Origin of the sequence: Streptomyces sp. Ag109_O5-1 (genome assembly GCF_003814875.1) — a bacterium.
Lineage (GTDB): Bacteria > Actinomycetota > Actinomycetes > Streptomycetales > Streptomycetaceae > Streptomyces > Streptomyces sasae.
Genome location: NZ_RKQF01000001.1, coordinates 7353916 through 7410624 on the forward strand (window position 1 = coordinate 7353916; position 56709 = coordinate 7410624).

The window sequence follows — 56709 nt, forward strand, 5'->3', positions numbered from 1 at the left end:
TGCATGGCGATCGCGGAGAACCCCGAGGACGCGCGCCGCCTCACCATCAAGCGCAACTCCGTTGCGGTCGTGACGGACGGCTCGGCGGTGCTGGGCCTCGGCAACATCGGCCCGAAGGCCGCCCTCCCGGTCATGGAGGGCAAGGCGGCCCTCTTCAAGCGGTTCGCCGGCATCGACGCCTGGCCGCTGTGCCTGGACACCCAGGACACCGACGCGATCGTCGAGATCGTCAAGGCGATCGCCCCCGGGTTCGCCGGCATCAACCTGGAGGACATCTCCGCCCCCCGCTGCTTCGAGATCGAGGCACGGCTGCGCGAGGCCCTCGACATCCCCGTCTTCCACGACGACCAGCACGGCACCGCGATCGTCGTCCTCGCCGCCCTGACGAACGCACTTCGCGTCGCGGGCAAGGCGATTGAGAACATCCGGGTCGTCATGTCCGGCGCCGGCGCGGCCGGTACGGCCATCCTCAAGCTGCTGATCGCGGCCGGCGTGAAGAACGCCGTCGTCGCCGACATCCACGGTGTCGTGCACGGCGCCCGCGAGGACCTCGTCGGCGCCCCGGCCGACTCGCCGCTGCGCTGGATCGCCGACAACACCAACCCCGAGGGCCTCACCGGCACCCTCAAGGAGGCCGTGCGCGGCGCGGACGTGTTCATCGGCGTCTCGGCCCCGAACGTCCTCGACGGCGACGACGTGGCCGCCATGGCCGAGGGTGCGATCGTGTTCGCGCTCGCGAACCCCGATCCCGAGGTGGACCCGGCGATCGCCCGCCAGACGGCCGCCGTGGTGGCCACCGGCCGCTCCGACTTCCCCAACCAGATCAACAACGTGCTGGTCTTCCCGGGTGTCTTCCGCGGTCTGCTGGACGCACAGTCCCGTACGGTGAACACGGACATGATGCTCGCGGCCGCGAAGGCCCTCGCGGACGTCGTGACCGAGGACGAGCTGAACCCGAACTACATCATCCCCAGCGTCTTCAACGAGAAGGTCGCGGGCGCGGTGGCGGGCGCGGTGCGCGAGGCGGCGAAGGGCGCGTAAGCGCCCCTTTGGGGGCGCGGGGAACTGCGCGACAAGCCCCCACCGGCCGGCACTCGAATCGCGACGCATCCGCATAACGGCGGGGGTCTGGGGGCAGCAGCCCCCAGGCAAACAACTGTGAAACTTGCCACGCCGTACAACCGGCGCGTCGTGAAACCCCCCCTTCGGCCCAGCCGTAGGGTAGGCGCGGCACCCGGATTGGCGTTCCCGCCGCAGGTGGGGGCAGGATGCGTCCCGGCCCAACATGCGGCTCCGCCGCGTGGCACGCCTCAATGGCAAGAAGAACACGGGAGTAACAACATGAACCGCAGTGAGCTGGTGGCCGCGCTGGCCGACCGTGCCGAGGTGACTCGCAAGGACGCCGACGCCGTGCTGGCCGCGTTCGCCGACGTCGTCGGCGACATCGTCTCCAAGGGCGACGAGAAGGTCACCATCCCCGGCTTCCTGACCTTCGAGCGCACCCACCGTGCCGCTCGCACCGCGCGCAACCCCCAGACCGGCGAGCCGATCAACATCCCCGCCGGCTACAGCGTGAAGGTCTCCGCGGGCTCGAAGCTGAAGGAAGCCGCCAAGGGCAAGTGACCCTGGCGTCCGTAGGCCACGGGACGGCCTACGGCTCGTGACAACGACGATGGGGCGGCCCCTCCACCGGGGGCCGCCCCATCGTCGTACTGGTTGGTGAGGTGCTAGCCGAGCGCCTTGCCCGGCAGTTCCACCTTCGCGCCCAGCTCCACGAGCTTCTCCATGAAGTTCTCGTAGCCGCGGTTGATGAGGTCGATGCCGTGGACCCGGGAGGTGCCCTGGGCCGCGAGCGCCGCGATGAGGTACGAGAAGCCACCGCGCAGGTCGGGGATGACCAGATCGGCGCCCTGGAGCTTGGTCGGGCCCGAGACGACCGCCGAGTGCAGGAAGTTGCGCTGGCCGAAGCGGCAGGCCGAGCCGCCCAGGCACTCGCGGTAGAGCTGGATGTGAGCACCCATCTGGTTCAGCGCGGAGGTGAAGCCGAGGCGGGACTCATAGACCGTCTCGTGCACGATCGAGAGGCCCGTCGCCTGGGTGAGGGCGACCACCAGCGGCTGCTGCCAGTCGGTCTGGAAGCCCGGGTGCACGTCCGTCTCCAGGGCGATGGACTTCAACTGCCCGCCCGGGTGCCAGAAGCGGATGCCCTCGTCGTCGATCTCGAAGGCACCGCCCACCTTCCGGTAGGTGTTCAGGAACGTCATCATCGAGCGCTGCTGGGCGCCCCGGACGTAGATGTCGCCCTCGGTCGCCAGCGCCGCCGACGCCCAGGACGCGGCCTCCAGACGGTCCGACAGGGCGCGGTGGGTGTAGCCGCCGAGCTTCTCCACACCGGTGATGCGGATCGTGCGGTCCGTGTCGATCGCGATGATCGCGCCCATCTTCTGCAGCACGCAGATGAGGTCCTCGATCTCCGGCTCGACGGCCGCGTTGGACAACTCCGTGACCCCGTCGGCCATCACGGCCGTCAGCAGCACCTGCTCGGTCGCGCCGACGGACGGGTACGGCAGCCGGATCTTCGTGCCGCGCAGCCCCTTCGGCGCCTCCAGGTACTGGCCGTCCGCGCGCTTCTCGATGGTCGCGCCGAACTGCCGCAGCACGTCGAAGTGGAAGTCGATCGGCCGGCCGCCGATGTCACAGCCGCCGAGACCGGGGATGAACGCGTGCCCGAGCCGGTGCAGCAGGGGACCGCAGAACAGGATCGGGATCCGGCTGGAACCCGCGTGGGCATCGATGTCAGCGACGTTCGCGCTCTCCACGTACGTCGGATCGAGCACCAGCTCACCGGGTTCCTCACCCGGGCGTACCGTCACTCCGTGCAGCTGCAGCAGGCCGCGTACGACCCGCACGTCACGGATGTCCGGAACGTTGCGCAGCCGGCTCGGCGCACTGCCCAGCAGAGCGGCGACCATGGCCTTCGGTACGAGGTTCTTCGCACCGCGGACCCGGATCTCGCCCTCCAGCGGAGTGCCGCCGTGGACAAGCAGGACATCGTCGTTGACGGTCATGAATCTCGCGTTCCGTGGAGTTGGGCAGGGCCGGAGAGACAGAGTAATCGCCTATCGGCCCCCTTCCATAAGCCCAAGTACCACCCAGCTGCGTCATAGCTGTGTCACAACACGAACGGTTCCTCATCGGGCACATGGGGTCACCGCCGGTCACCGTGCGCCGGGGGCGCTACCTTCCGCCCTCCCGTCTCCCACCACCACCCTCAGACGAGGCCTTACAAGGCCGCTCCTTCAAATCATGGCTGCATTCACTCCCGGGCCCCGATTGGCTCCCCATCGGACGGGAAGATGCGGGATCATGTCTGGCATGACCGAGGTGTCCTCGCTCACAGGGCGGCTGCTCGTGGCAACGCCCGCCCTGGCGGACCCGAACTTCGACCGTGCGGTGGTGCTCCTTCTCGACCACGACGAGGAGGGCTCCCTCGGTGTCGTCCTCAACCGTCCCACCCCGGTGGACGTCGGCGACATCCTGGAGGGCTGGGCATCCCTGGCCGGTGAGCCCGGTGTCGTCTTCCAGGGCGGGCCGGTGTCACTGGACTCCGCGCTGGGCGTGGCGGTCATCCCCGGCGGGGCGAACGGCGACCGGGCCCCGCTCGGCTGGCGACGGGTACACGGCGCGATCGGCCTGGTCGACCTGGAGGCCCCGCCGGAGCTCCTCGCCTCGGCCCTCGGCTCCCTGAGGATCTTCGCCGGCTACGCCGGCTGGGGACCCGGTCAGCTGGAGGACGAACTGGTCGAGGGCGCCTGGTACGTCGTCGAGTCCGAACCCGGCGACGTCTCCTCCCCGTCCCCCGAGAGACTCTGGCGCGAGGTCCTGCGCCGCCAGCGCAGCGAGCTCGCGATGGTGGCCACATACCCGGACGACCCTACGCTCAACTGATTCGCGCGGGCCTCGGTACCCTTGGCGGCATGAGCACTCTTGAGCCCGAGCGCGGGACTGGTACGGGGACCCTCGTAGAGCCGACGCCACAGGTGTCCCACGGCGACGGCGACCACGAGCGCTTCGCCCACTACGTCCAGAAGGACAAGATCATGGCGAGCGCCCTCGACGGCACCCCCGTCGTGGCGCTGTGCGGCAAGGTGTGGGTGCCCGGCCGCGACCCGAAGAAATACCCCGTGTGCCCGATGTGCAAGGAGATCTTCGACTCCATGGGCAGCGGCGGCGACGGTGAGGGCAAGGGCAAGTAACACCCCCTGGGTTCTGAAGGCCCCGGACACGCTTTGGCGTGCTCCGGGGCCTTTGTCGTGTTCACGCGTTGCGCGGAGTGCGTCCGCTGGTCACAGAGTGGTCGAGACCTCTTGTCGGCATGTTCATGTTGTCCTTAACCTCCGTAGTGTTGTGCAGAATGAAACAGATGTTGCATATGTTGCAATGCTCTGTCGTGTCTTCCACGTCCTCGCCGCTTGAGTGCGCCCCGGAGGGTCACTCCATGAAGAAACTCCCCGCTCCCGCATTCCTCGTCGCCGCCTTCGAGAAGGCGCACAAGGACACCAAGGCCGATGTGGAGTACATCCCGGTCGACACGCGCGCGCAGCGCGTCAAGGCCGCGTTCAACGACCCGAAGTCCGCTCCGGACGTCATGGAGTACGGCGACACCGACACCGCCGGTTACGTCCACGACGGCGGACTCTTGGACATCACCAAGGAGTTCGGCACGTGGCCCGCGGCCAAGGACACCGACCCGACGGCGAAGCAGTCGGTGACCGTCGGCGGCAAGGTCTACGGCGCCCCCTGCTGCGTCGGTGTCCGCGCCCTTCACTACCGCACGGACGTCGTCAAGAAGCTCGGCCTGAAACCGCCGACGACCCTCGCCGGACTCGCGTCCACGGCCCGCGCCGTCCGCAAGGCCGAGCCCGGCCTGTACGGCCTCGTCGTCGGCGGTGCCTACATGTCCCTGTTCGGTGACGACAAAACTGCCCGGCCGCCAAGTGGCGATCGCCGTCGTGGTGGCCTTTCCGCTGTACTGGATGGGGCTGGGCGCCTTCAAACCGGCCGGCGAGATCGAGTCCGACCGGCCCCGGCCGTGGACCCTCTCGCCCTCTCCGGACTCCTTCCGGCGGGTCTTCGGACAGCAGGAATTCGGCCGTTACTTCGTCAGCAGTCTTGTCGTCGCGGGCAGTGTCGTGATCGTCTCGACGCTCATCGCCTTTCTCGCGGCGACCGCCGTGACACGATTCCGGTTCCGCTTCCGGCTCACCCTGTCGATCATGTTTCTGGTGGCCCGGATGGTGCCCGTGGAGGCCCTCAGCATCCCCTTGTTCTTCCAGATGCGGGACTTCGGTCTGCTGAACACGCTTGGCTCGCTGATCCTGCCCCGCATCGCCTTCTCACTGCCCTTCGCGATCCGGATGCTGCGGGGGTTCGTCAAAGGGGTGCCGGAGGCTCTGGAGGAGGCCGCGTACATCGACGGGGCGGGTCGGTCGCGCTTTCTCCGGCAGATCCTTTTCCCGCTCGTCCTGCCGGGCCTCGTGGCCACGAGCGTGTTTTCCTTCATCTCCGCCCGGAACGACTTCCTGTTCGCCAAGTCCTTCATCATCAGCGACACTTCGCAGTCCACGCTGCCGATGGCGCTGCTGGTGTTCTTCAAGCCCGCCGACCCGGACCGGGGCGGGGTCATGGCGGCGTCCACGGTGATGACGATTCCGGGGCTGGTGTTCTTCGTACTCGTACTGCGACGGCTGGTCTCCGGGCTGGGCGGAGCGGTTAAGGACTGAGGTGACTTCAGTGGTGGATGTGATTCCGGCGCCGCGCGCCGTCGAGGGGCCGATGCGGTGCGGTGTTCTTTTCGACGAGGACACCCGTCTGTGGGCGGCTCCCGGAACCGAGGGGACGGAACGCTGGCTGCGCTCGGTTCTCGGTGCCGCGCTCGGCCTGCCGCTGCCGGCGGGACCCGAGGACGCCCGTGACTCCGTACGACTGCAGCTGGACGACTCGCTGGAGCCCGAGGCCTACCGGCTGAGCGTGATCGCCAACTGGGGTGTCGAGATCCGCGGCGGCGATCCGGCCGGGGTCTTCTGGGGTGCCCAGACGCTGCGCCAGCTGCTCGGGCCGGAGGCTTTCCGCCGCGCGCCCGTGCGCCCCGGCATGCGGTACGGAATCCCGCACCAGATCATCGAGGACGCCCCCCGATTCCCCTGGCGCGGCCTGATGCTCGACGTCTCCCGGCACTTCATGCCGAAGGAAGGCGTCCTGCGCTACCTCGATCTCATGGCGGCCCACAAACTCAACGTCTTCCACTTCCATCTGACGGACGACCAGGGCTGGCGCATCGAGATCCGGCGCCATCCGCGGCTCACCGAGGTCGGCTCCTGGCGGGCCCGCACGAAATTCGGCCACCGGGCCTCACCGCTGTGGGAGGAGAAGCCGCACGGCGGCTACTACACCCAGGACGACATCAGGGAGATCGTCGCCTACGCGGCCGAGCGGCATATCACGGTGGTCCCCGAAATCGACGTACCGGGGCACTCGCAGGCCGCCATCGCCGCGTATCCGGAACTCGGCAACACCGACGTCATCGACACCGCCTCCCTGACCGTCTGGGACTCCTGGGGGATCTCTCCGAACGTACTCGCCCCCACCGACAACACCCTGCGCTTCTACGAGGGGGTCTTCGAGGAAGTGCTGGAGCTGTTCCCGTCGGAGTTCATTCACGTCGGCGGCGACGAATGCCTCAAGGACCAGTGGCGGGCCTCCCCGGCCGCGCGGGCGCGCATCGAGGAACTCGGGCTCGCCGACGAGGACGAGCTTCAGTCGTGGTTCATAGGCCACTTCGCGAAGTGGCTTTCCGCGCGCGGCCGCAGACTGATCGGCTGGGACGAGATCCTGGAGGGCGGGATCGCCGAGGGCGCGGCCGTGTCGTCCTGGCGCGGTTACGGCGGCGGGATCGCGGCCGCGCGCGCCGGACACGACGTCGTCATGTGCCCCGAGCAACACGTGTATCTGGACCACCGTCAGGCGGACGGCGAGGACGAGCCCGTACCGATCGGGTACGTGCGCACCCTGGAGGACGTGTATCGGTTCGAGCCCGTTCCACCGGGGCTCGACGAATCCGGGGCGCGGCGGATCCTGGGCGCCCAGGCCAACGTCTGGACCGAGGTGATGGAGGACCATGCGCGCGTGGACTACCAGGCCTTCCCCCGGCTCGCCGCCTTCGCGGAGGTCGCCTGGAGCGCCCTGCCGGCCCCGCCGGAACGGGACTTCGCCGGCTTCGAGCGCCGCATGACCACGCACTACCGGCGGCTCGACGCGCTGGGCGTGGCCTACCGGCCGCCGGCCGGACCCCTGCCGTGGCAGCGGCGCCCGGGCGTGCCGGGCCGCCCGATCGACGGCCCGCCCCCGAACCGCTAGCCCCTCCCCGGTCCCCTTCGGGTCGCTTCCCCATCCCGAACGCGTAATGGAAAAAGACCTCAAGGGTCACCGAAGAGTGTCAATCGGTACGCACTGGTGATGCCGTACGAAAACGGACCATGTCGCCGATGAGGTGGGCGAATGCCTCCTAGCGGACCCGTGCGTTCGAGGCTTGCGAAGATGTGCCAGAGTTGCCACGTCCGCCCTGTGAGCACGTACCGTACGGCCACACAGGTGGGACCAGGTGGGGCAGCGGGAAGGGGCAGCCGGTTTTGACCACGCACGCACCGCAGGCGGCGCAGGCCGTCACGCTGCCCACGACGCTGAACGAGGCCGTGGCGGCCCTCACCGCCATGCCCACCGCCGTCCCCGTGGCCGGCGGCACCGACCTCATGGCCGCCGTCAACTCCGGGCAGCTCCGGCCCGCCGCCCTGGTCGGCCTCGGCCGGATCAGCGAGATCCGCGGCTGGCAGTACCAGGACGGCAACGCGCTGCTCGGCGCCGGACTCACGCACGCGCGCATGGGCCGCCCCGACTTCGCGGCCCTGATCCCGGCGCTCGCCGCCGCCGCGCGGGCCGCCGGCCCGCCGCACATCCGCAACGCCGGCACCCTGGGCGGCAACATCGCCACGGCCGCGCCGACGGGTGACGCGCTGCCGGTCCTCGCCGCCCTGGAGGCGACGCTGATCATCGCGGGCCCCGGCGGGTCCCGCCGGGAGATCCCGGTGTCGCACCTGCTGGCCGGCGTGGAGATGCTCCGCGCGGGCGAGCTGATCGGCTTCGTGCGGGTGCCGCTGCTGCACGCCCCGCAGGTCTTCCTGAAGGCGACCGGGCGCACCGGACCGGGCCGCTCGGTGGCCTCCGTGGCGCTCGTCCTCGACCCCGCGCGGCGCGGCGTCAGATGTGCCGTCGGCGCCATAGCGCCGATGCCGCTGCGTCCGCTGGACGCCGAGCAGTGGGTGGCCCGGCTGATCGACTGGGACAACGACCGCGCGCTCGTCCCGGAGGCGCTGCACGCCTTCGGCGAGTACGTCGCGGCCGCCTGCATCCCCGACCCGGCACCGGACCCCGACGGCACCGTGGCGGCGCTTCCGCCCGCCGTACTGCACCTGCGGCGCACCGTCGCCGCGCTGGCCCGACGAGCACTGGGGAGGGCGCTGTCATGACCGACGACCAGCACGCGGAGGGCGCGCCCTCGGGTGGCGGCGGCCGCTGGGACCCGCTGCCCCAGGGTGACTACGACGACGGTGCGACCGCGTTCGTGAAGCTCCCCGAGGGCGGCATCGAGGCCCTGCTGGCCGGCGACAGTCCGCTGGCCGCGCCGGGGCACGGCTATGTGCCGCCGCAGATAGCGGTCGCCCCCGGCACCGAGACCTGGGGCGCGCCGGCCGACGGCGCCCAGTGGCCCGACCCGAACGCGGTCCCCCAGGGGCAGTCCGCCGACGACCGGTTCACGTACAACCCCGCCACGACCCAGCAGTGGACGTACGAAGAGCCTCCGCCGGCACCCGGTCACGATGTGACCGGTCAGTGGTCGATTCCGGTCGCACGTGGGGATGTTCCGGACGAATCCGGCGAGTTCACCACATCCGCACTCATGGAGCAGTGGGGCGGCACGCCGCCGTCGACCCTGCCGGGCGGTGCTGCCGCACCGTGGGCGACGGAGGCACAGGCGTGGGAACACCCCACGGAGGCCCCTGGGGTGCCCGCAGGCGCCTCGCCGGGGCACGGTGCCACTCCACCCGCAACTCCCGCCTCCGGGCCCGCAGGCGCGCCGTCTGTGCCCGGGGGGCGCGGGGTGGGCGAACCGGGTGAACCGACCGAAACCGGCGAACTTCGCTCGGCGGGCGCCCCCTCCGGAACCGGCCGCCTGTCCATGGACACCGGCCACGTCGACACCCATGAGCCGTCCCCGGACGGCGCGCCGACGGGCGCCCGCGAAGCTGCAGTGAGCGGCAGGCCGGGGGGTGTCCGCGAGCCGGGCGTGGCGGGTGGTCCGGCCGGTATCGGCGACCAGGCCGGAGCCGGCGACGGCCACGGCGCACCGCACCCGCACCCCGTTCCCGCCTCCGACCCGCAGGCAGCCGACGGCGAGTCCGCCCCGCAGGGGCCACCCGCACCCGACGACGACAGCGGCACGGACGGCGCCGGCGGGGAGCAACACGCCGAAGGCGAAGCCGAGGCGATCGACGACCACCCCCTCGCCTCCTACGTCCTCCGCGTCAACAGCACCGACCGACCCGTCACCGACGCCTGGATCGGCGAGTCCCTGCTCTACGTCCTCCGCGAACGCCTCGGCCTCGCGGGCGCCAAGGACGGCTGCTCGCAGGGCGAGTGCGGCGCCTGCAACGTCCAGGTGGACGGCAGGCTGGTGGCCTCCTGCCTGGTCCCCGCGGTGACCGCCGCCGGCAGCGAGGTGCGCACCGTCGAGGGACTCGCCCAGGACGGCCACCCCTCCGACGTGCAGCGGGCGCTGGCGAGGTGCGGGGCGGTCCAGTGCGGCTTCTGCGTCCCCGGCATGGCGATGACCGTCCACGACCTGCTGGAAGGCAACCCGGCTCCGACCGAGCTGGAGGCCCGCCAGGCGCTGTGCGGCAACCTCTGCCGCTGCTCCGGCTACCGGGGCGTCCTGGACGCCGTCCAGGAGGTCGTCGCCGAACGCGAGGCGCACGCCGCCGCCGACGCTGAGACGGACGGCGACGAGGCCCGTATTCCCCATCAGGCGGGACCGGGCGCCGGTGGCGTCAAGGTGTCGGCGTTCGACTCCCCGGGCACCTTCGGGGCCGGCATCCAGATCCCGCACGAGCAGACGTACGACCAGTCGTTCGGCGGAAACCAGTCCTTCGGCGGTGACCAGTCCTTCGGCGGTGACCAGTCCTTCGGTGGTAACCAGTCGTTCGGCGGGGATCAGTCGTTCGGCGGTAACCAGACGTTCGGCGGAAACCAGACGTTCGGCGATCAGGGCCAGAGCTACGACGACCAGTCCTACGGCCCGGACGGAGGCCAGGCGTGACCAACGAGACCGTCACCACGACCACCGCCGCGGAGACCGCCGCCTCCGCTCCGGAGCCCCCGCACGGCCTCGGCGTGTCGCTGCCGGCCGCCGACGCGCGCGCGAAGACCGAGGGCACCTTCCCGTACGCGGCCGACCTGTGGGCCGAGGGCCTGCTGTGGGCGGCCGTCCTGCGCTCCCCGCACCCGCACGCGCGCATCGTGTCGATCGACACCAGCCACGCGCGCGAGATGCCCGGCGTACGGGCCGTGATCACCCACGAGGACGTGCCCGGCACCCCGCGCCACGGCCGGGGCACCCCGGACCGCCCGGTGTTCGCCTCCGAGGTCGTACGCCACCACGGCGAGCCCATCGCCGCCGTCGCCGCCGACCACCCCGACACGGCCCGTATGGCCGCCGCCGCGGTCATCGTCGAGTACGAGATCCTCGACCCGGTCATCGACCCCGAGCGGTCCTTCGAGGCCGAGCCGCTGCACCCCGACGGCAACCTGATCCGGCACATCCCGCTCCAGCACGGCGACCCGGACGCGACCGGCGAGATCGTCGTCGAGGGCCAGTACCGCATCGGCCGCGCCGACCCCGCCCCCATCGGCGCCGAGGCCGGCCTCGCCGTGCCCCGCCCCGACGGCGGCGTCGAGCTCTACCTCGCCTCCACCGACCCGCACACCGACCGCAACACGGCCGCCGCCTGCTACGGCCTGTCCCTCGATCAGGTGAAGATCGTGGTCACCGGCGTGCCGGGCGCGACCGCCGACCGCGAGGACCAGGGCTTCCAGCTCCCCCTCGGTCTGCTCGCCCTGAAGACCGGCTGCCCGGTCAAACTCACGGCCACGCGCGAGGAGTCCTTCCTCGGCCACGCCCACCGCCACCCCACCCTGCTCCGCTACCGGCACCACGCCGACGCCGAGGGCAAGCTGATCAAGGTCGAGGCCCAGGTCCTGCTGGACGCGGGCGCCTACGCCGACACCTCCGCCGAGTCCCTGGCCGCCGCCGTCTCCTTCGCCTGCGGCCCGTACGTCGTCCCGAACGCCTTCATCGAGGGCTGGGCCGTGCGCACCAACAACCCGCCCTCCGGCCACGTCCGCGGCGAGGGCGCCATGCAGGTCTGCGCCGCCTACGAGGCGCAGATGGACAAGCTGGCCAAGAAGCTCGGCCTGGACCCCGCCGAGATCCGCCTGCGCAACGCGCTCGCCACCGGCGACGTCCTCCCCATCGGCCAGACGGTGACCTGCCCGGCCCCCGTCGCCGAGCTCCTCCAGGCGGTACGGGACTTCCCGCTCCCGCAGCTCCCCAAGGACACCCCCGAGGACGAGTGGCTGCTGCCCGGCGGCCCCGAGGGCGCGGGCGAACCGGGCGCGGTGCGCCGGGGCGTCGGCTACGGCCTCGGCATGGTGCACATGCTCGGCGCGGAGGGCGCCGACGAGGTCTCCACCGCCACGGTCAAGGTCCACGACGGCATCGCGACCGTGCTCTGCGCGGCCGTGGAGTCCGGCCAGGGCTTCACCACCCTGGCCCGCCAGATCGTCCAGGAGACCCTAGGCATCGACGAGGTCCACGTGGCCCCCGTCGACACCGACCAGCCCCCGGCCGGTCCGGGCTGCCGCGGCCGCCACACCTGGGTCTCGGGCGGTGCCGTGGAACGCGCCGCGAAGATGGTCCGCACCCAGCTGCTCCAGCCCCTCGCGCACAAGTTCGGCATGTCCACCGAGCTGCTCCAGATCACCGACGGCAAGATCACGTCGTACGACGGCGTCCTGTCGACCACCGTCACCGAGGCGCTGGACGGCAAGGAGCTGTGGGCCACCGCCCAGTGCCGCCCGCATCCGACCGAGCCCCTGAACGCCGACGGCCAGGGCGACGCCTTCGTCGGACTCGCCTTCTGCGCGATCCGCGCGGTGGTGGACGTCGACATCGAGCTCGGTTCGGTACGGGTCGTCGAGCTGGCCGTCGCCCAGGACGTCGGCCGGATCCTCAACCCGGCGCAGCTCAACGCCCGTATCGAGGCCGGGGTCACCCAGGGCGTGGGCATCGCCCTGACGGAGAACCTGCGCACCCCGCGCGGACTGATCCGCCACCCCGACCTCACCGGTTACGCCCTGCCGACCGCCCTCGACGCCCCGGACATCCGGATCGTCAAGCTGGTGGAGGAGCGGGACGTGGTCGCCCCCTTCGGCGCCAAGTCGGTCAGCGCGGTACCGGTCGTGACGTCCCCCGCGGCCATCGCCTCCGCCGTCCGCGCGGCGACCGGCCGCCCGGTCAACCGCCTCCCGATCCGTCCGCAGGCGGCCGTCGTCACCCAGTGACCGCATGACTCTTCGGGGTGTCGTCGTCATCACCGGGGTGATGGCGTCCGGCAAGTCGACGGTCGCGCAGGCGCTCGCCGAGACCCTGCCGCGGGCGGCGCACGTCCGCGGCGACCTCTTCCGCCGCATGATCGTCTCGGGCCGGGAGGACTACGCCCCCGACCCCTCGCCCGAGGCCACGGCCCAACTCCGGCTCCGCCACCGGCTGTCGGCGGCGACCGCGGACGCGTACGCCGAGGCCGGCTTCACCGCGGTCGTCCAGGACGTGCTGCTGGGCCCGGAGCTGGCGTCGTACGTGGAACTGATCCGCACCCGCCCGCTGCACGTCGTGGTGCTGGCCCCGAGTCCCGAGACGGTGGCTGCGCGTGAGGCGGGGCGGCCCAAGACCGGGTACGGGGTCTGGACGGTGGCCGATCTGGATGCGGGACTGCGGACGGGCACGGCCCCGTTGGGCCTGTGGCTGAACAGCTCCGAGCTGACCGTGGAACAGACGGTGGAGGCGATTCTCCGCGGGACGGAACGTTCCAGGGTCGTCTGACGTCTCCTCAGCGGGGCGTTGTCAGTGGCGCGGCGTAGTGTTCTGGGCAGTGGGGACGGCCGTTTCGGAGGGGAAGCCCGAACGGCACACCATGCCCTGCTCAGGACGACGTACGACGCACCGATCGACCCACTTTGCACTTCTTGAACTCTTTGATCGCGGGGGCAGCGATGAGCACGATCAGCACGACCGGCAGCGGTGCGGCGACGATCACGCTGACCGAGGCTGAAATGGACCGATACATCACGCACGAACCGACCCGCAGCTGGCTCACCGGCCGCGGACTGCCCGACACCGGCGGCCTGTTGACGTTCGAGCCGCTGCGCACGGCCGGCCTGCGCACGCTCGCGGACGTCACTGACGGCCCGTCCCGGCTGGCGGAGGAGCTCCGGGACCGGCTGGTGATAGGGGAACTGCTCGCCCCGGCCGGCCTGGACACGGAGTCGATCCTCCTCGACGGCGGCACCGGCGAGATCACCACCGCCTACCTGATCGACCCCACCGAACCGCGCCCGCTCGCGCCCTCGCTGGAGACGCTGCTCCGCTTCGCCGCGGTCACCGAGGAACTGGCGGGCCTGCGCGGCCGTTTCGCCTCCCTCGCCGGGATCTACGGCACCAAGGCGGCCACCGAGGCGTCTCGCAAGCTCCTGGAGCTCTTCGAGGAGGGCACGGACGGCCAGGTCCCGCCGTACTGGAAGGCGACGGCCCTGATCCGCCCCCTCAGCCTGGTCGCCGGCCCCGGCACCGACTCCGGGCTCTGTGTCGATCTGCCGGCCCGGCTGCTGGACCAGGAGTTCGGGCAGGGTCGGGTGGCCCGGTTCGAGGAGGTCGACTTCCCGCCGACGCTCACCCATGCGCCGACCCGCCGCTTCCTGCGCGAGACGGGCCTGCCGGAGGACGCGGTCCTCTTCCAGCTCGACCCGGACGCCCCGCTCCCCACCCTCCGGGAGTACTTCACCGACGTCCACCCCGGCCGCTTCCCCCTCGACGACCTCCCGCCGCACGCCGACCGCCTCATACGCCTCGGCTACCTGGTCGAGGACAACAGCCTGGTCGTGGACGGCACCACGGGCGCGATCCTCAACTTCTCCCTGCCCGAGGCCACCCTCTACCCCCTCAACACGGACATCTCCACCCTCGCTTACACCCTCTGGCTCCTCCACCACGAGCGCACCATCGACGAGCACCTGGGCCACGAACTCACCACGGAGGCCTACGACCAACTCGCCGCCACCATGCTCCACACCCTCGCGACGATCGACCCCACCCCCGTGACGACGGACGCCGACTGGCACTACTGGACGGAGCTGTTCCAGGACGAGGCGGGCGGGGTGCTGTAAGGGGGCGACCGGTGAGGGGCGGGCCGTCAGGTCACCAGGCCCTGGCGGTAGGCGTAGCAGATGGCGCAGGTCGGCGATGGCCCGTCGGCCGGTGTCACTGACCGCGGTCAGGGTCTGGTCCAGCCGTTCGGGCGCGGCGGTCAGATACCGTGCCGCCTCGGCCTGCACCACCATCGCCGTCACATGGTGGGTCACCACGTCGTGCAACTCGCGGGCGATCCGGGTGCGTTCGGCGACGCGGGTGTCCTCGGCGACCCGCCGCCGGTGTTCGGCCTCCGCGTTCCGGTTGGCACGCAACCATGCCCCGGCGCCCCAGGCGAGGACCAGCACCGGATAGAACGTCACGAACCCGGTGACCGTCTCGCCGCCCGACCCCAGCCGGTACAGCGCGACCGCCCACGGCACATAGGCCGCGGAGAACACGAGCGCGGCGGCCCGCCGGTGCCGTTCCAGATGGGCCCCGGTGCTGATCAGCGCGAGGGGCAGCGCGGTGCCCGCGACCGAGTGGTAGCCGCGCAGCTGGTCGACGGCGAAGCCGGCCGACACCAGGGCCAGACAGACAGACGGCCGGCCACCGTCGGCGCACGGCCAGCGGCAGGCACTCCAGACCGAGCGCCAGCAGTGCCAGAGCGTCGAACGGACGGGTCGGCAGATTCCCGACCTCCGTCCCCTTGCCGTGCAGTGCCGGCAGGAACGACCCGGCCAGGAGCAGCAGCCCGAACGGCAGATCCCGGACCCGGACATCGAGCCGGTGCCACCACCCGGACAGCTGCCGAGGACTGATCACCGGGGCAGTGTAGTGACGGAGTCGGCCCCGGCGATATCCCAATCGCTTTGAAGGCGTGTGGCCGAGGTTGGCTGTCGAGCAGCTCGCGCGCAACTGTGGAGAAGTCGCCAACTGCCTTCCTGACGGCCTTCCCAGAGGTCGTCCCGGAATGGACACGCGATGAGGAGGTTCACTTTCTCCGACGTCTGGCCATTTAAGCTTTGGCCGTCACACAGCGTGAGAGATGACGTGAGAAGGTTAAACGAAATGCTGCGTACGCGTATGCGTAGGCTCCCGCGCCCCCTTGTGCTCCATGCGCTGCTCATCGCCACGCTCGTCGTGCAGTCGGTTGCGCTCATCGTCCAGGACACGCAGATCGACAAACTGCGGGCACAGCACGTCGACCTCCAGGCACAAGGCGTCGCACCCGGCCCCTCCGGCCCGCCAGGCCCGTCGGGTCCGCCCGGTGTTACCGGCCCGGCAGGAAGGAATGGGCAGGATGGCAGAGACGGGGCGAATGGGAGGCCCGGGCAGAATGGGAGGCGAGGCAAGAACGGCAAGAACGGCAAGGACGGCAAGGACGGCAAGGACGTTTTTGCCACTCCGAGGCCTACCGTCACCGTCACCGTCACCCAGAGCCGCAACTGAGCCCCACATTCGCCATGGGTACGTCAAGGATGGGGTTCTCTCCGACATTTCCTCCGTCACGCCTGGATGCAGACGAGCGCGTATGCCGCGCGTTGGGGCCGCCGCACTTACCCTCGCTCGGGCTTCCCCTTGATGACGTCGCTTTGAAGGCGTGCGGCCGAGGTTGGCTGTCGAGCAGCTCGCGCGCAACTGTGGAGAAGTCGCCAACTGCCTTCCTGACGGCCTTCCCAGAGGTCGTCCCGGAATGGACACGCGATGAGGAGGTTCACTTTCTCCGACGTCTGGCCATTTAAGCTTTGGCCGTCACACAGCGTGAGAGATGACGTGAGAAGGATAAACGAAATGCTGCGTACGCGTATGCGTTGGCTCCCGCGCCCCCTTGTGCTCCGTGCGCTGCTCATCACCGCCCTCGTCGTGCAGTCGGTTGCGCTCCTCGCCCAGGCCGCGGAGATCGACGGTCTGCGGGTACAGCACGTCGACCTCCAGGCGCATGGCGGCGCAGTCGGTCCCTCCGGCCCGCCAGGCCCGTCGGGTCCCGCCGGGCCTGCCGGCCCTCAAGGAAGAAACGGGCAGGACGGCAGGAACGGGCAGGAGGGGAGGAACGGGCGGGAGGGCCAGCAGGGCAGGGACGGCGAGGACGGCGAGGACGGCCAGGACGGCAAGGACGCTGTTGCCCCCCCAAGGCCTGCCGTCACTGTCACCAAGTTCCAGAACTGAGCCCCGTGCCCCGTGTCGCGAACGTGTCCGCGAGTCTCTTGGCCCCTGCCGTTCCACCGTTCCCCGCGGGATCTGGTGCGCCAGTGGTGCGAGTCGCCCTTCCGCCATCAACTTCTACAGGATGGCCCTCGGTGGCCGCTCTGGGGCGGGCGCGCGACGAAGAGGACAGCCTTGTCAACTCCCTGTCATGCACCTCCTTCCGTCACTTAGCGTGAGGGATAATGTGAGAAACGTAAAAGAGAAACTGCTCAAACGGCGCCCCCTCTTGCTTGGTGCCGCCCTGATCGTCGCGCTTGTCGCGCAGTGGGGCGCGCTCGTCGCCCATCAAATGCAGATCGACGATATGTGGACAGGGAACGTCGAACTCCAGACGCACGGCCTCGAGATGGGCCCTTCCGGTCCGCAGGGCCGCACCGGCCCCCCCGGTCCGCCCGGCCCCACCGGCCCGCAGGGCAGAAGAGGGGCGGACGGGCGGCCCGGGAGAGACGGGGACGACGGGGAAGACGGCGCTGATGGGAGGAGAGGGCATCGCGGAAGAAACGGGAGAAACGGTGTAGTAGTACTGCTGCACAACTAGCAACGCCGTTCAGTTATCAGGTCGGCCTTCGTTAGTGGGATGACCCCCGCCTTGCGCTCGACCAGTACAGGAACGAACTCGTGCACCGGCCGTTCAACTCCGCGGATGGCGTCGTCTTCGCGTGCCTTGTCAGTCACGGCGCCCCTTGACGTCCCGGTCGGAATGGAAGTCGGAAACCTCCGTGAGGTCGGGCCAGGTGGCCAGTTACGTGAGGGATGCATAACCGCGCTGCAACCCACGGATATTCGAATTCAGGGATGCGCACCGTCAGATCTTTCCGAGTGTCCTGAGGGAAGGTGGAGGAGGGATATCTGCACAGTGAAGGGAGGGTAAATGGAATGCGTCTCATCGAAAGACTGGCTGGACGGGCATGAATGAGACAGAAACTGATTCGAAAATCCACCGTCCGTGTGTCCGAAGCCGCTGTTCAGGCGGCTCCGTCTGTTTGAAGGGGCACGTGGTGGCCGAGTTGGTGCAGTCGGCCGACCAGGCGCCGTGTCTCGCGAGTGCGTTCGCGGATGACCTCGGTGCGGTACCGGGTCAGATCGCGCAACTGCCGGATCGGTTCCGGGGGCACGAACGGGGGCCGCACCAGGCCGTGGTCGACCGACTGGGCGCCACGGGGCGGAGCCGTCCGGCCCCTGGATTGCTGAGACGGACGGCCGGAAGGGCGGCACCCCCGCGAGGGTGCCGCCCTTCCGTTCTGCCTGGTCGGGCCAGGTAGAGGCCGTGGCGGGAATTGAACCCACGTACCTCGCTTTGCAGGCGAGTCCCTAAGCCACTCGGGCACACGGCCTTGTCGGTGAGTCGAAGGTATGGCGGTGCGGGGGAGGGGATCAAGGGAATCGGGGCGGCTGCAACGGGACTGCCATACGGCGTTCACGAAAGGGGGGCGTACGACCAAGGTCCCAGGCGGGGTGAGGCTCGCGACAGGGGCCAAAGGGGGGCTTGGGACTTACCGTGGTCTGCATGACCGCCCTTGAACCGAGCGACGCCGTCGTCGCAGCTGAGACAGCAGACAGAGCCGATGACGAGGGCGTGCTGGGGCGGTCGTACCGGGCGCTGAGCGTCGGGATCGTGTCCGTCGTGCTGCTGATCGCCTTCGAGGCGACCGCGGTGGGGACGGCGATGCCGGTCGCGGCCCGGGAGCTGGACGGGGTGTCGCTGTACGCGTTCGCCTTCTCCGGGTACTTCACGACCAGTCTGTTCGGGATGGTGCTGGCCGGGCAGTGGTCGGACCGCAAGGGGCCGCTCGGGGCGCTGACGACCGGGATAGGGTCCTTCGCCGCCGGGCTCGTGGTCGCCGGGACCGCCCAGAGCATGTGGGTGTTCATCCTGGGACGGGCCGTGCAGGGGTTCGGCGGCGGGTTGGTCATCGTCTCGTTGTACGTGGTCGTGGGGCGGGCCTACCCGGAGCGGCTGCGGCCCGCGATCATGGCCGCCTTCGCCGCCGGATGGGTGGTGCCGTCCATCGTGGGACCGCTCGCCTCTGGCGCGGTGACCGAGCACCTCGGGTGGCGGTGGGTGTTCCTCGGGATTCCGGTGCTCGTGCTCCTCCCGGTGGCGCTTGCGCTGCCTCAGATACGGCGGCGGGCCGGCGGCCCCGTCCAGGGAGGCGCGGACGCCGGTTTCGACCGGCGGCGGATCCGGCTCGCCTTCGGTATCTCCCTCGGCGCCGGGCTGCTGCAGTACGCCGCCCAGGATCTGCGGTGGCTGTCCCTGATACCCGGACTGCTCGGTGCGGCCCTGCTCGTGCCCGCCGTGCTCGGACTGCTTCCCCACGGCACCTACCGCGCGGTCCGCGGCCTGCCCTCGGTCGTGCTGCTGCGCGGTGTCGCGGCCGGCGCCCTGGTCTCCGCCGAGTCCTTCGTGCCGTTGATGCTCGTCACCCAGCGCGGCCTGTCGCCCACCCTCGCCGGGTTCTCGCTGGCGGCCGGCGGGGTGACCTGGGCGCTGGGCTCCTGGGTGCAGGCACGGCCGGGCGCACAGCCGTACCGGGAACGGCTGATGACCCTCGGGATGGTGCTCGTCGCCGGCGCGATAGCCGCCGCCCCCAGCGTGCTCGTGCCCGCCGTGCCGGTGTGGGTCGTCGCCGTCGCCTGGAGCTTCGGCTGCTTCGGGATGGGGCTGGTGATCGCCTCGGCCAGCGTCCTGATGCTCCGGCTCTCCGCCCCGGAGGAGGCCGGAGCCAACTCCGCCGCCCTCCAGATCTCCGACGCCCTGTCCAATGTGGTGCTGCTCGCCGCGACCGGTGCGGCCTTCTCCGCCCTGGGCGGCGGCAGCATGACGGGGGCGGCCGGCTCCGGATCCCATCCCGCCGCCTTCGCCGCCGTGTTCCTGCCGATGGCGGGCGTCGCGCTCGTCGGAGCCTGGGTGACGACGCGGCTGCACGGTCCGGGTGACCGCACGGCTTCGTGATCTGTGACGTGGGTCCCACCCTGGGGTGAGGCGGCCTTGTCCGCGCGTTGACAGCCGTACGGCGCCGGTAGGGTGGCCCGGTTGTCATACGTAGCCGCCCGACCCCCTTACTACGGAGATCGTGACTACCACCGCCGCTTCTGCTTCCGCTTCCTCGTCGTCCCACCACCTTTCGCCGGCCTTCCCGGGCCGGGCGCCCTGGGGTACCGCCAGCAGGCTGCGCGCCTGGCAGCAGGGGGCCATGGAGAAGTACATCCAGGAGCAGCCGCGCGACTTCCTCGCCGTGGCCACGCCCGGCGCCGGGAAGACGACGTTCGCGCTGACGCTCGCCTCCTGGCTGCTGCACCACCATGTCGTGCAGCAGGTCACCGTGGTCGCCCCCACCGAGCACCTGAAGAAGCAGTGGGCGGAGGCCGCGGCGCGGATAGGGATCAAGCTCGATCCCGAGTACAGCGCCGGACCGCTCAGCCGTGAGTACGACGGGGTGGCGGTGACGTACGCCGGTGTCGGCGTGCGGCCCATGCTGCACCGCAACCGCTCCGAGCAGCGCAAGACCCTCGTCATCCTCGACGAGATCCACCACGCCGGTGACTCCAAGTCCTGGGGCGAGGCCTGCCTGGAGGCGTTCGAGCCGGCGACCAGGCGGCTGGCCCTGACGGGTACGCCGTTCCGGTCCGACACCAATCCCATCCCCTTCGTGACGTACGAGGAGGGGCAGGACGGGATCCGGCGGTCGTCCGCCGACTACACGTACGGGTACGGCAACGCGCTCGCCGACCATGTCGTGCGGCCGGTCATCTTCCTCTCCTACAGCGGCAACATGCGCTGGCGGACCAAGGCCGGTGACGAGATCGCCGCCCGGCTCGGCGAGCCCATGACCAAGGACGCCGTCAGCCAGGCCTGGCGGACCGCGCTCGATCCGCGCGGCGAGTGGATGCCGGCCGTGCTGCGCGCCGCGGACCAGCGGCTGACCGAGGTCCGCAAGGGCATCCCGGACGCCGGGGCCCTCGTCATCGCCTCCGACCAGGAGTCGGCGCGCGCCTACGCCAAGCTGATCCGCGAGATCACCGGCGCCAAGGCGACCCTCGTCCTGTCCGACGACACCGGCGCCTCCAAGCGGATCGACGACTTCAGCGCGAGCGACGACCGGTGGATGGTCGCGGTCCGGATGGTGTCCGAGGGCGTCGACGTCCCCCGGCTGGCCGTCGGGGTGTACGCGACGACCATCTCCACACCGCTCTTCTTCGCCCAGGCCGTCGGCCGTTTCGTGCGGTCCCGGCGGCGCGGCGAGACCGCGTCCGTGTTCCTGCCGACCGTCCCCGATCTGCTGACCTTCGCCAACGAGATGGAGGTCGAGCGCGACCACGCCCTGGACAAGCCCAAGAAGGAGGGCGAAGAAGACCCGTACGCCGAGTCCGAGAAGGAGATGGAGGAGGCGAACAAGGAGCAGGACGAGGACACCGGCGAGCAGGAGCAGTTCGCCTTCGAGGCGCTGGAGTCCGAGGCCGTCTTCGACCGGGTCCTCTACGACGGCGCCGAGTTCGGCATGCAGGCCCACCCGGGGAGCGAGGAGGAGCAGGACTACCTCGGCATCCCGGGGCTCCTCGAACCCGACCAGGTGCAGATGCTGTTGCAGAAGCGGCAGGCCCGGCAGATCGCGCACAGCCGCAAGAAGCCGGACACCGAGGCGGACCTGCTGGAACTGCCGGCGGAACGGCGGCCCGTCGTCTCCCACAAGGAGATGATGGAGCTGCGCAAGCAGCTGAACACGATGGTGAGCGCGTATGTCCACCAGAGCGGCAAGCCGCACGGGGTGATCCACACCGAGCTGCGCAGGACGTGCGGCGGGCCGCCGAGTGCGGAGGCCACGGCGGGGCAGCTGCGGCAGCGGATCGCCAAGGTGCAGGAGTGGGCCACCCGGATGCGGTGACCCCGGGAGGGGCCCTGTACGCGGTGGCCCCGGGAGGGGCCCTGTATATAGCTGGGCCCTGTATATAACGGCACATACCGAAGCAGTCCGTACCGGTCCATGACCGGATTCTGGACTCAGGCTTCCGCTCAGCGAACCCCCTTCGCTACTGTCCGGCTACGCACACGCCCCGTGGCAGCGCCGCCGCGGAGCGCAGCCGTGAAGCGACTGGGCCCGGAGCCGCCGGGCCGCCATGCCGATCGGCGGCCTCTGAAGCGCGTCGCTGACGGGACTCGGCGACGCATCCGCCGCGTCGGAGGTTGCCGGCCTCACCACTTAAGGAGTGGGCGTCGTGACCGCGGAGACCTCTCAGACGCTCGATCGGGGACTGCGCGTCCTCAAACTGCTGGCCGATACGGACCACGGGCTGACCGTCACCGAGCTTTCCAACAAACTGGGCGTGAACCGGACCGTGGTGTACCGGTTGCTCGCCACACTCGAGCAGCATGCGCTGGTACGGCGCGACCTGGGCGGGCGAGCCAGGGTCGGGCTGGGCGTGCTGCGCCTGGGGCGGCAGGTGCATCCGCTCGTACGGGAAGCGGCCCTGCCGGCGCTTCGTTCGCTGGCCGAGGACATCGGGGCGACGGCACATCTCACGCTGGTCGACGGGACCGAGGCCCTCGCCGTCGCGGTCGTCGAGCCGACCTGGACCGACTATCACGTGGCCTATCGGGCCGGGTTCCGGCATCCGCTGGACCGGGGGGCCGCGGGGAAGGCGATCCTGTCCGCGCGGCACTCGCCGAGGGTCGACCCCGGCTACACGCTGACGCACGGCGAGCTGGAGGCCGGGGCGAGCGGGGCGGCGGCGCCGCTGCTCGGGGTGACCGGGGTCGAGGGGAGCGTCGGGGTCGTGATGCTGGCCGACGCCGTGCCGGAGCGGGTGGGAACGCGGGTCATGGACGCGGCGCGTGAGGTCGCGGACGCGCTGAGGTGAGGTAGAGGGTGGTGCGGGGTGGTGGGGGCTGGGGGCGGGGGTTTCGCTCGCCGGCGCCGGCCGGGTGCCGCTGCGCCCACCCGTGCCGCCCTGGGGGTCCCCCTCTGGGGGAGGCACGCATGCCCGCAGCTACGCGAACTGGAAAGACACGGCAGCTGCAGCGCCCCGTCAGGGGCGCTGGGGGTACCCCCGGCCGAAGGCTGGGGGAGGAACTGCGCGACCAGCCCCCACGCACCCGCAGCCAGCCGCCGTCCTCCGGCCCCCTTTGTTTCGCCCACCCACCCGCATTGGCCGATCCGCCAATCCCGCACCTCACCCTCTGGCCGATCCCCCCATCACGCCGACCCCACTCCCTCCGCATCATCAGGGCCAGACAAGAGCCCACGGTGGAGGGAGCCGGAGTATGGAGACGGTTGGGACACGGCCGCGGCCAGGGCAACGGGCCGCCGGTACCGCAAGTCGGCTCACCCGGCGGCAGTCCGTCGACACCCTCGTCGGTGAGGCCGGCGCCAGCCCGCTGACGCGGACCATGGGGCTCACACAGCTCACCCTGCTGAGCGTCGGAGCGACCCTCGGCACCGGCATTTTCGTCGTGCTCGGGCAGGCCGTGCCCGAGGCCGGCCCCGCGATCGTCGTCTCCTTCGTGCTGGCCGGCGTCACCGCCCTGTTCTCGGCCCTGTCGTACGCCGAGCTCGCCGGGATGATCCCCGGCTCGGGATCGTCGTACAGCTATGCCTACGCCACCCTCGGCGAACTCGTCGCCTGGGTGTGCGGGTGGTGTCTGATCCTGGAGTACGGCGTCTCGGTGGCCGCCGTCGCCGTCGGCTGGGGGCAGTACGTCAACGAACTGCTCCATCTCACCTTCGGCGTCACCCTGCCGGACGCGCTCAGCGCCCCGCCCGGCGCCGGGGGCACGCTCAACATCCCGGCCGCGCTCATCGTCGTACTCGCGATGGTCGTGCTGTTGCGCGGGGCCAAGGAGAGCGCCGTCGCCAACGTGGTGATGGTCGGGGTGAAGATCGCGGCCCTGATCCTCTTCTGCGCGGTCGCCTTCACCGCGTTCCACGCCGGGAACTTCCAGCCGCTCTTCCCGCTCGGCGCCGCCGGAATGAGCGCGGGGGCCGCCTCGCTCTTCTTCTCCTACATCGGCTTCGACGCCGCCAGCACCGCGGGCGAGGAGGCCCGGAACCCGCAGCGCGATCTGCCGCGGGCGATCATCCTCTCACTCGTCCTGGTCACGGCCCTGTACGTGCTGGTCGCCGTCGCCGCGCTCGGCGCGATGCCGTGGAAGGAGTTCGCGGGGACCGAGGCGACGCTCAGCGAGGTGCTGGTGCGGTCCGTCGGCGGCGGGAACCTGTGGCCGATCCTGCTCTCCGTCGGTGCCGTGGTCGCCACCACCAGCGTCGTGCTCACCGTGCAGTACGGGCAGATCCGGATTCTGTTCGCGATGTCCCGGGACGGGCTCGTGCCGACGTTGTTCGCGAAGGTCCACCCGCGCACCGGGGTGCCCCGCGCCAACACCGTGATCGTCTCCTCCTTCATCGCGGTCCTCGCCGCCCTCGTGCCGCTCGGCAGCCTCGCCGACGCCACCAGCATCGGCACTCTCTTCGCATTCATGCTGGTCAACCTGGCCGTGGTGATCCTGCGGCGGCGCAGCCCCGACGCGCCCCGCTCCTTCCGGGTCCCGTTCTCCCCGGTCGTGCCCGTCCTCGGCGTCGGCTTCTGCGGCTACATGCTGTTCAGCCTGGGCACCGACACCTGGATCGCCTTCGGGACCTGGATGGCCGTCGGTCTCGTCATCTACGGCTGCTACGGCATCCGTCACTCCAGGCTCGCCCACGCCGGCGCCGGCCCGCAGGAAGCCGCATGACCGCCTTCGACCTCACCGCCGACGTCGTCGGCCTCACCCGGGCCCTCGTCGACCTGCCCTCCGAGAGCGGGGCGGAGGCCCGGATCGCGGACGCCGTGGAGCACGCCCTGCGCGGCCTCGGGCATCTCAAGGTCGACCGGGTCGGCAACACCGTGGTCGCCCGTACCGCCCTCGGCCGGGACCGACGCGTCCTGATCGCCGGGCATCTGGACACCGTCCCGGCCGCCGGGAACCTGCCCTCCCGGCTCGCCGACGGGTGCGTGCACGGGCTCGGCGCCTGTGACATGAAGGGCGGGGTGGCCGTCGCGCTGCGGCTCGCCGCCACCGTCCCGGCACCGGCCGTCGACCTCACCTTCGTCCTCTACGAGTGCGAGGAGGTCGAGGGCGAGCGCAACGGACTCGGCCTGCTCGCCCCCGAACTCCTCGCCGCCGACCTCGCCATCCTCATGGAGCCCTCCGACGCCGGGGTGGAGGCCGGATGCCAGGGGTACCTCGCCGCAGACATCGTCGTACCCGGCCGGCGCGCGCACACCGCGCGGGCCTGGCAGGGCGTCAACGCCGCCCACCGGGCCGCCCGGGTGCTCCAGCGGCTCGACGACCACACCGCCGAGCGGGTGGTGATCGACGGGCTGGAGTACCGCGAGGGGTTGAGCGCGGTCGCCGTGCGGGCCGGGGTCGCCGGGAACGTCGTACCGGACGAGTGCGTCGTGAGCGTCAACTACCGGTTTGCGCCCAGCCGTTCGGCGGCGGACGCAGAGGCGTACGTACGACGTCTGTTCCCGGAGTACGAGGTGCGGGTCACCGAGGCGGTCGCCGGTGCGTTGCCCCGGCTGGACCGGATCGCCGGGCTCGTCGAGGCGCTCGGGGCCGTGCCCCGGCCCAAGTTGGGGTGGACCGACGTCGCCCGGTTCGCGGCGCTGCACATGCCCGCGCTCAACTACGGTCCCGGGGACCCCTCCCTGGCACACACGGCGGGGGAGTACGTGCCGGTCGCGCAGCTGCACGCCTGCGAGGAGAACCTCAGGGCGTGGCTCGTGCGCTGAGCCCGGCCAGCACCCGCAACTGCAGCCACAGCACCAGCCGTTCGTCGGGATCGTCCAGGTCGATCCCGACGTGCTGCCGGAGCTGGCGCAGCCGGTAGCGGCAGGTGTTGGGGTGGACGGCCAGCAGCTCGGCCGCGCCCGCGATGTCGCAGCCCGCGTCGAACCAGCAGACCAGGGTGCGGGAGTACTCGGTGCCGTGCCCGGCGTCGTACGCCAGCACCCGCTGCCACGCCCCCGAGGTCAACTCCCGCCGTTCGCCGAGCACTTCGGCCAGCCGCAGCAGGGTGACCCGGGGGCGCACCTCGTCCACCGTGGCCACCGGGCGCTCCGCGTCCAGGACCCGCAGCACCAGGTCCGCGTCCGCCCGGGAGCCGACCACCTCGCTCACGTCCGGGACCAGCTCGCCCAGGCCCGCCCGCACCGGCACCCGCAGCGCCTGCCCGGCCCGCCGCACGATGTCCTCGGCCAGCGGCCGGTGCCGTGCCCCCGGACCGGGCAGCAGCGCGTACACCACCCCGTCGACCAGCACACACGCGTGCCGCCCGTAGCGCGCCTCGCACTGCAGCCGTACGACGTCCAGCAGGCGCAGCGCGGTGCGCTCGGCGTCCGGCACGCTGGTGGTGGTGTCGAGCGCGAACGCGGCCACCCGCACCTCGCCGTCCACCCCCAGGCGGATCGCGGCGGCCGGGGCGTCCGCCGTGCCGTCGAGGAGACGGCGCAGCAGGTCGCCGCTCTGGTGGCGGGCCAGCTCCTGCGCCGCCCGGGCGCGCAGCAGGAGCAGGGCGGCGGTGGCGGCACCCTGGACGAGGGTGTCCTCGGCGTCCGGCGCGAGCGCGCCGCCGTCGACCACCCAGACCGAGCCGAGGGTCTCGCCGCCGGCCCGCACCGCCATCGCCAGCCGGGGCAGGTCGGCATCGCTCAACGCCGGGAGCCTGACCGGTCGTTCGGCGGCGAACAGGGTCCGGTACTGCTCGGTGTTCTCGGCGCTGGCCGGCACCTGGAGGCCCAGGATGCCCTGCCGGCGGTCCTCGTCGACCGGCTGGCCGACGACGGTGGAGTAGGCGAGGATCCGCTGCCGGGGGTCCTCGATGGCGGTGGCCCCGCCGGCCCCCGCCGCGATCGCGTCCGCCAGTGCGAACAGATCGCCGAGCCCGCTCCCGGGCGCCGCCGGGCGGGCGCCGATCGCCGAGGCCAGCAGCAGGTGGACATGGTGCCAGGCGGCGTCCTCGTCGACCGACAGCAGCGCGATCCCGTGCGTCTCCGCCTCCCCGACCGGCCCGTCCGCGCCCCGCACCACCACCCCGGTCAGCCCCGCCTCGGCCGCCGCCCGTACCAGCGGCCCGGCCGCCGCCGCGCGCACCCCGACCGCCAGCAGCAGCGCCCCCGGCCGCCGCGGCAGCGGGGTGTGGGCGTCGTACAGCAGCGCCTCGGTCACCGGCACGGTCAGCCCGGCGGGGGCCGTGTGCAGCCGGACGGAGGGGCCGCCGACGACGTCGAGCAGGTCGCCGAGGGTGCAGGCGTCCATGTGACTCCTTGAGCGTGAGTCCTCAAGCAGGGAGGTTCTTGGCTGATCTCCTCATGACGCTACGCATTCCTTGGCCATCCGCACAACGCCGGCGACTTCGTCGGCTCGGAGACTCGGATCATGACCCTGACCGTGACCGGAGTCAGCATCCGTACCGTCCACGACGTCGCCGGGCTCGCGGCCGTGACCGACTACTTCAGCGACGTCTGGCAGACGCCCCGCACCGCCCCGCCCTACCCGGCCGAGGTCCTGCACAGCCTGGTCCACGCGGGCGGCGCCGTGCACGCCGCCTACGACGGCACACGGCTGGCCGGGGCGGCCGTCGCCGTGTTCGGCCCGGACCGCGACACCTACTCCCTCGTCGCCGCCGCCGACCAGGGCCTCGGGCACGCCGTGAAGCGGGCCCAGCGCGCCTGGGCCCTGGATCTCGGCGCCCGCACCATGCGCTGGACCTTTGACCCGCTGGTCGGCCGCAACGCCCGCTTCAACCTGGTCAAGCTGGGCGCCACCGGCACCGAGTACCTCGTCGACTTCTACGGCCCGATGGCCGACGGCGTGAACGACGGCGACGAGAGCGACCGGCTGACCGTGACCTGGGACCTGACGGCGGACCCCACCGTGCCGCCCGCCGCGGCGTACGACGTGTATGACGCCCGGGACCGCGCGGACGCCCCCGCCAGCCACCGGGGCCCCGACGGCGAGGTCCTCGCCCGCCGCGACCTCGACGACCGGGCCGTGTGGTGCCGGGTGCCGGAGGACGTCGTACGGCTGCGGGCCGCCGACCCGGTGCTCGCCCTGCGCTGGCGGCACGCCGTCCGCGAGGTGTTCACGGCGGCCTTCGCCGAGGGCTTCCGGGCCGTGGGGATGTCCAGGGACGGCTGGTACACGCTCGCCCGCACGACGGAGGGGACGGCATGAAGCTGGAGCGCGTGGAGATCGTGCATGTCGCGATCCCGCTGGTCACGCCCTTCCGTACGTCCTTCGGGACCATGACGACGAAGGACACCTTCCTCCTCCACGTCGTCACCGACACCGCCGAGGGCTGGTCGGAGTTCGCCGCCGACCCCGAGCCGCTGTACTGCTCGGAGTTCGTGGCCGGCGCGGAGATCGTGCTGCGGGACTTCCTGGTGCCGCGCCTGGCGGCGGTACGGGAGCTCACCTCCGCCGCGGTCGGCCCGGCGACGGCGAAGGTCAAGGGGCACGAGCTCGCGAAGGCCGCGCTGGAGACGGCGGTGCTGGACGCGGAGCTGCGGACCCACGGGATGCCGCTGTCCGTGTTCCTCGGGTCGGTGCGGGACCGGGTGCCGGCGGGCGTCTCGGTCGGCATCAAGGACTCGATCGGCGAACTGCTCGACGACGTCGAGGGGTACCTCGCCGAGGGGTACGTCCGGATCAAACTGAAGATCGAGCCCGGCTGGGACGTCGAGCCGGTGCGGGCGGTGCGCCGGCGGTTCGGGGACGCGCTGCCGCTCCAGGTCGACGCGAACACGGCGTACGGCCTCGCCGACGCGGAGCACCTGCGGCGGCTCGACGAGTTCGGGCTGCTGCTGATCGAGGAGCCCCTGGAGGAGGACAACCTGCACGGCCACGCCCAGCTGCAGCGGCGGATCACGACGCCGGTCTGTCTCGACGAGTCCCTGCACAGCGCACGGGACACGGCGGCCGCGATCGCCATGGACGCGTGCCGGGTGGTGAACGTCAAGCCCGCACGGGTCGGCGGCTACCTGGAGGCCCGCCGCATCCACGACGTGGCACGGGCGCACGGGGTGCCGGCGTGGTGCGGCGGAATGCTGGAGACCGGGATCGGGCGGGCGCCGAACCTGGCACTGGCGGCGTTGCCGGGCTTCACGCTGCCGGGCGACACATCGGCGTCGAGCCGGTACTTCGCCGAGGACATCACCGAACCGTTCGTCCTGGACGACGGGCACCTCCGGGTGCCGACCGGTCCCGGTATCGGGATCGAGCCGCTGCCGGACGCGCTGCGCCGCTTCACCCTGGAGCGCCGCGAGCTGCTCACGCGCTGACCGGAGCGGTGGCCGGGGCGATGGCCTGAACAGGTCGCCGCGTTAGATTGACTCCGTGCTCTCACGTCTCACGCGTCTCCAGGCCATCGCCGTCTGTGCGGTTCCCGTCGTGGCCCTCGTCGGTACGGCCGTCTTCGCGCCGCTGCCGTTCTCGGTGGCCCAGCCCGGGATGACGGCGAACGTCCTCGGTGACAACCAGGGCACCCCGGTGATCACCATCGCCGGGGCGCCCACCCGGACGACCGGGGGACAACTGCGGATGACGACGATCGAGGCGACCGGGCCGGACGCCCGGGTGTCGCTCGGTGACGTGATCGGCAACTGGTTCCGGACGGACCGGGCCGTCATGCCGCGCGACGCCGTGTACCCGAGCGGCAACAGCGTCAAGGAGATCGAGCAGCACAACACCGAGCAGATGCAGCAGTCGCAGGACGCGGCGGCCCAGGCTGCGCTGCAGTACCTCGATCTCAGCGCGAGCAAGGTCAAGGTGACCTTGAAACTCGCGGACGTGGGCGGGCCGAGTGCGGGGTTGCTGTTCTCGCTCGGGATCATCGACAAGCTGGACGGGAACGGGAGCGGGGGAGACCTCACCGGGGGGAAGAACATCGCCGGTACGGGCACGATCAGTGCGGACGGCACGGTGGGGGCCGTGGGCGGGGTCGCGCTGAAGACGCAGGCCGCGCGGCGGGACGGGGCGAGTGTCTTTCTTGTGCCGAAGGACGAGTGCGCGGATGCCAAGGCCGAGCTGCCGAAGGGGCTGCGGTTGGTGCCGGTGACGACGCTCAAGGGCGCCGTGTCGGATCTGGTGGCGTTGGAGAAGGGGAAAAACGTCCCTGTCTGCTGAGTTTCGTCTGCGGCCCGGTGGGGGCTGGTCGCGCAGTTCCTCCCCCAGCCTTCGGCCGGGGGTACCCCCAGCGCCCCTAAAGGGGCGCTGATGCAGGGGTCGGTGTTGCCAGGCGGAGGCCTACTTCCACCAAGGTCCAGCCGATGCGGGTGCGGAGTTCCCTCTCCGGCTTGGCTGCCTTCGCCAAGCGGTAGGCCTGTGCCTGAGCGTGCCGTTCGGCCATCCGGTACTGGGCGAGCTGGGTCTGGAAATGCATCGCTCTGCCTCTCAATCCGTCCTCGTGGGAAACAGGTGGGTGTGGATGCGCACCGTCTCCGCCTCCGGGGTGTCCTTGCCGAGGGGCGTGGTGCGGAACTCGTCGATGAGGGCGTGCATCCTGCCGATCAGTTCCTGAGCGAGCTCGGGTGTCAGCCGTAGTGTCATGTCGCTCATGTCGGTGGAGCGCGCCCAGGCAGACGACCACTCGTTGCGGGTGGCCAGCCATGTCGACAGCTCGCGTGTGTGGGTGTTGGCGACTTCGTGCATGAACGTGTCCATCGCGCCGCGCAGTTCCGGGTCGGCGTCCTGGAACTGGTCGCTGTCGAAGACCAGCCCCTCATCGGCCGCTTTCCACCAGCGCTCCCGGCCCTTGCCGTGTTCCGGAGCGTCCTCGACGAAGCCGTGGGCGGCGAGCTGGCGCAGGTGGTAGCTGGTCGCCCCGCTGGACTCGCCGAGTTTCGCGGCCAGTTGGGACGCGGTGGCCGGCCCGCCGTACCGCAGCGCGTTCAGCATCGCCATTCGCAGCGGGTGTGCCAGCCCGCGCAGCGAACGGGCGTCCAGGACGCGCGGTTTCCGTGCCTCGTGCTCCGTCATGCACACAAAGGTATCTATGCAAAGAGGCCTTTGCAACCCTCTCTTTGCATCAACATCTTTGTAACTCGCGCCACTTGAGGCAGTCAGCCCTCCTCGCTGTCCGCCGCCGCCTGTTCCACCAGGGGGATGACCCGCAGCGGAACGGGGTTCTCCATGACGATCGCCGTGGAGGCGCGGACGATGCCGTCGAAGCCGACGACCCGGTCGATCACCCGCTGGAGATCGGCGTTGGAGCGGGCCACCAGGCGGCACAGCATGTCGCCGGTGCCCGTGGTGGTGTGCAGTTCGAGGACCTCCGGCACGGTGGCCAGGTGGGCCCGGACGTCCGGGCCCTGGCCCTGCCGGATCTGGAGGGTGGCGAACGCGGTGACCGGGTAGCCGAGGGCGGCCGGGTCCACCTGCGGGCCGAATCCCTGGATCACCCCGTTCGACTGGAGCCGGTCGAGGCGCGCCTGCACGGTCCCCCGGGCCACCCCCAGCCGGCGGGACATCTCCAGCACGCCGATTCGCGGCTCCCGGGCCAGCAGCACCAGGATCCGCCCGTCCAGACGATCGATCGTCATGCCCCGCCTCCCGATGGTCATCATGTACAGAAAGTCCGCCGGTATGGACGTACTGCTGAGCATATTGTCCAGCCAAAACGCGAACTATTGCGCACCTTGCCGGTCAGGTTCACCCTTCGACCATGACGCAGACCACAGACCACACTCCCGACACGACCACCCGGCAGGACGACCCCTTCCCGGTCAAGGGAATGGACGCGGTCGTCTTCGCCGTGGGCAACGCCAAGCAGGCGGCGCACTACTACTCCACCGCCTTCGGCATGCGGCTGGTCGCGTACTCCGGACCGGAGAACGGCAGCCGCGAGACCGCGAGCTATGTGCTGGAGAACGGCTCGGCGCGGTTCGTCCTCACCTCCGTCATCAGGCCGGACTCCGAGTGGGGCCACTTCCTGGCCCGCCATGTCGCCGAGCACGGCGACGGTGTCGTCGACCTCGCCATCGAGGTCCCGGACGCCCGCGCCGCGCACGCCTACGCGGTCGAGCACGGCGCCCGGTCGGTGGCCGAGCCGTACGAACTGAAGGACGAGCACGGGACCGTCGTCCTCGCCGCGATCGCCACGTACGGCCAGACCCGTCACACCCTCGTCGAGCGGCGGGGCTACGACGGCCCGTACCTCCCGGGATTCGTCGCCGCGTCCCCGATCGTCGAACCGCCGGCCCGCCGCACCTTCCAGGCGGTCGACCACTGCGTCGGCAACGTCGAACTCGGCCGGATGAACGAATGGGTCGGCTTCTACAACAAGGTCATGGGCTTCACGAACATGAAGGAGTTCGTGGGCGACGACATCGCCACCGAGTACAGCGCGCTGATGTCCAAGGTCGTCGCCGACGGGACCCTGAAGGTCAAGTTCCCGATCAACGAGCCGGCCGTCGCCAAGAAGAAGTCCCAGATCGACGAGTACCTGGAGTTCTACGGCGGCGCGGGCGTCCAGCACATCGCGCTCAACACCAACGACATCGTCGGGACCGTACGGACCATGCGTGCGGCCGGTGTGCAGTTCCTCGACACCCCGGACTCGTACTACGACACCCTCGGCGAGTGGGTCGGCGACACCCGGGTGCCGGTCGACACCCTCCGCGAGCTGAAGATCCTCGCCGACCGCGACGAGGACGGCTATCTGCTGCAGATCTTCACCAAGCCGGTCCAGGACCGGCCGACGGTCTTCTTCGAGATCATCGAACGGCACGGCTCGATGGGCTTCGGCAAGGGCAACTTCAAGGCCCTGTTCGAGGCGATCGAGCGCGAGCAGGAGCGCCGCGGGAACCTGTGAGCCGACGGCCGGAACGTGACTCCGGTCGAATTCGTTTCCGCCGCGACGGCGATCAGCGACGGCGATCAGCGACGGCGATCAGCGACGGCGATCAGCGACGGCGATCAGCGACGGCGATCAGCGACGGCGATCAGCGACGGCGATCAGCGACGGCGATCAGCGACGGCGGCGGCGGAGTCCGGCGGTGCCCGACCGGCCCGGTGGTGTGCGGCGGCGGTGCTCGCCGGATTCTGCCGGTGTCTGGCGGTGCCCGGCTACCCCGGCAGTGGCTCCTCCGGTGGCTCTTCCCCGAGTGCGGCCAGCGTCGCCTTGGCCACCGGTACCTGCAGCGGCGAGAAGTACGGGTTGATCCGCAGTGCGTCCTGGAGGTGGCGGCGGGCCGAGGCCTCCAGCTCCAGGTCGCGTTCGATCATGCCCCGGTGGAACGCGTACGGCGCACTGCGGACCCCGCCGCCCTTCGTCGAGTCCGTCGCGATCGAGGCGTACCGCAGCGCCTCCTTGTCGTCACCGGCCCGGTGCAGCGCCCAGCCCAGGGCGTCGGCGACCTCGATGCCGGGCTGCCGCTCCCATTCGGCCGTCAGCCGCTGCACCGCCTCCTGGACATCCCCGTGGTCCTCCTCGTACCGCCCGATCAGCAGATCGTCGTCGATCCCGGCCGCCAGCTCCCGCTGCACCTGCGCCCGCAGTGCCGCGTACTGCGTGTCCGCCTGCCGCCCCAACCCCAGCGACTCGTACAACTCACCCAGCTCCAGAAAGACTTGGGGAGTCGGCCGGTGTGCGAGGGCGCCCTGGTACGCGGTCAGCGCATCCTGTGTGCGGCCCAGCGCGGCCAGCGCCCGCCCTTGCCCCGCCCGGGCGGCCGACAGGTCGGGGTCGAGGCCCACGGCCGCACGGAAGTGCCGCAGCGCGTCGTCCCGGTCGCCTCGCTCCCAGGCCAGCTGCCCGGCCTGGCACAGGTACGCGGCCTGCTCGGCGGGCGTCCGGGCGGCCGCCGCCGCGTCGGTCACCTGGGCCACCGCGTCCTCGCGCCAGCCCCGGTCCCGGTACACGGCGGAGGCCCGGGCCATCACGGCGGGCTTCACATCGGCCCCGACCCTCAGCGCCATCAGCTTGTCCATCGCGGACCTGGCCGCCTTGTAGTCGCCGAGACCGTTGTAGGCGTCGATCAGCGCCGGATACGTCGACCACTGCTTCGGCGCCGCCCGCAGCGCCTCCTCGCCGAACCGCTTGGCCTCGGGGAAGTCCCGGCGGGCGTTCGCCAGTGCCGTGAGCCCGCGCAGCGCCTCGGCGTTGCCCTTGGCCGACACCTCCAGGGAGGTCTGCAGCGCCCGCTCGGCCCTCGGATAGTCGGCGATCCCGGCGGTCCGGGCCGCCCGCTCCACATACGCGGCCCCGAGCACCGCCCAGGCCCGCGCGTCCCTCGGCTGTGCCCGCACCCGGGCCTCCCGCTCGCCGATCAGCGTTGTGAGGTCGGGCAGCGCGGCGGGCACCCCGTTGACGACCGCCGTCACCACCTGCGCCGTCGACTGCCGCTGCGCCTGGGGGCCGGCAGCCGCGGGCCGGGCGGCGGGGCGTGACGGGTGCGGGTGCCACAGCAGCAGCGCTCCGCAGGCCGCCGCGCTGCCCGCCAGCGCGACGATCAACAGCCGTCGCAGCACCCGGCGGCGGCGCGGCGGCTCCGGCTCCGGGAGCAGCGAGGTGGCGGGTCCGGACGGTCGGTTGTCGAGCGCGCACATGCCGCACACTGTGCGTCAATACGACCACCACATCCATGCGGCCCAAGGACGGACCCTGTGGGGTTCACACCGATGGCCCCGGGTGCGACGCTGTGATCATGAGCCGTATCGAAGCGCCTCGGGACGAGGCCACCGGAAACCTCACCGACCGGCTCCTCGCGGGTCTGCCGGCCGACGCGGTCCTCGTCGACCCCGACGTGACCGCCTCCTACGCCAACGACATGGCGAGCTTCTGCCCGGCCGGCGCCCCGGCCGTGGTCGTGCTGCCGCGCACGGTCGAAGAGGTCCAGCACGTCATGCGCACCGCCACCGAACTGCGTGTCCCGGTCGTCCCGCAGGGCGCCCGCACCGGCCTGTCCGGCGGCGCCAACGCCACCGACGGCTGCATCGTGCTGTCCCTGACGAAGATGGACCGCATCCTGGAGATCTCGCCGGTCGACCGCATCGCCGTCACCGAACCCGGCGTCGTCAACGCCACCCTCTCCCGCGCGGTCGAGGAACACGGCCTCTGCTACCCGCCGGACCCCTCCAGCTGGGAGATGTGCACGATCGGCGGCAACATCGGTACCGCGTCCGGCGGGCTGTGCTGTGTGAAGTACGGGGTGACCGCCGAGTACGTGCTGGGCCTGGACGTCGTCCTCGCCGACGGGCGGCTGCTGTCCACCGGCCGGCGTACGGCGAAGGGCGTCGCCGGGTACGACCTCACCCGGCTCTTCGTCGGCTCCGAGGGCTCGCTGGGCATCGTCGTACGGGCCGTCCTGGCCCTGAAGCCCAAGCCGCCGCAGCAGCTGGTGCTGGCGGCCGAGTTCGGCTCCGCGGCCGCCGCCTGCGACGCGGTGTGCCGGATCATGGCGGGCGGGCATGTGCCGTCCCTCCTCGAACTGATGGACCGCACGACGGTGCGGGCGGTCAACGCCCTCACCCACATGGGCTTGCCGGAGTCCACCGAGGCGCTGCTGCTCGCCGCCTTCGACACCCCGGACCCCGCCGCGGACCTGGCCGCCCTCGGCGAGCTGTGCGAGGCCGCGGGTGCCACCCAGGTGGTCCCGGCCGACGACGCCGCCGAGTCCGAACTCCTCCTCCAGGCCCGCCGGTCCTCACTCGTCGCCCTGGAGGCCGTCAAGGGCACCACGATGATCGACGACGTGTGCGTGCCCCGTTCCCGGCTCGGCGACATGATCGAAGGCGTCGAGCGCATCGCGGACAAGTACCGGCTGACCATCGGGGTGGTCGCCCACGCGGGGGACGGCAACACGCACCCCACCGTCTGCTTCGACGCCCAGGACCCCGACGAATGCGCCCGCGCCCGTGCGTCCTTCGACGAGATCATGGCCCTCGGCCTGGAGCTCGGCGGCACCATCACCGGCGAACACGGCGTCGGCGTCCTGAAGAAGGAGTGGCTGGCCCGCGAGATCGGGCCGGTGGGCGTGGAGATGCAGCGGGCCGTCAAGGACGTCTTCGACCCGCTGGGCATCCTCAATCCCGGCAAGCTGTTCTGACCTCATCCGCCGGGCGCCTCACCGGGCCAGCAACTGGTCGAGCGCGTCGTCGATCCCCAGCCGCCGGCCCTCGGACCCCGGGGGCACCACCCGCAGCGTCCGCTCCAGCCAGGCGGACACCTGGGCGGTCGGCGCCTGGAGCAGGGCGTCCCCGTCGGGCGAACTCAGCGCCATCAGCACGACGCTGCGGCCCTCCGACTTCGTCGGCCACACCCGTACGTCCCCGTGCCCGCTCGGCCGGAACACCCCCTCCACCAGGAGGTCGCGGGCGAAGGTCCAGTGCACCGGGAAGTCGGAGTTGATGTGGAAGCTGACATGGACGGCGTACGGGTCGTCGGAGCGGTAGGCGAGCCGCGCCGGGACCGGGATGCTCCGCTCCGGGGACAGGATGAGCCGGAGTTCCAGATCGCGTTCCACCACGGTGTGATCCATGACGTTCGTTTCCTCTCTCGATCATTCGTTCTCGATCAGCCGTACGGGCGCCTGCGGAGGGGCCCGTACGAGTGGAGAGAGGCTGGGGCCGCGAGCATTACGCGGGTTCCGGAAGATTTTTTTCCGATGCGGTGAAGGGGATGCACAGGGCTGCCCGGAAAGGGGCGGGTCCTGCGGGACTGGCGGTGGGGACCACCCGGGTCTGATAGATGTGGAGGCTCCCACACGACCCCCGAGCAGATACGGGACGACGGACATGAGCGCCCCAACTCCGGCACCCGGTGACGAACGGCCCCGCGAGGGCTACTACCCGGACCCGTCCATCCCCGGCTACGTCCGTTACTGGAACGGTGCCTCCTGGGTGCCGGGCACCAGCCGCCCCGCCCCGGCCGACGGCCGACCGCTCATGCCGCCGCCCGGCTCCGGCCCCGCGGCTTCCGGGGCTCCCGCGGCCTCTGCGGCCTCTGCGGTCGAGGAGACCGGCCCGCACTTCTTCGACGAGGACCCGCAGGCGGCAACCTCCGGCTGGGGTGCCGACCCCCGGGCGGCCGGCGCCCCGGCCCAGCCGGACGGCCGGTCGTCCCGCACCGACGGTACGGCGACGATCCCGCCGGCGGACCAGGGCGACATCGACTCGGGGGGCACGTTCATCTTCCGCAGGCCGACGGTCGGCCCGGCCCAGCCGCCCATGGACGACGGCACGCTGACGTTCCGTCCGATCCGGGGCGAGGGCACGCAGGGGCCGGACACCGGCGCGGCGGACCCGGGCACGGGGGCGGGCGGTACCGGCGCGGGTCAGGGCGGGTTCGGCGCGCCGGGCTCAGGTGGTGCCGGTGCGTCCGGTGCCGGTGGTTACGGCGCTCAGGGCTCAGGCGGCTCCGTCGGCCCGGCCGGCTTCGGGGCCCAGGGACCCGTCGGCGCGCCCGGTGCCGGAGCGGGCGGTGCCGGTACCGGCCGTCCCGGCTTCGGTGCCGGAAAGGCGGCCGCGGCCCGCGCGGCGGCCCAGGCGGAACCCGCCCAGGGTGCCGCCGCTCCCCAGGCGGTCGCCCCCTCCCTGCCCCAGCAGTCCGGTGTGCCGCAGTCCCCGACGGCCGCCGCCGGCCCCATGGCCGCCGGTGCCGGCGGCGGGCAGTCCTCCTGGGCGCAGCAGGTGCACCAACTCGCCGGTGACCAGCAGCCGGCGCCCTGGAAGCCGCCGGTGGAGGACGTCTTCCAGGCGGCCGCCCGGCGGCAGGCGGCGGCCCGTCCCGCCGGACTCGGCAAGCGGTTCGCCGCGCGGCTCGTCGACAGCCTGGTCGTCGGCGGGGTCACCGCGGCCGCCGCCGTGCCGTTCGGCACCAGGGCGGCCCACCATGTGCAGGACAAGATCGACGCGGCCAAGCTGTCCGGCCGTACCGAGACGGTCTGGCTGCTCGACGGTACGACGGGCGCGTACCTCGGGATCGTGCTCGCCGTCCTGCTTGTCGCCGGTGTCCTCTACGAGGTGCTGCCCACCGCCAGGTGGGGCCGCACGCTCGGCAAGAAGCTGTTCGGCCTGGAGGTACGGGACATCGAGGGCCACGAGCCCCCCGCCTTCGGCGCCGCGCTGCGCCGCTGGCTGGTGTACACCGTGCCCGGGCTGCTCGGCATCGGGATCGTCGGTGTCGCCTGGTGCCTGTTCGACCGGCCCTGGCGCCAGTGCTGGCACGACAAGGCGGCGCGCACCTTCGTGGCCGGATAGCGATTGCCCCGTACGGCCGCGCGCCGGATGCGGGCCGGGCGGCTTCGCGGTCCACTCGGGCCATGAGCACCGAACCGCCGCCGGGCTCCGGACAGCCGCCGGAAGACGACCCGTTCAGGAAACAGCCCCCGCCGGGCGAGGGCCGGGGGCCGGGTTCGGGCTCGCCGTACGACACCCCGTACGGCGGCTCGCAGCCTCCGCCGCCCTCCTACGGCGGCGGACCCTACGGCGGCGGCCCCTACGGAGCGGGCGGCGACGAGGGCGGCTATCCCGCCGATCCGCTCGCCGGGATGCCCCCGCTCGCCGACAGCGGCAGACGCACCCTCGCCAGGATCATCGACATGATCCTGGTGGGCATCGTGGTCGTGCTGGTCACCTTGGCGTTCGGGGTGAGCGAGTACCAGATGCACGGCGAGAGGATCTCGGCCGGCAGGTCCCTCGCCCAGTCGGTCATCGCCGCCGTCCTGTTCGTCGCCTACGACACTCTGCTGATCGCCAAGACGGGCCAGACCCTCGGCAAGAAGTGGCTCGGCATGCGGGTCGCCAACCTGAACGACGGTGCGACCCCCTCCGGCCAGACCTCGCTGGTGCGCGCCCTGGTGCTGTGGCTGCCGTTCGCGTTCTGCTGCGCCTGCGTCTGGACGGTCATCTGCGGCGGCTGGAGTTTCGTCGACAAGCCGTACAAACAGGGGTTGCACGACAAGGCCGCGAAGACGGTCGTCGTCAGTACGAGGTGATCCCGCCGTAGGCGGTACGAGGTGATCCCGAGGGGCGCACAAGCAGTCGGCGGGTCCGTCAGTCTCACGGACCCGCCGACTTCGAGTGTGTGCGGGCGTCAGGGCGCGGTGGGCTCCCGGACGGGCTCGGCCGTGGCGGCGGCCACGGTCTCCCGGTGCGCGGGGACCCGCACCTCGGGCGGTGCGGTCGGGGTGGGCTGTGACTGTGCGACCGTGCGGGGCCCAGGGAGCGGGACCGTCATGGCCACCAGCAGTCCCAGACCGAGCGCGGCGAGCGCGATGACCGCGATCCCGATGCCCGAACTCGTCTGTGACAGCAGCAGCATGGCGAGCGTCGAGCAGATCACGGTGCACGAACCGTAGACGAGCTGTGCCGGGGTCGGACGAGGCATGGCAATCGTGTCCTCGGAAGATGTGGGGTGAGACGGGTAGCCGGCCTGGCATTTCACCGGCTTCCGGGCGTTCCACCATTCGACTCTATTCGCGTGTGTGCCCGAGAGGAACGACCGGTAAGCGTGACCTAACCCACGGTACCGGTGCACAGGGGGCGCACGGTCGCATGGCATACCGCAACCGGAGGCATATGCGCGCCGGTTGAGCGAGGTCCTTCGTGGTCCGGTCCCTCCCTCGGCGTTCGTAAAGCGAACTCCTGCTCCGCATACTGGAGTTGCAGTTTCTAAGTCAAGGTCTGTCTTTTCTCGTAAACCAGTAGTCAAATATCGTCACTTGAATCGACGCGTTGAACGTGCGCGCACGGACCCCAACCATGACCCGGTCCCCCTTCCGTGCGCGCGGCGCGGGGGAGGAACTCAAGTGACCAGCAGACCCTGGACGTTCAGAGCGCTCGCCGTGGGAGTGACGCTCGCGACCGCCTCCGTGGGATTCGCCACCTTCGCGGTCGCGGAGGCGGCGACCCCGGCCGCGACCGCCACCGCCGACCGGCACGACCCGTCGGCGAAGCAGGACGAGCACGACCTCGACGGCCCCCTGAGCAAGACCCAGGAGGCCCAGCGCCAGGAGGCCCTCGACCAGGTCATATCCGGTAAGGCCCAGGTCAAGGACCGCGACGGTTCGAAGGTCGTCCAGCTCAAGGGCAAGAAGGGCGACAGCAAGTACGTCGAGCTCGGCCGCGAGAAGACCGACAAGATCTTCACGATCCTGGTGGAGTTCGGCGACCAGACCGACCCCCGGTACAACGGCACGGCGGGCCCGCTGCACAACCAGATAGCCCAGCCCGACCGCACCAAGGACAACTCCACGGCGTGGCAGGCGGACTACAACCAGGCCCACTTCCAGGACCTCTACTTCGGCACCGGCAAGAACACCGAGTCGCTGAAGAAGTACTACGAGAAGCAGTCCTCGGGCCGCTACTCGGTCGACGGTGAGGTCACCGACTGGGTCAAGGTCCCCTACAACGAGGCCCGTTACGGCAACAACGCCTGCGGTTCCACCACCTGCTCCAGCGTCTGGAACCTGGTGCGCGACGGCCTGAACGCCTGGGTCGCCGACCAGAAGGCGGCCGGCGAGTCCGACGCCGCCATCAAGGCCGACCTCGCCCAGTACGACCAGTGGGACCGCTACGACTACGACGGCGACGGCAACTTCAACGAGCCCGACGGCTACGTCGACCACTTCCAGATCGTGCACGCCGGCGAGGACGAGTCCGCGGGCGGCGGCGCCCAGGGCACCGACGCGATCTGGGCGCACCGCTGGTACGCCTTCGGCACCGACGCCGGCGCCACCGGCCCCGCGGGCAACAAGCTCGGCGGCACCCAGGTCGGCGACACCGGCATCTGGGTCGGCGACTACACCATGCAGCCGGAGAACGGCGGCCTCGGCGTCTACGCCCACGAGTACGGCCACGACCTCGGCCTGCCGGACGAGTACGACACCGACGGCGGCGAGAACTCCACCGGTTTCTGGACCCTGATGTCCTCCGGCTCCTGGCTGGGCACCGGCAAGGAGTCCATCGGCGACCTGCCGGGCGACATGAACGCCTGGGACAAGCTGCAGCTCGGCTGGCTCAACTACGACGTGGCCAAGGCGGGCGTGAAGTCCGCCCACAAGCTGGGCGTCGCCGAGTACAACACGAAGAACAAGCAGGCCCTCGTGGTCACCCTCCCCGACAAGGCGGTCACGACCACGGTCGTCACCCCGGCCGAGGGCTCGACCCAGTGGTGGAGCGGCAGCGGCAACGACCTGAAGAACACGCTGACCCGCGAGGTCGACCTCACCGGCAAGTCGTCCGCCGCGCTCTCGCTCGACGGCTGGTACGACATCGAGGCCAACTACGACTACCTCTACGCTGAGGTGTCCACCGACGGCGGCGCCAACTGGACCGCCCTGGACGGCACGGTGAACGGCGCGGCCATCCCGCGCGACGGCAGCGACAAGCCGGCGCTCACCGGTTCGATCGACGCGTACGCCAAGCTGTCGTACCCGCTGGACGCCTATGCGGGCCAGAAGATCCAGCTCCGCTTCCGCTACCAGACCGACGGCGGGGTGGCCCTGAAGGGCTTCACGGCCGACGAGATCACGGTGACCGCGGACGGCTCGGCCCTCTTCTCCGACAACGCGGAGTCGGCGGACGCCGCTTGGACCGCCTCCGGCTTCTCCCGCATCGGCGCGTCCTTCACCAAGGACTACGCGCAGTACTACATCGCGGAGAACCGCCAGTACGTGTCGTACGACAAGACCCTCAAGGTCGGCCCGTACAACTTCGGCTTCTCGACGACCCGTCCGGACTGGGTGGAGCACTACCCGTACCAGAACGGCCTGTTGATCTGGAAGTGGGACACCTCCGAGGCGGACAACAACACGCACACGGGCGACGGCGGTCACCCGGGCACCGGTCTGATCCTCCCGATCGACTCCCACCCGGCGCCGCTGAAGTGGTCCGACGGCACGCTGATGCGCAACCGCATCCAGGCCTACGACTCGCCGTTCAGCCTCTACCGCACGGACGGCATCACCCTCCACAAGGCGGACGTCGCGATGAAGATCAAGTCGTCGGCCGGGGTGCCGGTCTTCAACGACCACATCAGCACCTACTACGACGCGTCGAACCCGGCCGCCGGCGTCAAGATCACTGACACCAACACCAAGATCAAGATCACCAAGGAGGCGCGAGACGGCTCGACGATCTCGCTCCAGGTCGGCCCCGCGGTGAAGTAATCCCTATCGCTGCAGGTCAGGCACATATCGGCGGCGACCCCTTGGCGGGTCGCCGCCGATCGTGTTTAGGTGCGTCCTGTGGAGTTCTTATTGACGCCGACCCGGACGGGGATCTGATCGCATGGCCGCAGGAGGCTTCTGCAAGCTGCCCAACGGCACGGTCGTGGTGGCGCTGAACCTGCCCAGCCCGGCCGCCGCGGACGGCTCGTCCGCGGTACGGGTACTGGTACACGCCCAGAACCGCGCCCGCGCCCTGACCAGGCTCCGCAACCTCGGCATGCGAGCGGTCTACCTACGGGGCAACGCCGCCCCCCCGACCCCGGACGAGATCACGGCCGTCCTCCACCACCCCGACGGCCTGATATGGCGAACGGCACCTGACAACGGTGTCACGGCAACCGAACTCTGGAGACCGATCAGATCCCTACTCCGCAGACCGACCGCAGCGTGAGCCCCGCTTTTCAGCGCCGGGCTGAGCAGCCAACTCAGGGGCGCGAGGAACTGCGCGACCAGCCCCCACCGGCCCGCGGGTGCCCACCGGCACATGGCGTGGGTGTCGGTGTCAGACGACCGGCTTGCCGGTCAGTTCCACGCCGGCCTCGCGGAGCTCTTCCAGTGCGCGTTCCGTCGTGTCCTCCGCCACCCCCGCCGTGAGGTCCAGCAGGACCTGCGTGCGGAAGCCCTCCCGCGCCGCGTCCAGCGCCGTCGCCCGCACGCAGTGGTCCGTGGCGATGCCCACCACGTCCACCTCGTCGATCTTGCGGGCGCGCAGCCAGTCGCCCAGCTTCACACCGTTCTCGTCGGCGCCCTCGAAGCCGCTGTACGCCGCCGCGTACTCCCCCTTGCTGAACACGGCGTCCACCGCGCCGGAGGCGACCGCCGGGGCGAAGTTGGGATGGAAGCCCACCCCCTCGGTGCCGGCGACGCAGTGCGCCGGCCAGCTGCGGACGTAGTCGGGGTTGTCGGCGAAGTGGCCCCCCGGCGCGATGTGGTGGTCGCGCGTCGCCACCACGTGGCGGTAGCCGGCGGGCGCCTGCCCGATCAGCTCCGTGATCGCGGCGGCCACATCGGCACCCCCGGTCACCGCGAGACTGCCCCCCTCGCAGAAGTCGTTCTGCACATCGACGACGATCAAGGCGCGGCGCATGGTCGGTGTCCTTCGCATTCGATTTCGGTTCTGTCGACGGGGGAGACGCGTGGATGAAGCGTGCGGGTCCGGCCTGAACCTACGAGCGTAGAGACTTACGGGGGCGTAGGGGAGGGGGCTTTGCGGGGCGCGTACGCGGGCACCCGCTCTAGCTACCCGAGCGCCCCTGTACGTACTCCGTCGGAAGGACCGGTTCCCCTCGGGAGAGCTGGGTCGCGGACAGGGGGAGATTGGCCCGGGCCGCCGCATGGCGGGTGCGGGGCGCGTCCAGGGGCTCGCGCGCGACCACCTCGCCGGACTTCACCAGCTCGACCAGGAGCTGCTGGTCGACCAGGTCGGCCGGGACCTCGCCGGTGCCGACGACCTCGGCCTCCGCCACCCCGTCGGCGTCCAGGCGCCGCGCCGCCCACTTGCGGCCGCCGACGGACGTCTTGCCGCCGGTCGACTTCTTCGCCACCGGCACCAGCGGCGCCTTCGGGTCGGCGGACTCGGCGCGGGCGACCAGCTTGTAGACCATGGAGCAGGTGGGGTGCCCGGAGCCGGTGACCAGCTGGGTGCCGACGCCGTACGCGTCCACCGGCGCCGCGGCGAGCGAGGCGATGGCGTACTCGTCCAGGTCCGAGGTCACCACGATCTTCGTGTCGACGGCGCCCAGCTCGTCCAGCTGCTGGCGCACCCGGTGGGCGACCAGCAGCAGGTCGCCGGAGTCGATGCGGACGGCGCCCAGCTCGGGCCCGGCCACCTCCACGGCCGTACGGACCGCCTCGGCGACGTCGTAGGTGTCGACCAGCAGCGTGGTGCCCCGGCCGAGCGAGTCGACCTGGGCCCGGAAGGCGTCGCGCTCGCGGTCGTGGAGCAGGGTGAAGGCGTGGGCGGAGGTGCCGACGGTGGGGATGCCGTAGCGGAAGCCGGCGGCGAGGTCGGAGGTGGTGGCGAAACCGCCGACGTAGGCGGCGCGGGAGGCGGCGACGGCGGCCAGTTCATGGGTGCGGCGGGCGCCCATCTCGATCAGCGGGCGGTCCCCGGCGGCCGAGGCCATCCGGGAGGCGGCGGCCGCGATCGCCGAGTCGTGGTTGAGGATCGAGAGGATCACGGTCTCCAGGAGCACGCACTCGGCGAAGGAGCCCTCCACCCGCATGATCGGCGAGCCCGGGAAGTAGACCTCGCCCTCGGGGTAGCCCCAGATGTCACCGCTGAAGCGGTACCCGGCGAGCCAGCGCAGGGTGGGCTCGTCGACGATCTTCCGCTCCGCCAGGAAACCGAGGACGCCGTTGTCGAACCGGAAGTTCTCGACCGTGTCCAGGACACGCCCGGTGCCCGCCACGACGCCGTAGCGGCGCCCCTCCGGCAGCCGCCGGGTGAAGACCTCGAAGACGCTGCGCCGCTCGGCCGTACCCGCCTTCAGGGCGGCCTGCAGCATCGTCAGCTCGTACTGGTCCGTGAAGAGCGCCGTCGAGGGAACATCCACCGGCAGCCCAAGGTCCGCTGTGTTCATGACGAGGATGCTACCCCCATTTCGTCAGTGTGACGATTTTTCCTCGGCGTGGCAGCATGGCCATGTGACGTCACCCGCTCCCGTAGAGATCGAACGCACCGAGTCGGCGGAGGAGGCCTTCGCCGTACCTGAGCCCGACGTCCCGTGGATCACGATCGTGCACAACGACCCCGTCAACCTCATGAGCTATGTGACGTACGTCTTCCAGACGTACTTCGGCTATCCCAAGGACAAGGCCACCAAGCTCATGCTGGACGTCCACCACAAGGGCCGGGCGGTCGTCTCCAGCGGCAGCCGCGAGGAGATGGAACGCGACGTACAGGCGATGCACGGCTACGGCCTGTGGGCCACCCTCCAGCAGGACCGGAAGTAGCCCCAGCCCCCTCCTCGATCAGGACTCCTAGACCAGGACCGGAAGCAGCGAATCCCCTCCATGCCAGGAATCTTCGAACCGCTCCCCGGCGGCGGCGCCGCCGTCGCGCTCGACGACGTCGAGATCTCCATCATCCGGTCGCTGGCCGTCCAGCTCCTGGAGCTCATCGGACCCGGCCCCGCCGAGGACGCCCCCGACGACCCGCTCGCCGAACTGTTCGCCGAGGGCCCGAGCGAGGCGCCCAGCGACCCGGTGCTGCGCCGGCTCTTCCCGGACGCCTACTGCGACCCGGAGCGGCTCCCGGAGTCCTCGCAGGAGGCGGAGGAGCAGCGGGCCCATTCCTCCGAGTTCCGCCGCTTCACCGAGAACGACCTGCGCGCCGGCAAGAGGGAGAGCGCCCTCGCGGTGATCCGCTCGCTGGACGCGCTGGCCCCGGTGGAGAAGAGCGGCGCGGTCCTCAAGCTGTCCCCGGACGAGTCCCGGCAGTGGCTCGGCGCCCTCAACGACCTGCGCCTCGCCATCGGCTCCCGCCTCGACATCACCGAGGAGGACGACACCGACCTGCTCTACCGGCTCCCGGACGAGGACCCGCGCAAGCCGATGGTGATGGCGTACCTGTGGCTCGGCGGCCTCCAGGAGACCCTGGTCGCCACCCTTATGCCGTAGAAGGTCCGGATTTCGTGTTCGCTCAGAGGGCGCTCAAATCCGGATAACGATCCTGTCACCGATGCGGCCTGATATGGCTGTTTCGGCCGCACTATGTCCGCTTCTTCCAGTGGTGTGCGCCACAATCCCTCTCGGCGGATCCCGGTGATCAGCGTTGCGGCCGTGATAAATCTTCACGACCGCCCGGCGCACACACCACCCATGTGTACGACCGGGTGCGCCACCGAACCGGCAACCGCCGGTCTGGCACCGCTCCATCAATCCGGGGGGATCGAAACCCGATCCGCGGCCGACCAGAGGCCCGGGTCGGCATGGAGAAAGGCGCACACCACACATGACCTCCGCTCAGGTCGACACATCGGAGAAGGCGTCCAGCGCCTCCGAAGCCCCCGAAGAGGGGTACGAGCGCGGGCTCGGCAGCCGTCAGGTCCAGATGATCGCGATCGGCGGCGCCATCGGCGTCGGCCTCTTCCTGGGCGCCGGGGCGAACATCGCCAAGGCCGGTCCCAGCCTCATCCTCATGTACGCCGTCGCCGGCGCCATCGTCTTCTTCATCATGCGGGCCCTCGGCGAGCTCCTGCTCTACCGCCCGGTCTCCGGCTCCTTCGCCGAGTACTCCCGGGAGTTCCTCGGCCCGTTCTTCGGTTACTTCACCGGCTGGACGTACTGGCTGATGTGGGTCGTCACCGGCATGGCCGAGCTGACCGCCGCCGCGATCTACGTCCACTACTGGTTCCCGTCGATCCCGCAGTGGGTGACGGCCCTGGTCTTCCTGGTGGTCCTGTTCGGGGTCAACCTGATCTCCGTGAAGGTGTTCGGAGAGCTGGAGTTCTGGTTCTCCATGGTCAAGGTCACCGCCCTGATCGGCATGATCGTGATCGGCCTCGGCGTCCTGACGTTCGGCTTCAGCAGTGCCGGTGACACCGCGTCGGTCGCGAACCTCTACCAGTTCGACGGCTTCTTCCCCAAGGGCATCGGCTCCTCCCTGATGACCCTGCAGGGCGTCATGTTCGCCTACCTCGCGGTCGAGCTGGTCGGCGTCACCGCCGGCGAGTCGGAGAACCCCGAGAAGACCCTCCCCAAGGCGATCAACACGCTCCCCTGGCGCATCGCCCTCTTCTATGTCGGCGCGCTCACGGTGATCCTCTGTGTCGTCAAGTGGACCGAGTTCGCCCCGGGGGTCTCGCCCTTCGTCGCCGCCTTCGCGAAGATCGGCATCCCGGCGGGCGCCGGCATCGTCAACTTCGTCGTACTGACCGCCGCCCTGTCCTCCTGCAACTCCGGCATGTACTCCACGGGCCGGATGCTGCGCACCCTCGCCGAGAGCGGTGAGGCGCCGGCCGTGTTCCGCCGGCTGTCCGCGTCCAGGACCCCGGCGATCGGCGTCACGGTCTCGGTCCTCTTCATGGGCATCGGCGTGGTCCTCAACTACGTCGTCCCGGAGAAGGCGTTCGGCTACGTCACCTCCGTCGCCACCGCGGCCGGCATCTGGACCTGGCTGATGATCCTGATCAGCCACGTCCTCTACCGCCGCGCGGTCGACGCGGGCCGTCTGCCCGCCTCCTCCTTCCCGGCGCCGGGCGGCGCGGTGTGCTCGTACATCGCCATCGCCTTCCTGCTCTTCGTCACCGGCCTGATCGCGTACGACGCCGACTCCCGCGTCTGCCTCTACGTGATGGCCGGCTGGGCCGCCGCGCTCGGCGTCGGCTGGCTGGTCCTGAAGAACCGCAACCCGGAGATCACCGAGCAGCGCGAGCAGCCGTCGCCGGCGAAGGTGAGCTGACCACCCCCTCCGGACGTCCGCCCCGGGGAGCACTCGTGGCGTTCCCCGCGGCAGCCGCTCAGGACGTCCGGCATCTGGGCCGTCCCGTACCAGCCTTCGGTACGGGACGGCCCTTCTGCTTATCCTGACCGACATGCTGACCATCACCCAGGCCCTCGTCGACCAGATCGTCGCCCACGCGCGCAAGGACCACCCCGACGAGGCGTGCGGCGTCATCGCGGGCCCGGCGGGCTCGGACCGCCCCGAGCGCTTCATCCCGATGCTGAACGCGGCGATGTCCCCGACGTTCTACGAGTTCGACTCCGGCGACCTCCTGAAGCTCTACCGCGAGATGGACGACCGCGACGAGGAGCCGGTGGTCATCTACCACTCCCACACGGCGACGGAGGCGTACCCGTCCCGCACGGACATCTCCTACGCGAACGAGCCCGGCGCCCACTACGTCCTCGTCTCGACGGCCGACACCGACGGCCTGGGCGACTTCCAGTTCCGCTCCTACCGCATCGTGGAGGGCGAGATCACAGAGGAAGAACTCACGATCGTCGAGGCGTACTGAGGTCCGGCAGACCGACCTCTCACGGCCCCGGTGCTCACCCTGTCCTCTCCGCCGCCGACAGGCTTCCCCGCCGCTCCTGTTTCTCTCGTCGGCCACATCTCCCCGCCGCAGCGGCGCTCCGCCACGACGGCGGATTTCGGCGGTGCCGGACCGGCCGGTGGTGACCTGCGGGCCGGTGGGGTCTGGTCGCGCAGTTCCTCCCCCAGCCTTCGGCCGGGGGTAGGTACCCCCAGCGCCCCTGGGTGGGCTGTTGCCGACTCTGTCTCAAAGTGCGGTCAGAATTCGTCCGGGATGCGGAATCACACTCCAGGACCCCGGTCGGGAATCGATACGATGACCCCATGGTTTCCTACGACGTGAGCGACAAGGCGCCGGGCAGCATGCTCGTGGCGCGGCTGCACGTCGACCTGTGCAGGCTGAACAGCGCCATCTGTTGACGTTCCCTGCCGCCGTACGGCCGTGAGCCGCGGCGTGCCGCTGCGCGCCCACCCACCCAGACTTTCCGACAGGAGCCCTGAGCCATGGCCATCGAGGTCCGCATCCCGACCATCCTCCGCCAGTACACCGACGGTCAGAAGGCGGTGGAGGGCGGCGGTGACACCCTCGCCGACCTCTTCAACGACCTCGAGTCCCGGCACACCGGCATCCACGCCCGCATCGTGGACGACGGCAAGCTCCGCCGCTTCGTGAACGTGTACCTGAACGACGAGGACGTCCGGTTCCTCGACGGCATCAACACCAAGCTCAGCGACGGCGACACCGTGACGATCCTGCCGGCGGTCGCCGGCGGCATGGCCTGAGATCGGCATGCGCTACGACTCCCCGTTGGCCGCGGTCGGCAACACCCCCCTGGTGCGCCTGCCGCGGCTCTCGCCGTCCGCCGACGTCCGGATCTGGGCCAAGCTGGAGGACCGCAACCCGACCGGCTCGGTCAAGGACCGCCCCGCCCTGCACATGATCGAGCAGGCGGAGAAGGACGGCAGGCTCACCCCGGGCTGCACCATCCTGGAGCCGACCTCCGGCAACACCGGTATCTCGCTGGCGATGGCCGCCAAGCTCAAGGGCTACCGGATGGTCTGCGTGATGCCCGAGAACACCTCGCAGGAGCGCCGTGACCTGCTGGGGATGTGGGGCGCGGAGATCATCTCCAGCCCGGCGGCGGGCGGTTCCAACACCGCCGTGCGGGTGGCGAAGGAGCTTGCCGCCGAGCACCCGGACTGGGTGATGTTGTACCAGTACGGCAACCCGGACAACGCCGGTGCGCACTACGCGACGACCGGTCCGGAGATCCTCGCCGACCTGCCGTCCGTCACGCACTTCGTCGCGGGGCTCGGTACGACGGGCACGCTGATGGGCGTCGGCCGCTATCTGCGTGAGCACAAGCCGGACGTGAAGATCGTCGCCGCGGAGCCGCGGTACGACGACCTCGTGTACGGGCTGCGCAACCTTGACGAGGGCTTCGTGCCCGAGCTCTACGACGCCTCCGTGCTCACCACCCGCTTCTCGGTCGGCTCGGCGGACGCCGTGACCCGGACCCGGGAGCTCCTCCAGCAGGAGGGCATCTTCGCGGGCGTCTCCACCGGCGCCGCGCTGCACGCCGCGATCGGCGTCGGCAAGAAGGCCGTACAGGCCGGCGAGAGCGCCGACATCGTGTTCGTCGTCGCCGACGGCGGCTGGAAGTACCTGTCGACCGGCGTCTACACCGCCGCCACGACCGAGGAAGCCATCGAGACCCTCCAGGGTCAACTCTGGGCATAGCCCTCATCATGTACGCGCCAACCCCCTCTCATGAGGGGGCCAAGCGCCCCCTACGCCGCAGTAAAGATCTTCGCGCGGGGGAACCGGTCGCGGCCGAACCCCGTTAGGTTCTGCTCCGTCCTGTCATGCCACGCACATCGGCATCCCAGGGTGTACGAAGTGTCATGCTCATGACTGCGCACTCTGCCGCCGCTACGCGCGTCACGGGCCTGCCTTGTAACCCCACCGATGGAGGCAGTACCCCCATGCGTGAATCACGACGGAGCGTGCGAAGACTCCTCGCCTTCGCCTTCCCCGCTCTCGCCCTGGCCGTCTCCGGCTTCGTCGCGGCACCGACCGCACAGGCACAGGCACCCGCCCCCCAGCTCGCCCAGGCGTCCCAGACCTCCCGGGTCGCGCAGAACTCCAAGGCACTGACCGACCCCGCCCGGCAGGCCGTGCACAGCACCGGCAAGGCAGGGCAGAAGGTGCCCACCAAGCACCTGTGCGCCACCGTCTCCAAGCCCGGTGAGGTCAACTGCTTCGCGCAGCGCCGCACCGACATCAAGCAGCGGCTGTCCGCCGCGCTCGCCGCAGCCCCCTCCGGCCTGAGCCCGACCAACCTGCACAGCGCCTACAACCTGCCCTCAACCGGCGGCTCCGGCCTGACCGTTGCTGTGGTCGACGCCTACAACGACCCCAACGCGGCCTCGGACCTGGCCACTTACCGCTCCACGTACGGCCTGTCGGCGTGCACCGTCGCCAACGGCTGCTTCAAGCAGGTCAGCCAGACCGGTTCGACGACCTCGCTGCCGACGAACGACACCGGCTGGGCCGGTGAGGAAGCGCTCGACATCGACATGGTCAGCGCGGTCTGCCCGAACTGCAACATCATCCTCGTCGAGGCCAGCTCGGCCACCGACTCCGACCTCGGCACCGCCGAGAACGAGGCCGTCGCGCTCGGCGCCAAGTTCGTCTCCAACAGCTGGGGCGGCTCCGAGTCCTCCTCGCAGACCAGCGAGGACACCTCGTACTTCAAGCACCCGGGTGTCGCGATCACCGTCTCCGCGGGCGACTCCGGCTACGGCGCCGAGTACCCGGCGACCTCCCAGTACGTGACCGCCGTCGGCGGCACCGCCCTCTCCACGTCCTCCAGCACCCGTGGCTGGACCGAGTCGGTGTGGAACACCTCCAGCACCGAGGGCACCGGCTCCGGCTGCTCCTCCTATGACTCCAAGCCGAGCTGGCAGACCGACACCGGCTGCACCAAGCGCATGGAGGCCGACGTCTCCGCGGTCGCCGACCCGGCCACCGGTGTCGCGGTCTACGACACCTACGGCGGCTCCGGCTGGGCGGTCTACGGCGGCACCAGCGCCTCGTCGCCGATCATCGCCGGCGTCTACGCCCTCGCGGGCACCCCGGGCACCAGCGACTACCCGGCGAAGTACCCCTACAGCCACACCAGCAACCTGTACGACGTCACCAGCGGCAGCAACGGCTCCTGCTCCACCTCGTACTTCTGCACCGCCAAGACCGGCTACGACGGCCCGACCGGCTGGGGCACCCCCAACGGCACCACGGCCTTCGCCTCCGGCACCAGCACCGGCAACACGGTGACCGTCACCAACCCGGGCAGCCAGTCCACCGTCACCGGCTCCTCGGTCAGCCTCCAGATCTCGGCGACCGACAGCGCCGGCGCCACCCTCACCTACAGCGCCAGCGGCCTGCCCACCGGCCTGTCCATCTCCAGCTCCACCGGCCTGATCTCCGGCACGGCGTCCACCGCGGGCACCTACAGCACGACCGTCACCGCGACCGACTCCACCGGCGCCTCCGGCTCGGCCTCCTTCACCTGGACCGTCAGCACCAGCGGCGGCGGCACCTGCACCTCGTCCCAGCTGCTCGGCAACAACGGCTTCGAGTCGGGCAACACCACCTGGACGGCGAGCAGCGGAGTGATCACCAACTCCAGCAGCGAATCGGCGCACGCCGGCTCCTACTACGCCTGGCTCGACGGCTACGGCTCCACCCACACCGACACGCTCTCCCAGTCGGTGACCATCCCGTCCGCCTGCACCAACACCACGTTCACCTTCTACCTGCACATCGACACCGCCGAGACCACCACCAGCACCCAGTACGACAAGCTGACGGTCACCGCCGGTTCGACCACCCTGGCCACGTACTCCAACCTCAACGCGGCCTCCGGATACGTGCAGAAGTCCTTCAGCCTCGGGTCCTACGCGGGCTCGACCGTCACCCTGAAGTTCAGCGGTGTCGAGGACTCCTCGCTCCAGACCAGCTTCGTCATCGACGACACCGCGGTGACCACCAGCTGACAAGTGCCATGCTCTGACCGGATCCCGCCCCCGGAAGCCGTCCGGGTGCGGGATCCGTATGACGGGCGGCTACGTCATATCGGCATCAAGGGTCCGTTCCCCGACGGAAAGGCGGACACCTCATGCGCCGTACGACGTTCCACCGCGCGTCGCTCGCCACGGCCACCCTGCTCCTGCTGGCGGGCTGCGGCTCGCAGAGCGGGGGCGACGGCAAGGGCAGCGGCGCGGTGTCTCCCTCGCCCACCGCCTCCAGCCCCGGCACGAGCGCCAGCGCCAGCCCGAGTGCCAGTGGCTCCCCCGGCGGCTGCACGCCGCTGACCTCCGAGCTCACCGCCGCCGACAGCGGCCGTACCTACTGCCTGGCCGCGGACGGCACCTTCCGGATCACCCTGACCGGCACCGAGCAGCGCCCCTGGAAGAAGATCGCCGAGGCCGGTGACACGAGCGCCCTGAAGCCCATGAACTACGGCATCATGCTCCGCGGCGGCGACGCCGGAGCCGCCTACCAGGCCGTCGCCGTCGGCACCGTCACCCTCACCTCGACCCGCCCGCTGTGCGCCGAACCCACCGCGCCCGGCCAGGTCTCCTGCAAGGGCATCCAGGAGTGGCACGTCACCGTGAAGGTGGGCTGAGCCTCACCTCGCCAGGTGCCGCACCTGGTCCCACAGCACCGGGTCGACCACGCCCACCCGGCGCCGCAACTCCCACACCGCGATCTCGCGCAGCTCGTCCGTCTCCAGGAAGCTCGGCCGGCCCTGGGCGTCCCCGACCGAGCCCGGCGGCAGCGGGATCACCCCGGCCCGCTCGTCGTGGTACTTGCTGGTGATCTTCGCGATGGTCGCCCGGTTCCCGTGCACGGCCAGCACCAGACAGGGCCGGTCCTTGGCCCCCGGCCCGTCCTCGTAGGGCACGTTGGCCCACCAGATGTCCCCCGGGTGGGGATGTCCGGTCTGCTCGCGGGTGCCCCGTGGATGCCCCGGCGGCCGGGTCCGGTGCCCACGCGGACGGTGACCCCTGCCCCATCCGTCGACGAGCGTGGCGACCAACGCGAGCAGGACCACCGCCGCGAGCGCGAGCCACCATGACGTGTCCATACGACGACGTTACCGGCGCGAGATAATCGACGCGCGCCCTCTCGCAATCCTTATGCGCCGCGGGTCCAGCCGAACCGGTGACACCACAGGTGAGTTCGCCCACAACGGCCCCTGGCAGAGGAGCGACCGGCTCTTTTGCGCCTTACGCTCGACAAACCGCACGACCCCCGCCATACCCCATTCCCGACTCCGGTTCCCGGTCCTTCCGGGTCACCGCCAACGGAGGTTTCTGCTTCATGAAGCTCACCGTCGTCGGCTGCTCGGGGTCGTTCCCGTCCGCGGAATCGGCCTGTTCGAGCTACCTCGTAGAGGCCGACGGCTTCCGGCTGCTCCTCGACATGGGCAACGGCGCCCTGGGCGAGCTGCAGCGCCACTGCGGTCTCTACGACCTCGACGCGATCTTCCTGAGCCATCTGCACGCCGACCACTGCATCGACATGTGCGCCTATTTCGTGGCGCGCTACTACCGCCATGACGGCGGCCCGTGCCCGCCGATCCCGGTCTACGGCCCCGAGGGCACCGAGCACCGGCTCACCACCGCCTACGCCGACACCCCCACCGCCTCCTCGATGAGCGAGGTCTTCGACTTCCACACGGTCAAGCCGTCCACGTTCGACCTCGGACCCTTCACGGTCCACACCGAGCGGGTCAGCCACCCCGTGGAGGCGTACGCGATCCGCGTCGAACACGCCGGGAAGTCCCTGACGTACTCGGGCGACACCGGCGTCACGGACGCGCTGGAGGGCCTGGCCCGGGACACCGACCTGTTCCTGTGCGAGGCCGCCTTCACGCACGGCAAGGAGAACATCCCGGACCTGCACCTCAACGGCCGCGAGGCAGGGGAGACGGCCGCCCGCGCCGGCGCCCGCAAGCTGGTCCTCACCCACATCCCGCCGTGGACCGACCCCACCGTCAACCTCGCCGACGCCCGCGAGGCCTTCGACGGCCCGGTGGAACTCGCGGCGCCGAGGGTGACGTACGAGATCTGACCGTCGTACCACGGAGTTCAGGTCCGTGGGTACGGCAAAGGCCCCCCGCAGCCGCCGGGCTGCGGGGGGCCTTTGCCGTACCCGTGGGGGACTCACGCCTTCGTGAGGTCCTCCAGCTCCTCCTCGGGCTCGCGGCCCGGGGTGGGGAGGTTGAAGCGGACGATGGCGAAGCGGAAGACGAAGTAGTAGATCGCTCCGAAGACCAGCCCGATCGGGATGATCAGCCAGGGCTTGGTCGCCAGGTTCCAGTTGAGTATGTAGTCGATGACACCCGCGGAGAAGGTGAAGCCCGCGTGCACCCCGAGCGCCCAGGTGATCGCCATCGACAGGGCGGTGAGCACCGCGTGGATCACGTACAGCAGCGGCGCGATGAACATGAAGGTGAACTCGATCGGCTCGGTCACACCGGTCACGAAGGAGGTCAGCGCCATCGACAGCATCATGCCCATGACGGCCGCGCGGCGCTCCGGGCGGGCGGTGTGCGCGATGGCCAGGGCGGCGGCCGGCAGGCCGAACATCATGATGGGGAAGAAGCCGGACATGAACTGACCGGCCGTCGGGTCACCGGCGAAGAAGCGGGTCAGGTCGCCGTGGACGATCGTGCCGCTCGCGGTCTTGTAGTCACCGATCTGGAACCAGGAGACGGTGTTCACGAACTGGTGCATGCCGACCGGGATCAGCGCACGGTTGATCAGACCGAACAGACCGGCACCGAAGGCACCGAGGCCGGTGATCCACTTGCCGAAGTCGGAGATGCCGTCACCGATGGGCTTCCAGACCAGACCGAAGAAGACACCCATGACCGTGCCGACGAAGGCCATGATGATCGGGACGAGCCTGCGGCCGTTGAAGAAGCCGAGCCAGTCCACCAGCTTGGTCCGGTGGAAGCGCTGCCAGACCACCGCGCCCAGCAGACCCATCACCAGGCCGCCCAGCACACCGGGGTTGTTGTAGGTCGCGGCCACGTCCGCGCCGGCCTGGACCTTCGCCTCGGTGACGGGGAACGCGGTGAGGACGTTCTTGTAGACAAGGAAGCCGACCAGGGCGGCCAGCGCGGTGGAGCCGTCCGACTTCTTGGCGAAGCCGATCGCGACACCGACGCAGAACAGCAGCGGCAGGTTGTCGAAGATCGCGCCACCCGCGGTGGCGAACACCGCCGTGACCTTGTCGGGCAGGTGCAGCTTGTCGTGGATGTCCTGCTGGCCGAAGCGGAGCAGCAGGCCCGCCGCCGGCAGCACGGCGATGGGGAGCTGAAGGCTTCGGCCGACCTTCTGCAGACCCTGGAACAGACCGGAACCCCACTTCTTCGTGGGGGCCGCCGTTGCGGTGGCGGTTGTCATACTTCCTCCATCGGTGATGGTCTACACCACTCAGTGGTGTAGACCTGTTGTACACGATGGGGGCGTTATAAGGAACCCGTCGGTTCCGCAACCGCATCACTACGTGCTGTAGGCCGTACGAAGACTGTCCGCTCACGCCTTCGTGACGTCCTCCACCTCGTCCTCCGGCTCTCTTCCCGGCGTCTTCAGATCGAACCTCGTGATGGCGAACCGGAAGATGACGTAGTAGACCGCCGCGAAGCACAGACCGATCGGAACGATCAGCCAGGGCTTCGTCGCCAGATGCCAGTTGATGACGTAGTCGATCAGCCCCGCCGAGAAACTGAACCCGTCGTGCACCCCGAGCCCCCAGGTCACCGCCATCGACACCCCCGTCAGCAGCGCGTGCACCGCGTACAGCAGGGGCGCGATGAACATGAACGAGTACTCGAGCGGCTCGGTGATGCCCGTCACGAACGACGTCAGCGCCACTGACATCATCAGACCGCCGATCTCCTTGCGGCGGTGCGGCTTCGCGCAGTGCGTCATCGCGAGCGCGGCGGCCGGCAGCGCGAACATCATGATCGGGAAGAAGCCCGAGGTGAACTGACCGGCGCTCGGATCGCCCTCCAGGAACATGTTGATGTCGCCGTGCACCACCCGCCCGTCGGGCGTCGTGTAGCTGCCGAACTGGAACCAGATGGGCACGTTCAGGAACTGGTGCAGCCCGATCACCAGCAACGCCCGGTTCGCGACCCCGAACACCCCCGCACCCCACGACCCCGCGTCCCGCAGCCAGTGACTGAAGCTCTCCAGGCCGCTGCCGATCGGCGGCCAGACCCACAGACACAACGCGGCGAAAGCAATGGCCACGAACGACATGATGATCGGGACCAGCCGCCGCCCGTTGAAGAAACCGAGCCAGTCCACCAGCCTCGTGCGATGGAAACGGGCCCAGAAGAAAGCGGACAGCAGACCCAGCGCGATCCCGCCGAAGACCCCCGGATTCTGGAACGTGAACGTCGACACCGTCCCGGCGGCGACCTGGCAGCCGATACCCGGCAACGTCTTCGAACCGGCCGGGCAGTCCATCGGGAACTGGTGCAGCACCCCGTAATAGACGAGGAAACCCGCCACCGCCGCCAGTGCCGTCGACCCGTCCGCCTTCTTCGCCATACCGATCGCGACCCCGACGCAGAACAGCAACGGCAACCCGACCGAACTGTCGAGGAGCGCCCCGCCCGCGCCCTTCATCACCTTGGAGACGACCGTCCAGCCAAGA

The 56709-nt window shown here is 70.5% G+C and carries 50 protein-coding genes, 1 tRNA gene and 3 pseudogenes (2 of these 54 cut by a window edge); 38 read left to right on the forward strand and 16 right to left on the reverse strand.

The genetic code is table 11. From position 1 onward, the window contains the following. A protein-coding gene (locus EDD90_RS33350; RefSeq protein WP_123976599.1) for an NAD-dependent malic enzyme crosses the window boundary here: on the forward strand, positions 1-1041 show its 3' portion. It extends 363 nt beyond the left edge of the window; the window shows 1041 of its 1404 coding nt (coding positions 364-1404); its start codon lies off the left edge, out of view; the stop codon is at positions 1039-1041. A 300-nt stretch (positions 1042-1341) separates the two neighbouring features. Then, positions 1342-1623, forward strand: a complete 282-nt coding sequence (locus EDD90_RS33355; RefSeq protein WP_046733427.1) for an HU family DNA-binding protein — start codon at positions 1342-1344, stop codon at positions 1621-1623. 104 nt (positions 1624-1727) lie between these two features. Here the strand turns inward: EDD90_RS33355 and murA are convergent, their stop codons facing one another. Then, on the reverse strand, positions 1728-3068 hold the full coding sequence (gene murA, locus EDD90_RS33360) for a UDP-N-acetylglucosamine 1-carboxyvinyltransferase (RefSeq protein ID WP_123976600.1): 1341 nt from the start codon (positions 3066-3068) through the stop codon (positions 1728-1730). Positions 3069-3375: 307 nt separating this feature from the next. On the opposite strand from murA, the gene EDD90_RS33365 reads away from it, so the two are divergent. From EDD90_RS33365 to EDD90_RS33410, 10 genes and pseudogenes are all read left to right on the forward strand, one after another. Beyond that, positions 3376-3948, forward strand: coding sequence for a YqgE/AlgH family protein (locus EDD90_RS33365; protein ID WP_185149302.1), 573 nt, complete (start codon positions 3376-3378; stop codon positions 3946-3948). Positions 3949-3977: 29 nt separating this feature from the next. Continuing rightward, on the forward strand, positions 3978-4256 hold the full coding sequence (locus EDD90_RS33370; RefSeq protein WP_123976602.1) for a DUF3039 domain-containing protein: 279 nt from the start codon (positions 3978-3980) through the stop codon (positions 4254-4256). 269 nt (positions 4257-4525) lie between these two features. Beyond that, a pseudogene (locus tag EDD90_RS33375) lies at positions 4526-4957 on the forward strand (ABC transporter substrate-binding protein); the annotation flags it as partial. A 13-nt stretch (positions 4958-4970) separates the two neighbouring features. Beyond that, positions 4971-5783: a carbohydrate ABC transporter permease gene (locus tag EDD90_RS33380; protein ID WP_260328273.1), complete on the forward strand. Its 813-nt coding sequence runs from the start codon at positions 4971-4973 to the stop codon at positions 5781-5783. Between the two features lie 13 nt (positions 5784-5796). After that, positions 5797-7416 (forward strand): beta-N-acetylhexosaminidase, encoded by a 1620-nt coding sequence (locus EDD90_RS33385; RefSeq protein ID WP_123981918.1) that lies wholly within the window; start codon positions 5797-5799, stop codon positions 7414-7416. Between the two features lie 272 nt (positions 7417-7688). Further along, positions 7689-8582: a xanthine dehydrogenase family protein subunit M gene (locus EDD90_RS33390; RefSeq protein ID WP_123976604.1), complete on the forward strand. Its 894-nt coding sequence runs from the start codon at positions 7689-7691 to the stop codon at positions 8580-8582. Then, a complete protein-coding gene (locus EDD90_RS33395; RefSeq protein ID WP_123976605.1) occupies positions 8579-10429 on the forward strand; it encodes a 2Fe-2S iron-sulfur cluster-binding protein in 1851 nt (616 codons plus the stop codon). Before EDD90_RS33390 ends, EDD90_RS33395 begins: the two co-directional genes overlap by 4 nt. Next, positions 10426-12732 (forward strand): xanthine dehydrogenase family protein molybdopterin-binding subunit, encoded by a 2307-nt coding sequence (locus tag EDD90_RS33400; protein WP_123976606.1) that lies wholly within the window; start codon positions 10426-10428, stop codon positions 12730-12732. Before EDD90_RS33395 ends, EDD90_RS33400 begins: the two co-directional genes overlap by 4 nt. 4 nt (positions 12733-12736) lie before the next feature. After that, on the forward strand, positions 12737-13270 hold the full coding sequence (locus EDD90_RS33405) for an AAA family ATPase (protein ID WP_123976607.1): 534 nt from the start codon (positions 12737-12739) through the stop codon (positions 13268-13270). Between the two features lie 179 nt (positions 13271-13449). Beyond that, positions 13450-14610 (forward strand): SUKH-4 family immunity protein, encoded by a 1161-nt coding sequence (locus EDD90_RS33410; RefSeq protein WP_123981920.1) that lies wholly within the window; start codon positions 13450-13452, stop codon positions 14608-14610. A 48-nt stretch (positions 14611-14658) separates the two neighbouring features. On the opposite strand, the pseudogene EDD90_RS56440 reads toward EDD90_RS33410, so the two are convergent. Continuing rightward, a pseudogene (locus EDD90_RS56440) lies at positions 14659-15397 on the reverse strand (sensor histidine kinase); the annotation flags it as partial. A gap of 285 nt (positions 15398-15682) precedes the next feature. Here EDD90_RS56440 and EDD90_RS33420 point away from each other — a divergent pair. Then, positions 15683-16024: a hypothetical protein gene (locus tag EDD90_RS33420; RefSeq protein WP_123976608.1), complete on the forward strand. Its 342-nt coding sequence runs from the start codon at positions 15683-15685 to the stop codon at positions 16022-16024. A 342-nt stretch (positions 16025-16366) separates the two neighbouring features. Then, positions 16367-16741 (forward strand): hypothetical protein, encoded by a 375-nt coding sequence (locus tag EDD90_RS33425; RefSeq protein WP_123976609.1) that lies wholly within the window; start codon positions 16367-16369, stop codon positions 16739-16741. A gap of 202 nt (positions 16742-16943) precedes the next feature. On the opposite strand, the gene EDD90_RS56445 is transcribed toward EDD90_RS33425, so the two are convergent. The 3 genes and pseudogenes from EDD90_RS56445 to EDD90_RS33435 all read right to left on the reverse strand — a co-directional run bounded on the left by EDD90_RS56445 (position 16944) and on the right by EDD90_RS33435 (position 18114). Next, entirely contained in the window at positions 16944-17117 is a 174-nt protein-coding gene (locus EDD90_RS56445; protein ID WP_221305141.1) for a hypothetical protein, read from the reverse strand. A 688-nt stretch (positions 17118-17805) separates the two neighbouring features. After that, positions 17806-17919: pseudogene (locus tag EDD90_RS33430) on the reverse strand (IS110 family transposase); the annotation flags it as partial. A gap of 123 nt (positions 17920-18042) precedes the next feature. Beyond that, a tRNA-Cys gene (locus EDD90_RS33435) sits at positions 18043-18114 on the reverse strand. 173 nt (positions 18115-18287) lie between these two features. Here EDD90_RS33435 and EDD90_RS33440 point away from each other — a divergent pair. From EDD90_RS33440 to dapE, 5 genes are all read left to right on the forward strand, one after another. Continuing rightward, the gene (locus EDD90_RS33440; RefSeq protein ID WP_123976610.1) at positions 18288-19736 is read left to right on the forward strand and encodes an MFS transporter; all 1449 of its coding nucleotides are present in this window, start codon (positions 18288-18290) and stop codon (positions 19734-19736) included. 121 nt (positions 19737-19857) lie between these two features. After that, on the forward strand, positions 19858-21666 hold the full coding sequence (locus EDD90_RS33445; RefSeq protein WP_123976611.1) for a DEAD/DEAH box helicase: 1809 nt from the start codon (positions 19858-19860) through the stop codon (positions 21664-21666). A gap of 331 nt (positions 21667-21997) precedes the next feature. Beyond that, positions 21998-22639, forward strand: coding sequence for an IclR family transcriptional regulator (locus EDD90_RS33450; RefSeq protein WP_123976612.1), 642 nt, complete (start codon positions 21998-22000; stop codon positions 22637-22639). Positions 22640-23042: 403 nt separating this feature from the next. Continuing rightward, on the forward strand, positions 23043-24509 hold the full coding sequence (locus tag EDD90_RS33455; protein WP_123976613.1) for an amino acid permease: 1467 nt from the start codon (positions 23043-23045) through the stop codon (positions 24507-24509). Then, positions 24506-25552 carry a succinyl-diaminopimelate desuccinylase gene (gene dapE, locus EDD90_RS33460; protein WP_123976614.1) on the forward strand — a complete coding sequence of 349 codons (1047 nt, stop codon included), beginning with the start codon at positions 24506-24508 and terminating at the stop codon, positions 25550-25552. Before EDD90_RS33455 ends, dapE begins: the two co-directional genes overlap by 4 nt. Here dapE and EDD90_RS33465 read toward each other — a convergent pair. Continuing rightward, positions 25530-27077, reverse strand: a complete 1548-nt coding sequence (locus tag EDD90_RS33465) for a CdaR family transcriptional regulator (protein ID WP_123976615.1) — start codon at positions 27075-27077, stop codon at positions 25530-25532. The two genes, dapE and EDD90_RS33465, sit on opposite strands and share 23 nt — an antisense overlap. Before the next feature lie 120 nt (positions 27078-27197). Between EDD90_RS33465 and EDD90_RS33470 the strand changes: the two genes are divergently transcribed. The 3 genes from EDD90_RS33470 to EDD90_RS33480 are packed head-to-tail and all read left to right on the forward strand — an operon-like array spanning position 27198 to position 29945. Next, on the forward strand, positions 27198-27995 hold the full coding sequence (locus EDD90_RS33470) for a chorismate synthase (RefSeq protein WP_260328274.1): 798 nt from the start codon (positions 27198-27200) through the stop codon (positions 27993-27995). Next, positions 27992-29101 (forward strand): o-succinylbenzoate synthase, encoded by a 1110-nt coding sequence (gene menC / locus EDD90_RS33475; protein ID WP_123976616.1) that lies wholly within the window; start codon positions 27992-27994, stop codon positions 29099-29101. The genes EDD90_RS33470 and menC overlap by 4 nt, the downstream gene beginning before the upstream one ends. A gap of 55 nt (positions 29102-29156) precedes the next feature. Then, positions 29157-29945 (forward strand): S16 family serine protease, encoded by a 789-nt coding sequence (locus EDD90_RS33480; protein WP_123976617.1) that lies wholly within the window; start codon positions 29157-29159, stop codon positions 29943-29945. Positions 29946-30212: 267 nt separating this feature from the next. On the opposite strand, the gene EDD90_RS33490 is transcribed toward EDD90_RS33480, so the two are convergent. Both EDD90_RS33490 and EDD90_RS33495 read right to left on the reverse strand, forming a co-directional pair. Beyond that, the gene (locus tag EDD90_RS33490) at positions 30213-30797 is read right to left on the reverse strand and encodes a transcriptional regulator (protein ID WP_123976619.1); all 585 of its coding nucleotides are present in this window, start codon (positions 30795-30797) and stop codon (positions 30213-30215) included. An 83-nt stretch (positions 30798-30880) separates the two neighbouring features. Then, positions 30881-31360 carry an Lrp/AsnC family transcriptional regulator gene (locus EDD90_RS33495; RefSeq protein ID WP_185149307.1) on the reverse strand — a complete coding sequence of 160 codons (480 nt, stop codon included), beginning with the start codon at positions 31358-31360 and terminating at the stop codon, positions 30881-30883. A 122-nt stretch (positions 31361-31482) separates the two neighbouring features. On the opposite strand from EDD90_RS33495, the gene hppD reads away from it, so the two are divergent. Next, on the forward strand, positions 31483-32631 hold the full coding sequence (gene hppD / locus EDD90_RS33500) for a 4-hydroxyphenylpyruvate dioxygenase (RefSeq protein ID WP_123976620.1): 1149 nt from the start codon (positions 31483-31485) through the stop codon (positions 32629-32631). Between the two features lie 254 nt (positions 32632-32885). Here the strand turns inward: hppD and EDD90_RS33505 are convergent, their stop codons facing one another. Further along, positions 32886-34367, reverse strand: a complete 1482-nt coding sequence (locus EDD90_RS33505) for a lipopolysaccharide assembly protein LapB (protein ID WP_123976621.1) — start codon at positions 34365-34367, stop codon at positions 32886-32888. Between the two features lie 92 nt (positions 34368-34459). On the opposite strand from EDD90_RS33505, the gene EDD90_RS33510 reads away from it, so the two are divergent. Next, positions 34460-35866, forward strand: coding sequence for an FAD-binding oxidoreductase (locus EDD90_RS33510; protein WP_123976622.1), 1407 nt, complete (start codon positions 34460-34462; stop codon positions 35864-35866). Positions 35867-35884: 18 nt separating this feature from the next. On the opposite strand, the gene EDD90_RS33515 is transcribed toward EDD90_RS33510, so the two are convergent. Further along, entirely contained in the window at positions 35885-36298 is a 414-nt protein-coding gene (locus EDD90_RS33515; protein WP_123976623.1) for an SsgA family sporulation/cell division regulator, read from the reverse strand. A 256-nt stretch (positions 36299-36554) separates the two neighbouring features. On the opposite strand from EDD90_RS33515, the gene EDD90_RS33520 reads away from it, so the two are divergent. Beyond that, the gene (locus EDD90_RS33520) at positions 36555-38018 is read left to right on the forward strand and encodes an RDD family protein (protein ID WP_123976624.1); all 1464 of its coding nucleotides are present in this window, start codon (positions 36555-36557) and stop codon (positions 38016-38018) included. Positions 38019-38080: 62 nt separating this feature from the next. After that, the gene (locus EDD90_RS33525) at positions 38081-38755 is read left to right on the forward strand and encodes an RDD family protein (protein ID WP_123976625.1); all 675 of its coding nucleotides are present in this window, start codon (positions 38081-38083) and stop codon (positions 38753-38755) included. A 98-nt stretch (positions 38756-38853) separates the two neighbouring features. Here EDD90_RS33525 and EDD90_RS33530 read toward each other — a convergent pair whose 3' ends face one another. Next, positions 38854-39147 (reverse strand): hypothetical protein, encoded by a 294-nt coding sequence (locus tag EDD90_RS33530; RefSeq protein ID WP_123976626.1) that lies wholly within the window; start codon positions 39145-39147, stop codon positions 38854-38856. Between the two features lie 421 nt (positions 39148-39568). On the opposite strand from EDD90_RS33530, the gene EDD90_RS33535 reads away from it, so the two are divergent. Then, positions 39569-41929, forward strand: coding sequence for an immune inhibitor A domain-containing protein (locus EDD90_RS33535; RefSeq protein WP_123976627.1), 2361 nt, complete (start codon positions 39569-39571; stop codon positions 41927-41929). Positions 41930-42050: 121 nt separating this feature from the next. Then, complete coding sequence (locus EDD90_RS33540; RefSeq protein WP_123976628.1) at positions 42051-42380, forward strand: hypothetical protein; 330 nt, start codon at positions 42051-42053, stop codon at positions 42378-42380. Positions 42381-42491: 111 nt separating this feature from the next. On the opposite strand, the gene EDD90_RS33545 is transcribed toward EDD90_RS33540, so the two are convergent. Both EDD90_RS33545 and EDD90_RS33550 read right to left on the reverse strand, forming a co-directional pair. Further along, the gene (locus tag EDD90_RS33545) at positions 42492-43076 is read right to left on the reverse strand and encodes a nicotinamidase (RefSeq protein WP_123976629.1); all 585 of its coding nucleotides are present in this window, start codon (positions 43074-43076) and stop codon (positions 42492-42494) included. Positions 43077-43224: 148 nt separating this feature from the next. After that, positions 43225-44571 carry a nicotinate phosphoribosyltransferase gene (locus tag EDD90_RS33550; protein WP_123976630.1) on the reverse strand — a complete coding sequence of 449 codons (1347 nt, stop codon included), beginning with the start codon at positions 44569-44571 and terminating at the stop codon, positions 43225-43227. Positions 44572-44578: 7 nt separating this feature from the next. Here EDD90_RS33550 and clpS point away from each other — a divergent pair, with 7 nt between their 5' ends. The 9 genes from clpS to EDD90_RS33590 all read left to right on the forward strand — a co-directional run bounded on the left by clpS (position 44579) and on the right by EDD90_RS33590 (position 52657). Then, on the forward strand, positions 44579-44944 hold the full coding sequence (clpS, locus tag EDD90_RS33555; protein ID WP_123981926.1) for an ATP-dependent Clp protease adapter ClpS: 366 nt from the start codon (positions 44579-44581) through the stop codon (positions 44942-44944). A 60-nt stretch (positions 44945-45004) separates the two neighbouring features. Then, the gene (locus EDD90_RS33560; RefSeq protein ID WP_123976631.1) at positions 45005-45610 is read left to right on the forward strand and encodes a DUF2017 domain-containing protein; all 606 of its coding nucleotides are present in this window, start codon (positions 45005-45007) and stop codon (positions 45608-45610) included. Between the two features lie 334 nt (positions 45611-45944). Beyond that, on the forward strand, positions 45945-47393 hold the full coding sequence (locus EDD90_RS33565) for an amino acid permease (RefSeq protein ID WP_123976632.1): 1449 nt from the start codon (positions 45945-45947) through the stop codon (positions 47391-47393). 133 nt (positions 47394-47526) lie between these two features. Beyond that, complete coding sequence (locus EDD90_RS33570; RefSeq protein ID WP_123976633.1) at positions 47527-47949, forward strand: Mov34/MPN/PAD-1 family protein; 423 nt, start codon at positions 47527-47529, stop codon at positions 47947-47949. Between the two features lie 341 nt (positions 47950-48290). Beyond that, a complete protein-coding gene (locus EDD90_RS58655; protein ID WP_311737230.1) occupies positions 48291-48386 on the forward strand; it encodes a putative leader peptide in 96 nt (31 codons plus the stop codon). Positions 48387-48470: 84 nt separating this feature from the next. After that, on the forward strand, positions 48471-48749 hold the full coding sequence (locus EDD90_RS33575) for a MoaD/ThiS family protein (protein WP_123976634.1): 279 nt from the start codon (positions 48471-48473) through the stop codon (positions 48747-48749). A gap of 7 nt (positions 48750-48756) precedes the next feature. Next, positions 48757-49707 (forward strand): PLP-dependent cysteine synthase family protein, encoded by a 951-nt coding sequence (locus EDD90_RS33580; protein ID WP_123976635.1) that lies wholly within the window; start codon positions 48757-48759, stop codon positions 49705-49707. Between the two features lie 245 nt (positions 49708-49952). Further along, on the forward strand, positions 49953-52025 hold the full coding sequence (locus EDD90_RS33585) for a putative Ig domain-containing protein (RefSeq protein WP_123976636.1): 2073 nt from the start codon (positions 49953-49955) through the stop codon (positions 52023-52025). A gap of 122 nt (positions 52026-52147) precedes the next feature. Beyond that, positions 52148-52657 (forward strand): hypothetical protein, encoded by a 510-nt coding sequence (locus tag EDD90_RS33590; protein WP_123976637.1) that lies wholly within the window; start codon positions 52148-52150, stop codon positions 52655-52657. Between the two features lie 3 nt (positions 52658-52660). Here the strand turns inward: EDD90_RS33590 and EDD90_RS33595 are convergent, their stop codons facing one another. Then, positions 52661-53119: a type II toxin-antitoxin system PemK/MazF family toxin gene (locus EDD90_RS33595; protein WP_123976638.1), complete on the reverse strand. Its 459-nt coding sequence runs from the start codon at positions 53117-53119 to the stop codon at positions 52661-52663. A gap of 236 nt (positions 53120-53355) precedes the next feature. Here EDD90_RS33595 and EDD90_RS33600 point away from each other — a divergent pair, with 236 nt between their 5' ends. Next, complete coding sequence (locus EDD90_RS33600) at positions 53356-54108, forward strand: MBL fold metallo-hydrolase (protein ID WP_123976639.1); 753 nt, start codon at positions 53356-53358, stop codon at positions 54106-54108. Positions 54109-54200: 92 nt separating this feature from the next. Here the strand turns inward: EDD90_RS33600 and EDD90_RS33605 are convergent, their stop codons facing one another. Together EDD90_RS33605 and EDD90_RS33610 are read right to left on the reverse strand one after the other, a co-directional pair. Further along, positions 54201-55448 carry a PTS transporter subunit EIIC gene (locus EDD90_RS33605; RefSeq protein ID WP_123976640.1) on the reverse strand — a complete coding sequence of 416 codons (1248 nt, stop codon included), beginning with the start codon at positions 55446-55448 and terminating at the stop codon, positions 54201-54203. Between the two features lie 132 nt (positions 55449-55580). After that, positions 55581-56709, reverse strand: the 3' portion of a protein-coding gene (locus EDD90_RS33610) for a PTS transporter subunit EIIC (protein ID WP_123976641.1). Its footprint extends 170 nt past the window's final position; the window shows 1129 of its 1299 coding nt (coding positions 171-1299); its start codon lies off the right edge, out of view; its stop codon occupies positions 55581-55583.

What these genes read in the sequence shown, in the direction of transcription:
- EDD90_RS33355 (WP_046733427.1), top strand. Translation starts at nt 1,342, where the DNA reads ATGAACCGCAGTGAGCTGGTGGCCGCGCTGGCCGACCGTGCCGAGGTG.
- murA (WP_123976600.1), bottom strand. Translation starts at nt 3,068, where the DNA reads ATGACCGTCAACGACGATGTCCTGCTTGTCCACGGCGGCACTCCGCTG.
- EDD90_RS33365 (WP_185149302.1), top strand. Translation starts at nt 3,376, where the DNA reads ATGACCGAGGTGTCCTCGCTCACAGGGCGGCTGCTCGTGGCAACGCCC.
- EDD90_RS33370 (WP_123976602.1), top strand. Translation starts at nt 3,978, where the DNA reads ATGAGCACTCTTGAGCCCGAGCGCGGGACTGGTACGGGGACCCTCGTA.
- EDD90_RS33395 (WP_123976605.1), top strand. Translation starts at nt 8,579, where the DNA reads ATGACCGACGACCAGCACGCGGAGGGCGCGCCCTCGGGTGGCGGCGGC.
- EDD90_RS33405 (WP_123976607.1), top strand. Translation starts at nt 12,737, where the DNA reads ATGACTCTTCGGGGTGTCGTCGTCATCACCGGGGTGATGGCGTCCGGC.
- EDD90_RS33425 (WP_123976609.1), top strand. Translation starts at nt 16,367, where the DNA reads ATGCTGCGTACGCGTATGCGTTGGCTCCCGCGCCCCCTTGTGCTCCGT.
- EDD90_RS33440 (WP_123976610.1), top strand. Translation starts at nt 18,288, where the DNA reads ATGACCGCCCTTGAACCGAGCGACGCCGTCGTCGCAGCTGAGACAGCA.
- EDD90_RS33455 (WP_123976613.1), top strand. Translation starts at nt 23,043, where the DNA reads ATGGAGACGGTTGGGACACGGCCGCGGCCAGGGCAACGGGCCGCCGGT.
- dapE (WP_123976614.1), top strand. Translation starts at nt 24,506, where the DNA reads ATGACCGCCTTCGACCTCACCGCCGACGTCGTCGGCCTCACCCGGGCC.
- EDD90_RS33465 (WP_123976615.1), bottom strand. Translation starts at nt 27,077, where the DNA reads ATGGACGCCTGCACCCTCGGCGACCTGCTCGACGTCGTCGGCGGCCCC.
- EDD90_RS33470 (WP_260328274.1), top strand. Translation starts at nt 27,198, where the DNA reads ATGACCCTGACCGTGACCGGAGTCAGCATCCGTACCGTCCACGACGTC.
- menC (WP_123976616.1), top strand. Translation starts at nt 27,992, where the DNA reads ATGAAGCTGGAGCGCGTGGAGATCGTGCATGTCGCGATCCCGCTGGTC.
- EDD90_RS33490 (WP_123976619.1), bottom strand. Translation starts at nt 30,797, where the DNA reads ATGACGGAGCACGAGGCACGGAAACCGCGCGTCCTGGACGCCCGTTCG.
- EDD90_RS33495 (WP_185149307.1), bottom strand. Translation starts at nt 31,360, where the DNA reads ATGACGATCGATCGTCTGGACGGGCGGATCCTGGTGCTGCTGGCCCGG.
- hppD (WP_123976620.1), top strand. Translation starts at nt 31,483, where the DNA reads ATGACGCAGACCACAGACCACACTCCCGACACGACCACCCGGCAGGAC.
- EDD90_RS33505 (WP_123976621.1), bottom strand. Translation starts at nt 34,367, where the DNA reads ATGTGCGCGCTCGACAACCGACCGTCCGGACCCGCCACCTCGCTGCTC.
- EDD90_RS33515 (WP_123976623.1), bottom strand. Translation starts at nt 36,298, where the DNA reads ATGGATCACACCGTGGTGGAACGCGATCTGGAACTCCGGCTCATCCTG.
- EDD90_RS33520 (WP_123976624.1), top strand. Translation starts at nt 36,555, where the DNA reads ATGAGCGCCCCAACTCCGGCACCCGGTGACGAACGGCCCCGCGAGGGC.
- EDD90_RS33525 (WP_123976625.1), top strand. Translation starts at nt 38,081, where the DNA reads ATGAGCACCGAACCGCCGCCGGGCTCCGGACAGCCGCCGGAAGACGAC.
- EDD90_RS33530 (WP_123976626.1), bottom strand. Translation starts at nt 39,147, where the DNA reads ATGCCTCGTCCGACCCCGGCACAGCTCGTCTACGGTTCGTGCACCGTG.
- EDD90_RS33540 (WP_123976628.1), top strand. Translation starts at nt 42,051, where the DNA reads ATGGCCGCAGGAGGCTTCTGCAAGCTGCCCAACGGCACGGTCGTGGTG.
- EDD90_RS33545 (WP_123976629.1), bottom strand. Translation starts at nt 43,076, where the DNA reads ATGCGCCGCGCCTTGATCGTCGTCGATGTGCAGAACGACTTCTGCGAG.
- EDD90_RS33550 (WP_123976630.1), bottom strand. Translation starts at nt 44,571, where the DNA reads ATGAACACAGCGGACCTTGGGCTGCCGGTGGATGTTCCCTCGACGGCG.
- clpS (WP_123981926.1), top strand. Translation starts at nt 44,579, where the DNA reads ATGCTACCCCCATTTCGTCAGTGTGACGATTTTTCCTCGGCGTGGCAG.
- EDD90_RS33560 (WP_123976631.1), top strand. Translation starts at nt 45,005, where the DNA reads ATGCCAGGAATCTTCGAACCGCTCCCCGGCGGCGGCGCCGCCGTCGCG.
- EDD90_RS33565 (WP_123976632.1), top strand. Translation starts at nt 45,945, where the DNA reads ATGACCTCCGCTCAGGTCGACACATCGGAGAAGGCGTCCAGCGCCTCC.
- EDD90_RS33570 (WP_123976633.1), top strand. Translation starts at nt 47,527, where the DNA reads ATGCTGACCATCACCCAGGCCCTCGTCGACCAGATCGTCGCCCACGCG.
- EDD90_RS58655 (WP_311737230.1), top strand. Translation starts at nt 48,291, where the DNA reads ATGGTTTCCTACGACGTGAGCGACAAGGCGCCGGGCAGCATGCTCGTG.
- EDD90_RS33575 (WP_123976634.1), top strand. Translation starts at nt 48,471, where the DNA reads ATGGCCATCGAGGTCCGCATCCCGACCATCCTCCGCCAGTACACCGAC.
- EDD90_RS33580 (WP_123976635.1), top strand. Translation starts at nt 48,757, where the DNA reads ATGCGCTACGACTCCCCGTTGGCCGCGGTCGGCAACACCCCCCTGGTG.
- EDD90_RS33585 (WP_123976636.1), top strand. Translation starts at nt 49,953, where the DNA reads ATGCGTGAATCACGACGGAGCGTGCGAAGACTCCTCGCCTTCGCCTTC.
- EDD90_RS33590 (WP_123976637.1), top strand. Translation starts at nt 52,148, where the DNA reads ATGCGCCGTACGACGTTCCACCGCGCGTCGCTCGCCACGGCCACCCTG.
- EDD90_RS33595 (WP_123976638.1), bottom strand. Translation starts at nt 53,119, where the DNA reads ATGGACACGTCATGGTGGCTCGCGCTCGCGGCGGTGGTCCTGCTCGCG.
- EDD90_RS33600 (WP_123976639.1), top strand. Translation starts at nt 53,356, where the DNA reads ATGAAGCTCACCGTCGTCGGCTGCTCGGGGTCGTTCCCGTCCGCGGAA.
- EDD90_RS33605 (WP_123976640.1), bottom strand. Translation starts at nt 55,448, where the DNA reads ATGACAACCGCCACCGCAACGGCGGCCCCCACGAAGAAGTGGGGTTCC.